Below are 57,671 nucleotides of genomic sequence, written 5' to 3'. Positions count from 1 at the left end.
ATGCCGCAACTGTCCCATGCCACCGCGCCATCGGCGGTCGCATCGTAATAGTCAGAACATTTGTAGATGATCTCGGTGTCGGATGTGCGGGTTGCAAAGCCGTGCAGGAACCCTTCGGGGATCAACAACTGCAATCCGTTGTCAAAGCTGAGCTCATAACCGACCCATTGGCCATAGGTGGGCGATCCGCGTCGGATATCGACGGCCACGTCAAACAGCACGCCACGTCCGCAGCGCACCAGCTTGGCCTGCGCGGAAGGAGGGGCCTGAAAATGCAGGCCGCGCACGGTGCCGACGGCGCCGGACATCGAGTGGTTGTCTTGCACGAATTCCGTGTGAATGCCGTGGGTCGCAAAGGTCTTGCGGTTCCAGCTTTCACTGAAAAACCCACGATCATCGCCAAAACGACGGGGTTCAATCAGCAGGACACCGGGGAGTGCGGTCTCGGTAATCTTCACGTGTGAGGGTCCCTTTGCAATGCTGTGTGGCGCATAGCAAAGGGGTGTTTGGATGTCACGAAAGATGTGGGCTGACCCCCCCAACCCTGTCATGCAGCGGCAGTTTTCTACCGTCTTGTTCTATTTGCGCACGGGTCGCACTGACCTGCCCGCCTTATTTGCCCAGGGTGGACATAGTGAAGGTCCGATCGGACCCAAGGCGGTTTTCGAGGTACATACGCGGAGTGGCTCCGCTGGTGTCGATCGAGATGCTGATGGCGTTGTCAGGTCCCGTTGTGCCATCCAGCGTGCCAGTCAGAAAGTTGAGGCTGCCCGCTACGCTGGTGAACATAGCTGCGAAATTGCTGGCCCCGGCAAGGGCGCCGGTCACGGAAAAAAGATAGAACTCGCCCGCCAGATCCAGCGACAGCCACATCATGATGCGTGCAGGGTCGGAAAACGGGATGTCGAACCCATAAGCGGCATCATCCGCGATAAAGACTTCGTCGAAATAGCATTTGCCCTGCGGGAACTGCACTGCACCATCTGCAGCGTCGGCTACAATGGCGGTGTTGAACAGGGCGCCATCCGCCGAAACCTTGATCGCGAAATCGTCGTTTCCTGCTGTCCCCATCTCGGCACGACCGGAAAAGCCGGTCTGGAACAGCAGGCTTGCGGTGTCGACCTGGGCGTTCTTGTTCAGCTTCAGCTGATGATTGCTGCCCGCGTGGTTGAGCAGGGTCGCATCGGACGTAACGCTGAGACGGTTGGTGTCGTCAGCGGTCGAGTTGATGCCCACATGGGCGACGTTCTGCAACGGTTCGCGTTCCGGCGTGACCCAGCCGCTGCCATCAAAGCGCAGCAATTCGCCGCTGCCCTGCACATCCGCGCGCCAGCCGGTCAGGGGTGTGTGAAACGTCCACGCATTGTCTGCCCAGACAGCAACCGCATTGTCCTGACCGGACCACGCTGCTGTGGCGCTTGCAGCGACAATATAGCGGTCGCCCTCGCCGGGTGTCGGAGGAGGGGATGTCAGGTCAGCCGAAATTACGGCCAGTTGTACGATGGCATCAAGCTGGCGCAGCGCCTCGTTGTGGGTGACATGTTTTTGCGCCTGCGAGGGCTGGATGTAGGGCATGGACAGGATCGGTGAGGTCTCAGACATGCAGGCGGTCCTTTCGGGAAAATCGCTGGTTAATCCGGCGCACGTTCTTCCCTTGACGTTAACTTCCGCAAAAGGCGGCGCACGGTGCAACCCGCACTCCTGCAACGGTTCGCGAGGATCGGGATGGTAAATGCCACCCCACCCGATAGGTTAAAATCCATGCGATAGGTCGCAGAAGCGCCACAAACTCGACCGCGTCATTGCACGTGGCACTGTCAGAACTTGCCCCAAGAAACGCGATACCTTGGGGGTACAAATGCGGATGTCATTTACGGCGCACGGCGCTGTGTCAGTCTCGAATACGGATGCTCTGGTCGGTGTGATGGATCTGGATGTGGTCCAGACCAGCAGCGGCACATATCTGTTTGCTGCCACACGCGGCGATGGCTGGCTGACCGTGTTCGATCTGGGCGCAAATGGTGGTGACACGGCACAAGCGGACAGCTGGGCCATTTCGTCCTCTTATCTGCAACTTGAAAGCACCGACATTGAAATTCGCCAGACCAGCGGGACCGGGTTCGAGCTGTTTCTGGCCGGGCTCAACAGCGACTCGTTGCAAGGCGTGTCCGTCACCGCTGGAAACGGGGCAAACACGTTCGGCAGTGATCTGAGCCGCTCTGCCTCCGGTCTCGATGCGGGCGACATCACCGAAATGGCCCTGTGGGAAGACGGCACAGGCGGCCTTGTCGCGCTGCGCGGTGGTGGTCTGTCTCACGTGACATTCGGCAGCGGCACCCAAATGCATATCCAGGCAGTGTCCCAAGGCAGCGCCATGAACGGGCGTTCGGCCACGGATATCGTCACCGCCACCCATGGCGGACAGACCGTGGCACTTGTCACATACGGCGCGGACAACACCGTGTCTCTGTTTCGGATGGCGGGCAACGGCACAGTCCAGCACATGGCGGACCTTGGGGTCGAAGACGGCATGTGGGCTGAGCGCCCGGGCGCGATGACCACAACCGTGGGTGCCGATGGCGGCCTTTACGTGGTCGTGACCGCCTCTGGCAGTGGGTCCTTGTCTGTCCTGTCCATCGATGCAGATGGCACAGGCATGAGCGTTGTCGATCACGTGCTGGACACGCTCGACACCCGCTTTGACGATGCAAGCTATGTCAGCACGGTCACGATCAATGGTCAGGACTATGTGGTTGCAGCGGGCACGGATTCGGGTCTCAGCCTGTTTGTCGTTCTGAACGGCGGACGCTTGCAGCATATCGAGGCGATCGCAGGCAGCGTTGGCAGCCCGCTCAACAACATTTCCAATATCGAGGCGGCGGAAACCGCGAACGGCGCACGCCTGTTCGTCACGACGCAATCCGCCCCCTACCTCGTCGAATATACCATCACCCATGACGCGCCCGGTGAAACACGTGTGGCCGAACAAGGCGGTGGTACATTGGGCGGCACGGGCGGGGACGATATCCTGAATGGCGGCAATGGTGCGGACTGGCTGCAAGGCGGCGCAGGGGATGACATTCTGATTGACGGCGCTGGCAGCGACACGTTGCAGGGCGGCCAGGGCGCGGACCTGTTTGTCTTGACGCAGGACGAAGCCACGGACGTGATCCTAGATTATCAACCGGGCCAGGATCGCATCGACATCTCGGCACTTGGCGTCGTGGGCGGTGTGGAAAACCTGATCATCTCGTCGCGCAGCTGGGGCGCTGAACTGCGCTATGGCACGTCGGTGATCGAAGTCCGCTCTGCCGATGGGTCATCCTTGTCTGCAGCCGATTTCGCAGGCGACGCGATCATCGTGGGCAACCGCCCACCCACCGATCTTTCGGTTTATGAAGAAGCCGAACCAGAAACCGACCCCGTCCACCCGGCAACCCAGACCGCCGGTCCACAACCGGCAGCGCCAATCTGGATGGCTGAGCCGACCTTTGCGATGCCGGATGTCGCAGGCGCCGCGCAAGGTGGAGCCGGACCCGAGCAGACCAATGGTACGGACGGCCACGACGTGATCTTCGGCAATGCCGGTGACGACACGATTGTCGGCGATTTCGGCAATGACAGCCTCAGCGGCGATGGCGGCGCAGACCTGATCAATGCCGGTGCTGGCGACGATCTGGTCTTTGGCGGCATCGGCTTTGACACCATGGATGGTCGGGTCGGAGAAGACACGCTGATCGGTGGCGAAAACGCTGATTCTATCTATGGCGGTTCGGGCAACGATATCCTGATCGGCGGCGCAGGCTTTGACCAACTGTTCGGCGAAGACGGCAATGACAGCATGTGGTCCGGTGACACCGCCGACCGGCTTTATGGCGGCGCAGGCGATGACTGGATGAGTGCAGGCATCAACTTTGGTCTCACCGTGGACGGTCTGTGGGGTGAAGAAGGCAATGACACGATGTTCGGCAATGCCGGGTTTGATCTGCTGGATGGTGGCGACGGTAACGATCTGATGGATGGTGGTGACCAGGCCGACAACCTTTATGGCCGCACAGGCAACGACACGATCTTTGGCGGGCAGGGGCTTGACCGGCTGTTCGGCGGCGCAGGTGACGACCAACTGGTCGGCGGGTCCGGCAATGACGGGCATTTCGGAGAGCAGGGCAACGACACCGCATGGGGTGGTTCGGGCAATGACCGGTTCTTCGGCGGCGCTGGCAACGACATCCTGATGGGTGAATCGGGTGACGATTCCCTGTTCGGTGGCGCCGGGTTTGACACATTGGTTGGCGGCACGGGCGATGACCTGATGGCCGGTGATTTCAACGCAGACCGCTTTGTCTTCGAAACCGACCATGGCAACGACACGATCCGCGATTTCGACGCCAACAACGCGTTTGAGCTGATGGATTTCTCGAACCTGTCCGCCTTTGACACGGTCAACAGCGTCCTTGCGGTCTCGCAACAGGTGGGGTCGGACGTTCTGATCACGACGGGCTCGAACAGCTCGATCCGGTTGCTGGACGTAAATCTGGCGGATCTGGGTGTAGACGACTTTGTCTTTTGACGGAGTGCCATCGCGCTGGATCGGATTGGATCAACGCAATTCCAACATGGGCGAGGCAGCGGTTGGGAGAAACCCGACCAAGCCGGATCAATATCCCCGGTTTGGATCGACGATGTTGAACAACTCCTTGCCTTCGACCCATCGCGCCAGATTGTTGAGGAACAAGTCGAAGGACGCGGCCTCCCATCCGTCATAGACCGAAGAGCAATGGGGCGAGATCAGTGCGTTTTCCACCGCCCAGAATGGGCTGTCGGCGGGCAACGGTTCGGTCTCAAAAACGTCGAGGGCAGCACCCGCAACATGCCCGTCGCTCAATGCCCCAAGCAATGCGGTCCCATCGATCACTCCCCCTCGGGACACGTCCGTAAAAACCACCCCCGGTTTCATCAAGGCAAACTCATTCACGCTCAGCAGATTACGGGTCGCTGGCGTCAGCGGTGTGCAGACGGCGACAAAATCAGCCCTTGGCAGAACTGCGTGCAGGTGATCTGCGGGGTGAACTTCGTCGACATGCTCCATTGGTTCGGGCCGGGCACGGGTGCCGATCACGATCATGCCGAACGATTGCGCCAGTCGTGCGATGGCGCGCCCAGTCTGTCCCAATCCGACGATGAGCAACGTGGCATCTTTCAGGGGCCGGACCGTCCGAGCAGGCCAGCGCCTCTGGGCCTTGTCCGATTGCAGGCCCGGAACATCGAGAGCGAAATGCAAAAAGCCGCCCATAACATATTCGGCCATCATGTCGGCAGCCACTCCGGCAGCATTGGTCACGGTGACGCGCGTAGTGTCCCAGATGCCGAAATGGTCTGTGCCTGCCCCGCCATTGGCGACCCAGCGCGGCCCGTTTGGCCCGAACAGCGCATCGCGCGGATAGCCGTCGCTGCCTGCGAACCGGACGGTGTAAACGGCGTGCGGGCGCAATGCGTCCAGATGCGCCGAGAGCGCGGCGTAGGATTGGCAGGTCTCGACAATCGCCTTGGGGTGCGCACGGCGCGCCATGGAGGCGATGTCCGACGTTTCAGCATTGTGCAGCAGGATGCGCAGCGGCTCAGTCATAGCGCACGCCAAGCATCGAGGTCTCCAGTTTTCATCTCGTCACCCTCTCCAGCAATTGACCAAACCCACTTATCGGATCGCCGATCCCCAGCGCGCCCAGCGTCTCGAACATCATTGCCTGATTTGAGCTGATCACAGGTTTGCCAAGCGAGTCCTCCAACCTTTGAAGTGTCTCTAAACTGCGCATTTCGGTACAAGACAACACGATGGCCTCGGCCTGCGGATGATCCGCGCGCATTCCCAATTCCATGACCGCGTCCGGGTCCAAAGCCCCCTGTTCGTGATTTCCCAGTGCCGCGCCGACCTCGCCTCGCGCCACGGTGTCAAAGCCGGTATCGGCCAGAAACCGGATCGCCATGTCGTTGATCTCGGCCACGTAAGGCGAGGCAAAACCGATGCGTGTGACCCCCAATGCCTTGAGCGCATGTACCAACGCCCCGGCGGCCGTTACGGTTTTCGCGCCACTGCTCGCCGCGATCCGCCCAGCCAGCGCCCGGTCGAAAGCTGGCCCGTGAGTCAGTGTCGCCGAGGTGCAGCCATAGACCACCACATCAGGCTTGATCCCCGACAACAGGTGCAGCGGGTCGTCCAGATCAGCAGCGCCCAGATCATGCATCTGGTGTTCGTCCGGCACCGCATCTTCGTCATATCCGCCCATGCGCGCGACATGGATCGACACCCCGGCGGGGCGCATCATCGCAAAGTCAGGTTCGAGGTTCGAATTCGTGAAAGGCACCAGCACACCAATGCGTGCCCGCCCGCGTGTGTCCGTCATGTCTGGGCCTCCCGTTTCCAGCGTTCCAGATGATCGATGGCCTTTTGCGTGTCCGGTTCCGGCCCGATTGTCATGCGTAGTGCGTGAGGTAGGCCAGCCCCCTGTTGGCGGCGCAGGAATACTCCCTGTGCGCTCAGGGCTGCATCGGCCTGCGATGCTGTGTCTTCATCTGCAAACAGGATCAGTACAAAATTCGTAACGCTGTCGCGCACCTCAAAGCCTATGCTCCGCAAGGACAGGATGGCCTGTTGGCGTATGCCAGATGTCATCGTACAGGTCTCGCGCATATAGGTCTGGTCCAACACCGCTGCGACGGCCGCAGCTTGCGATGCCGATGTCAGGTTGTTGGGGTTCATCACCTTGCGCACCTGCCCGGCGATTACATCCGGAAACAGGCCCCAACCAACGCGGAACCCAGCCATGCTGTAGGCCTTGGACAAAGTGCGCAGCACGATGCAGTTGGCCTCCACCATGTCCCAGCACGGCGCATCCATATGGTCGGAAAACTCGCCATAGGCCTCGTCGATGACCAGCAGGATGTCGTCGCGCAGGCCCGCCCGCAGCCGTAGCAGTTCCGATTTCGGGATGCGGGTGCCCGTGGGGTTGCCGGGGTTGGCGACAAACACCAGCGCGGTGTCGGCCTGCACGCCCGCCAGCAAGGCGTCAACGTCCACGCAGCAATCCGTTTCAGGCGCAATATCGAGCCGTGCATTGGCCATCTGCGCCGCAGTGCGAAAGAACGGATAGGCATGGGCTGAGGTCAAAACCGTGCGGTCCGGTCCGGCATAGGCGCGGGCGACGCAGGCGATCAAGTCCAGCGATCCACTGCCACACAGGATGCCTTGCGCAGGTATGCCATGAAGGTCGGCCAGTGCATGTCGCAAATCAAACCAGTCCGGCTCGGGATAATTGCCGCCCTTGATCAGACAGGCAGCGGCGGCGGCAACGGCCTTGGGGCTTGGCCCGCGCAGGCTTTCGTTCTGGGACAGGGATACAAGGCGCATCCCTGCCGGTGCGGTCATGTCGGCCAGCGCATAGGGCGACATGTTTTCGACATGCGGCAATGCTTTGGTCATGTTTCCCCTCCGTACCGGGTCGAGGCTGCCTTGGCGCTCACCAGCCCATCCTCGATGTCGCGTTGCAGCGCTTGCGGGTCGCGCGCATCTGGCGGACCGAACCCGCCGCCGCCCGGCGTTTCAAAGATCAAACGCTGGCCTGCGGGTACGCGAAATGCGCCCTTGCCGGGCAAATCGGCACTTTCGTCACCGATGCGAATGCGCCCTTTGGCCCCGTCCAGACCGCCGTGACGGCCCTTTGCGGCATTGTCCACACGCTCCACGGACAGGAACAGCAGGACATCTTCATCTTCGGCTGAGCTGACTTCGATCCGCTGTCCTAGGCCGCCGCGATATTGTCCCGCCCCGCCGGAATCGCGGCGCAGGTCGCGACGATGGATCAGGATGGGGGCTGCCGCCTCGGTCGTTTCGACCTGACTGCCCCAGACGCCACTTGGAAAGGCGGTTGCGGACAATCCGTCCAAGGTCGGGCGTGCGCCTGTCCCGCCGTTGAACACCAGCTCGACGGCAAAGTTTGCGCCGTCCCATTCCGCCATTTCAGGCGTGCTGCGCAGCGGTAGATCGTACATGCAGGACGCACCTTCGGCCGGGACGACGTCCGGCAGAGCCTGCGACAGGCATCCGTAAACAAGGTCGGGCGTCATCTGCCCCAAGGTGTGGCGCATCGCGACGGGTGCAGGGGGCTGCGCGTTGAGGATACAGCCTTTGGGCGCGGTCACGCGGAAGGGTTCGAGGGAGCCTGCGTTGTTGGGCGTTTCCGGCCCGATGATGCAGCGCAGGGCAAAGACGGTATAGGCGGTTGCATAGTTGAGCGGCACGTTGATGCCCTTGCCTGTGCAGGGGTCGGTGCCTGCGAAATCAACGCTCAGGTGGTCGTCCGCGATGGTGAGAGCGGCGCGCAGGGTGATCTCGTGATCATAGCCGTCCACGGTGAGGGTGCTGTGCCATGTTCCATTTGGCAACTCGGCGATGGCTTTGATCGTCGCCGTGCGCGAGGTATCGATGATGTAGGCGGATAGCGCCTCAAGGTCGTCGATCGCGAACTCGCTCATCATGTGACCAAGGCGCGCGGTCCCGGCCTCGCAACAGGCGATGAGGGCATAGATGTCGCCCTCGTTCGCTACAGGCTCGCGGGAGTTTGCCTTGACGATCTCCATCAGCAAGGCGTTGACCTCTCCGGCATTGACCAGCTTGCACGGTGGGATCAGCAACCCCTCATCATAGATGTCGCTGCCCTCTGGGCCCATGCCCAGACCGCCCAGATCGACCAGATGCGAGGTGCACGAGGTAAAGCCGATCACTCGGTCCTTGTGAAAAACAGGCATGAGCAGCAGGAAATCGTTCAGATGGCCGGACGCGATCCACGGATCGTTGGTCATGTAGATGTCGCCGGGGCGCATGTCCTGCACGGCAAAGCGGTCGCGCAGCGTGATCACCGCCTCAGCCATGGTGTTGATGTGCCCCGGCGTGCCGGTCACAGCCTGCGCCAGCATCCGCCCCTCTGCGTCGAAAATCCCGGCAGAAATGTCGCCACATTCGCGCACAATCGGACTGAACGCGGCCCGGATCAGGGCCTGCCCCTGTTCCTCGACGACGGCCAACAGGCGGTTCCACATCACCTGAAGTCGAGTGTTTGAGATGCTCATGTCACCTCCCCCTGCAGTGCGGTTAGCCAGATGTTGTGGCGTGCGTCGATGGTGGCCCGGAAATCGGCACTGACAAAGGTGGTTGTTTGCGGCTCCACGATCAGGGCGGGGCCGTCGAAGGTGTCGCCAGGTTGCAGATGGGCGCGGTCAAACAGGGCCGCGTCGCGCCACTGGTCCGAGATGTTGCACCAGATTTGGCGGGTGGATTGGGCCGTTTTCTGGCGTGTTTGGGTTTGTGCGGGCGCATCGTCCATAGCCGGTGGCGGAGATGACACGGACAGTCCCCAGTTCAGCACTTCGATGACCATCCCGGGCACGGGTCTGCCGAATTGGCGGCGGTATTCATCTTCGAACGCGCCGCGCAAACGACCTATATCGGAGGTCGTGATCAGGTCATTGCCCAGTTCGATTTCGATCTCATGCCCTTGCCCCTTATAGCGCATGTAGGCAACCCGGCGCTGGCGTAGATCGCCGGTTGGGGCGCCGGCCCGCACCACGGATTTGGCCGCCTCGAACATATCCTGCAGCAGGCTGTTCAGACCTCGCGGATCAAGGGTCTCGAGCGTTGCGTAACGGGATCGAATGATCTCGAAAGACACAGGCGCAAAGAGGAACCCGACAGCCGAACCAACCCCCGGATCCTGCGGGATAAGGATGCGAGTGATCCCGGCCCGGCGTGCCAGCCGCGTTGCATGCAGTGGGCCGTTGCCGCCAAAGGCGATCATCAGACGGTCGGCGACCTCCTTGCCCGATTCCACGGCGTGCATGCGGGCTGCACTTGCCATCGCCTCGTCCACGATCTCGGTCACGGCGGTTGCTGCATCGCTTGCGTTTATCCCCAGGTGTGCCCCGATTCCGCGCTCTAACGCGCTTTCGGAAGCCGGGCGGTCGATCTGCAACCGGCCTTCGGCAAAGCGGTGGGGATCGATATAGCCCAGTGCGATATCCGCGTCCGTCACTGTCGCCTGCGTTCCGCCCTTGCCAAAGCCCACAGGCCCGGGTTCGGACCCGGCGCTGTGCGGGCCGACGGCGACGCGGCCCAGCGAATCCACGGATGCGATGGAGCCCCCGCCTGCCCCGATCTCGATCATCTCGATCACAGGGATTCGCACCGGCATGCCGGACCCTTTGATGAACCGCGCCGCCCGCGCAATTTCGAATTTACGCGACATTTGCGGGCGGAAATCGTCGATCAACGACAGCTTGGCCGTGGTGCCTCCCATGTCAAAGGACAGCACTTTGCCTGCCCCGGTTTCTTCGGCGATCCGGGCGGCCAGAATGGCGCCGCCTGCGGGGCCGGATTCGACCAGACGGATGGGCAGACGCGCGGCGGTTTCGATGGTTGTCATGCCGCCGCCTGCGGTCATCATCAGGATCGGACATTGCAAACCTGCCTTGCCAAAGCGGGTCTGAATGTCCGCCAGATAGCGCGACATCAAGGGCTGGATATAGGCGTTGGCGATCGTGGTGCAGAGCCGGTCGAACTCACGCGCTTCGGGGCTGACCTCGTGGCTGAGCGAGACGACGAGGTCCGGCAGGCGCTGGTGCAGAAGATCGCGCAAGGCCGGCTCGTGCGCCGGGTTGGCATAGGAATGCAGGAGGCAGATGGCGACGGCGTCGATCTTTGCCTTTTGCAGTGCCTCTGCCAGCGCCTCGATGGCCGCCACGTCCAGCGGAGCAAGTTCCTGGCCGTGTACGTTCATTCGCCCGCCGATGGTAAAGGCGTGCTTGCGCGGCACGATCAGATCGGGCTTTTCGATGTTGATGGCATATTGGCTGTAGCGCCGCTCGTAGGCGATCTCGAGGATGTCGCGAAATCCCTCGGTCGTTATCGTCGCCACGGAGGCCCCGCGCCGCTCGATCAGCGCATTGGTGGCCAGCGTCGTGCCGTGGATGAAGGTGGTGATCTGCTCCCACTTGATGCCTGCGGAGGCGAGCACGTCGACGGCCCCCTCCATCGCGCCGCGATCCGGTGCGTCGGGGGTTGTTGGGGTCTTGGTCGTGGCGAGAATCTGGTGCGCACCGTCCATGAGGACTGTGTCTGTAAAGGTACCACCGATATCAATCGCCAGCCTGTATCCTGAGGGGGAAGTCATCTGAAAGTGCCATATTCAACGGGATTGGACGTCGTTCATGCAGCGCCCGATGGGCGCGCAGCCAATTACGGGTCAGGTGACGAGGTCACATCCCGTTGCGCGGCGCAGCATTGGATTGAGCAATCCCGGTGTCATGTCACGCCCCTTTGGCACTTAGTGACGTAAGCTACGCACAGTTTGCGCCGTCGTGTCAACGACTCGGGGTGTGCCTGAGATCAGGGATGGTCCGACAAAAGCATCGGGAAATATGGTGCCCAGAAGAGGACTCGAACCTCCACGACCTTGCGGTCACTGGCACCTGAAGCCAGCGCGTCTACCAATTCCGCCATCTGGGCACGGGTTGGTAGACGGGCGTTTAAGCGCAGTGATGCAAGGTGTCAATCCGATTCTGGTGCTGTGTGTGTGGCAGTGTTCGGGAGCCTCCGGCGGGGATTTTTTCGAAACGGAGAAGGACGGACGCAGCGCGCCAATTTGGCGTCTTGTCTGGATAGCTGCGGGTGGGTAGACCGTTGGGTGAACGAAAACGCGAGGAGCGGGTCATGTCCAAGCTGGTCACCATCTATGGCGGGTCGGGGTTTGTCGGACGGTATATCGCGCGCCGGATGGCCAAGGCAGGCTGGCGGGTGCGGGTCGCCGTGCGCCGCCCGAACGAGGCGATCTTTGTCAAACCTTACGGCGTCGTTGGGCAGGTCGAGCCGGTGCTGTGCAACATCCGCGATGACGCGTCGGTGGCGCAGGTCATGCAGGGTGCAGATGCGGTGGTGAACTGCGTTGGTATTCTGGCCAAGGACGGCAAAAACACCTTTGAAACCGTTCAGGCCGAGGGTGCCGTTCGCGTGGCCCGTCTGGCCGCCAAGCAGGGCGTGGCCCGGATGGTGCATATCTCGGCCATTGGGGCGGATGTGGTCAGCGACAGCGACTATGCCCGCACCAAGGGTGAGGGTGAGGCTGGCGTACTTGCCCATATGCCCGATGCGGTGATCCTGCGTCCATCGATTGTGTTCGGGGCCGAAGACGGGTTCTTTAACCGCTTTGCGGGCATGACGCGCATGGGTCCGGTGCTGCCTGTTGTCGGCGCGGACACGCTGTTTCAACCTGTATATGTGGACGATGTGGCCAAGGCGGCCGAGGTGGCGCTGACCCGTGATGTTACACCCGGCGTCTATGAATTGGGCGGGCCTGACGTCAAAACCTTCCGCGAGCTGATGGACATGATGCTGCACGTCATTCGCCGCCGTCGCCCGGTGCTGAACATCCCGTTCTTTGCCGCCAATATCATGGCCTTTGGTCTTGAGGTCGGGCAGGCTCTGTCGCTTGGCCTCGTCCGTGCTCAGATCACCCGCGATCAGGTGCGCAACCTGCGCCGCGACAACGTGGTGAGTGAGGGGGCCAAGGGCTTTGCGGATATGGGGATCGAGCCTGTGGCGATGGAGTCTGTATTGCCCGACTATCTGTGGCGATTCCGCCCCTCGGGTCAGTATGACGCGATCAAGGAAAGCGCCAAGAACCTGCGCGCCTAGGCATAGGCCCAGATCAGCAGGCCAAGGCCGAGGATCACCCGGTAAATCACGTATGGGGTAAAGCTGACGCTGCGCAGCAGGCGCATCATCAGAACCAGTGCGCCAAGGGCCGCGACAAAGGCGAAGGCCGCGGCGATACTGGCGTCCCGTGCCAGGGCCCAGTTGGTTTGTCCAATGACATCAAGGCTTAAGATCGCGCCCGAAGCGAGGATGACCGGGATCGACATCAGCATGGACAGCTTGGCCGCCCCCTCGCGCCCATAGCCCAGTTGTCGTGCGGCGGTGATCGTGATGCCCGAACGGGACGTGCCGGGGATCAGGGCGAGGCATTGGGCCAGACCCATGAGGGCCGCGTGTTTAAGCGTCCAGTCGCCTGCGTTGCGTGTGGTGGCACCGAAGCGGTCAGCCCAGTAGAGGACAAGGCCAAAGACCAGCATTGTCCAGCCGATCAGGGCGACCGAGCGCATGGCTTCGTCCAGCCCTGTGACCCTGATGGCGTGGCCGACAATCAGGGCAGGGATGGTCGCGATGATCAGGCAAAGTGCAAGGAACGCGCCCGGCGTGTCGATGCGCCCCCGCACAAGGCGGGTGAGCCCACCGGCGGCAATCCGCACATCGGAGCGGAAATAGAGAACGACGGCCAAAAGAGTGCCCACATGCACGGCGACATCAATGGCGAGACCCTGATCTGGTGTGCCGGTCAGTGCGGGCAACAAGATGAGGTGCCCTGACGAGGACACGGGCAGGAACTCGGTCACGCCTTGAATAATGGCCACTACCAAAAGTTGAAAAAGAGTCATGGCCTGCGCACCCTTGTGATAGGGTCTGTGTACAAGCCGATGATTCTGAACGCAAATGGCCATAAAGGTCCGTATCGGACCTAAAAAGGCGAGATTTGCGCGCTGGGCGGTGCGTTCCCGCCAAATAATCTCTTATTAGGTCAGCATCGCTGCCTTTTATTCCCTCTTCAGATCATTTATTCCGCGCAAACCAATCCAAGACTGGCGGGAGGGACCCATGGCTGAGCAGCCCATGCTGAAATTTACCAAGATCGAACGCGACATGCCCGAAAAGCGTGACGCAGAGATACGCCGTGCGGATTTCAACGAGATTTATGCGGAGTACGCTGCGGCCAAGGCCGAAGAGCAGGCAAGCCGCTGTTCGCAATGCGGGGTGCCCTATTGTCAGTCCCATTGCCCGCTGCACAACAACATCCCCGACTGGCTGCGCCTGACCGCCGAAGGGCGCCTGCAAGAGGCCTATGAGGTCAGTCAGGCCACCAATACGTTTCCCGAAATCTGTGGCCGCATCTGCCCGCAGGACCGCCTGTGCGAGGGCAATTGCGTCATCGAACAGTCCGGCCACGGCACCGTCACCATCGGGTCGGTCGAGAAATACATCACCGACACAGCATGGGAAAAGGGCTGGGTGCAGCCCATCAAGCCCGCCACCGAGCGCGCTGAATCCGTGGCGATCATCGGCGCGGGCCCCGGTGGTCTGGCCGCCGCAGATGTGCTGCGCCGGGCTGGCGTGCAGGTCACCGTCTATGACCGCTATGACCGCGCGGGCGGGTTGCTGACCTATGGCATCCCCGGCTTCAAGCTGGAAAAGGACGTAGTGATGCGCCGCAATGCACAGCTTGAAGAGGGCGGTGTGAATTTCGTGCTGAACTGCGATGTGGATGCGGACATTTTTGCCTCGATCCGGGCCGAACATGATGCGGTGATCATCGCCACGGGCGTCTACAAATCCCGCGACCTGACGCTGCATGGGTCGCAAGCGCAGGGCATTGAAAAGGCAATTGATTTTCTGACCGCCAGCAACCGCAAAAGCTTTGGCGACGCGGTCGAGGAGTTCGATAGCGGGCGCTACAATGCCGAAGGCAAGCGTGTGGTGGTGATCGGTGGCGGCGATACGGCGATGGACTGCGTGCGCACGTCGATCCGGCAGGGCGCGACCTCGGTCAAATGTCTTTACCGCCGGGACCGCGCCAACATGCCGGGCAGCCAGCGCGAAGTTCAAAATGCTGAAGAAGAAGGCGTGGTGTTCGAGTGGCTGAGCGCGCCCAAGGGCTTTGTCACTGACCTTGCCGTTGCGGATGCGGACAACCCTGCGGACCCTGCGGGCCGGGTCACAGGTGTCACGGTGCAAAAGATGCGCCTTGGCGCGCCGGATGCGACAGGCCGTCAGGCCCCCGAGGTGATCGAGGGCGCGGATTACGTCGAACAGGCGGACCTCGTGATCAAGGCGCTGGGCTTTGAGCCCGAGGCGTTGCCGACCTTGTGGGACCAGCCCGAGTTGGAGGTGACCCGCTGGGGCACGATCAAGGCGGCCTTTACCACTGGGCAGACGCAAATGGACGGTGTTTATGCGGTGGGTGACATCGTGCGCGGCGCGAGCCTGGTTGTCTGGGCCATCCGCGACGGGCGAGACTGTGCCGAGGCGATTTTGCAAGGGTTCAGCGCGGCGGCGATTGCGGCAGAATAGGCTCTGAATCGCGGTACACCGGGCGTGCACCACCTGTGCACACAGTGTGCACCGAAATGTGCATACGCGTTTGGAACCGGGAAAGGACAGGTCAGCGCTGCTGACTGAAAGGGAGAGTTGAAATGGACAAGTCGGGAGGATGCCTGTGCGGAGCCGTGCGCTTTGACGCCGTAAATGTGCCCGGCACTTTTGGCATCTGTCATTGTCCCATGTGCCGCCGCTGGACCGGATCGGCACTGATCGAGGTCAGCATTGCATCCGAGGACATCACCTGGACCGGGGCCGAACATATCGCGACCCGCGCCAACAGCGAGTGGGCCGAGCGTGGTTGGTGTCGCGAATGCGGCACGGGCCTGTTTTTCCGTCAGACCAAACCCGGAAAATGGTTTGGGGCAACCGATCTGCCGCTTGGGATTTTCGATGATCCGAACGGGTTCACCATCAGCCATGAAATCTATGTGGATCAGGTGCCCGATGGTCTGGCCTGCGTCGGCACCGATCACAAGCGCCTGACCCGCGCCGATGTGCTGGCGCTGAACCCCGATCTTGAGGACGACGCATGAGGTTGCTTGTGATCCTGTGCGCCGTTCTGGCGACGCCCGCCGTTGCGCAGGATGGCAGTCGTTTCTATCCGCCCGAAGGCTGCACGCCGGAACTGACCGTGCAGTCGCGCGGCTGTTCGGTGTCCAATATCTATATCTGTTCCGTGGATCAGCCCGGCGAAAACTGGCGCATCGAATTTGATGTGGATGGACCCACGTTCCTGTCCAAGATCGACAGCGAAACGCAGTGGCTGGAAAGCTATGATCTGTTCCCCACCTACCGCGAGGTGCTGGTGCAGCCTGCCACCGACCCGGCCAGCCTGACCGAGTTGCTGGAAACCGGCACCGACAGTTACGATTTCACCCAGCATGGCGATTCCGGCCCCGTGCGTGTTGTCGGCTATGACCGTCTGACCGGCGAAGAGGTGGTGATCGATGGTGAGCCGCTGCTGGTGACCGAGTTCAGCGCCCGTCACGAGACCACCGACGGTGTGGTGCTGGAAATTACCGGCAATGAATATGTGTCGGTCCGCCACCGCCGCTTTATCTCGGGCACCTATTCCGGCACCGGCATCAACGGCACATTCGAAAATGACGGAACACCCGTGGACTTCATCTATCCGGGCGAGCCCGGCTTTTTCACCAAGACCCCGCTTTACGACTGCGAGTCCTCGCTGGCCCGCTTTGTCCCGACTTTGAAAGGATATGACCAATGACCAAATATGATGCCGAATGGGTGGCCCGCGAGGAAGCCAAGCGCGCGTTTATGGCCGAACAGGGTCTGTATTCCGAAAGTGAAGAGCACAGCTCATGCGGGGTTGGCCTTGTGGTCAATGTCGATGGCTCCAAAAGCCGGGCGGTGGTGGAAAACGGGATCAAGGCCCTCAAGGCGATCTGGCACCGTGGAGCCGTGGACGCTGATGGCAAGACCGGCGACGGCGCGGGCATTCACCTGCAGATCCCCGTGTCGTTCTTTTACGACCAGATCCAGCGCACTGGCCACACGCCCAACCGCGACCGGCTGATGGCTGTGGGGCAGGTATTTCTGCCCCGCACGGATTTCGGCGCGCAAGAGACCTGCCGGACCATCGTCGAGACCGAAGTGCTGCGCATGGGTTATTACATCTATGGCTGGCGCCATGTGCCGGTGAACATCGCCTGTCTGGGCGAAAAGGCCAACGCGACCCGCCCCGAGATCGAGCAGATTTTGATCAGCAATTCCAAGGGTGTGGACGAAGAGACCTTTGAGCGCGAGTTGTACGTGATCCGGCGCCGCATCGAAAAGGCGGCGCTGGCGGCACAGGTGCCGTCGCTTTATATTGCGTCGCTGTCCTGCCGGTCGATCATTTACAAAGGCATGATGCTGGCGGAACAGGTGGCCGAGTTCTATCCCGACCTGATGGATGAGCGGTTCGTCAGCGCCTTTGCGATCTATCACCAGCGCTATTCCACCAACACCTTTCCGCAGTGGTGGCTGGCCCAACCCTTCCGCATGCTGGCCCATAATGGCGAGATCAACACGCTCAAGGGCAACCTCAACTGGATGAAGTCCCACGAGATCCGCATGGCGTCCGGCACCTTTGGCGAGATGGCCGAGGATATCAAACCCATTGTCGCCTCCGGCTCGTCCGACAGTGCGGCGCTGGATGCGGTGTTCGAGGTACTGGTGCGTGCCGGTCGCAATGCGCCGATGGCCAAGACGATGCTGGTGCCGGAATCCTGGTCCAAACAGGCGGTCGAGCTGCCCGAGGCGTGGCGCGATATGTATTCCTATTGCAACTCGGTGATGGAGCCCTGGGACGGGCCTGCCGCCTTGGCGATGACCGACGGGCGCTGGGTCTGCGCCGGTCTGGACCGGAACGGGCTGCGCCCGATGCGCTATGTGGTGACGCGTGATGGGATGGTCATTGCGGGGTCGGAAACCGGGATGGTGCCGCAGGACGAGGCCAATGTGATCGAAAAGGGGGCGCTGGGCCCCGGGCAGTTGCTGGCGGTCGATATGGCCGAGGGCAAGATGTATCACGACACCGAAATCAAGAACCGGTTGGCGGCCAGCCAGCCCTTTGGTGACTGGGTCGGCAAGATCAAGGAGCTGGAGCCTGCCATCGCCGGTGCGACGGAAAAACCGCTGTTCACAGGCGAGGAACTGCGTCGTCGTCAGATCGCGGCGGGCTATTCCGTGGAAGAGCTGGAACAGATTCTTGCGCCCATGGCCGAAGATGCCAAGGAGGCGCTGGCGTCGATGGGGGATGACACGCCTAGCGCTGTTCTGTCCAAGAAATACCGGCCCCTGTCGCATTTCTTCCGGCAGAATTTCTCTCAGGTGACGAACCCGCCGATTGATTCCTTGCGTGAATTCCGGGTGATGAGCCTGAAAACGCGGTTCGGCAACCTCAAGAACGTGCTGGACGAAAGCAGTGCCCAGACCGAGATCATCACGCTGGACAGCCCCTTTGTCGGCAACGCGCAATGGGAAGAAATCAGTGAACATTTCAACGCCGAACTGGTCGAGATCGACTGTACATTCGAGCGCGGCGAATTTGCGCTGAACATGGGTCTGGCCCGTATCCGCGACGAGGTTGAGGATGCCGTGCGTTCGGGCGCCGGGCATATCGTGCTGACCGATCAGCATTCGAACACGGACAAGGTCGCGATGCCGATGATCCTGGCCACAAGTGCCGTGCACAGCCATCTGATCCGCAAGGGTCTGCGCACCTTCTGTTCGCTGAACGTGCGCTCAGCTGAGTGTATCGATCCGCATTACTTTGCCGTTCTGATCGGATGCGGGGCGACGGTGGTCAACGCCTACCTCGCCGAGGATTCGCTGGCGGATCGCATTGATCGCGGCCTGCTCGACGGCACCTTGACCGAGGCCGTGGCCCGCTATCGTAATGCGATTGATCAGGGTCTGCTCAAGATCATGGCCAAGATGGGCATTTCGGTTGTGTCCTCGTATCGTGGGGGTCTGAATTTCGAGGCGGTGGGCCTGTCCCGCGCGATGTGCGCCGAGTATTTCCCCGGCATGACCAGCCGCATCAGCGGCATCGGGGTCACGGGTATTCAGTCCAAAGCGGAACAGATCCATGAGCTGGGCTGGAATGGTACCAACGTGCTGCCCATCGGCGGGTTCTACAAGGCGCGCCAGTCGGGCGAGACCCATGCGTGGGAGGCGACCAGCATGCACATGCTGCAAACCGCCTGCAACAATGCGTCCTATGCGATGTGGAAGCAGTATTCGGCCAAGATGCGCTCGGCCCCGCCGATCCATTTGCGTGATTTGTTGGACATCAAGCCGCTGGGTGCGCCCATTCCGCTGGAAGAGGTGGAAAGCATCACCTCGATCCGCAAACGCTTTGTCACGCCCGGCATGTCGCTGGGGGCGCTGAGCCCCGAGGCGCACAAGACGCTGAACGTGGCGATGAACCGGATCGGGGCCAAGTCGGATTCCGGTGAGGGCGGCGAAGACCCGGCCCATTTCCTGCCCGAACCCAATGGTGACAATCCGTCGGCCAAGATCAAGCAGGTGGCCTCCGGTCGTTTTGGTGTGACCGCCGAGTACCTGAATCAGTGTGAAGAGCTGGAGATCAAGGTCGCCCAGGGCGCCAAGCCCGGTGAGGGTGGGCAGTTGCCCGGCATGAAGGTCACCGACCTGATTGCCCGTTTGCGCCATTCGACCAAGGGTGTGACCCTGATCTCGCCCCCGCCGCACCATGACATCTATTCCATCGAGGATCTGGCGCAGCTGATCTATGATCTCAAGCAGATCAATCCGCGCTGCAAGGTGACGGTGAAGCTGGTGGCCTCCAGCGGTGTCGGCACAATTGCCGCCGGTGTGGCCAAGGCCAAGGCTGATGTGATCCTGATTTCGGGCCACAATGGCGGCACCGGGGCCTCGCCCGCGACCTCGATCAAATATGCGGGTCTGCCATGGGAGATGGGCCTGACCGAGGCGCATCAGGTGCTCAGCATGAACAACCTGCGCGAACGCGTGACGCTGCGCACCGATGGTGGTCTGCGCACGGGCCGTGACATCGTCATGGCGGCGATGCTGGGGGCCGAGGAATATGGCATCGGCACCGCTGCGCTGATCGCGATGGGCTGCATCATGGTCCGCCAGTGCCAGTCCAACACCTGCCCTGTGGGCGTGTGTACGCAGGACGAGGCGCTGCGCGACAAGTTCACCGGCAACGCGGACAAGGTGGTGAACCTTATCACCTTCTATGCCAGCGAAGTGCGTGAATTGCTGGCCGAGATCGGGGCGCGCAGCCTTGATGACGTGATCGGCCGCGCGGACCTGTTGGCGCAGGTGTCACGTGGGTCTGCGCATCTGGATGACCTCGACCTCAACCCACTTTTGATCACTGTCGATGGGGCGGCGGACATCGTTTATAACCGCGACAAGGACCGCAATGCGGTGCCCGACACGCTGGATGCACAGATCGTGCGCGATGCGGCGCGGTTCCTTGAGGATGGTGAAAAGATGCAGCTGTCTTATGCGGTGCAGAACACGCACCGGACCGTTGGCACCCGCACCAGCAGCCATATCGTGCGCAAGTTCGGGATGCGCAACACGCTGCAACCCGACCACCTGACGGTCAAGCTGACCGGGTCGGCGGGCCAGTCTCTGGGCGCATTTGCAGCCCCAGGCCTCAAGCTGGAAGTGTCGGGAGATGCCAATGACTATGTGGGCAAGGGCCTGTCGGGTGGCACCATCGTTGTGCGTCCGCCCATGGCCTCGCCCATCGTGGCGGCGGAAAACACGATCATCGGCAACACGGTCCTATATGGGGCGACGGACGGTTTCCTGTTTGCCGCCGGACGCGCGGGCGAGCGTTTCGCCGTGCGCAATTCGGGTGCGAGTGTGGTGATCGAGGGTTGCGGCAGCAACGGGTGTGAGTACATGACCGGCGGTGTGGCCGTCATTCTGGGCGAGATCGGTGCCAATTTCGGGGCCGGCATGACGGGCGGTATGGCCTATCTGTACGATCCTGATGGCGTGGCGATGGACCTGATGAACATGGAAACGCTGGTGGCCTGCCCGGTCACCGTCCTGCACTGGATGAACCAGCTCGAAGAGCTGCTGGAGCGCCATCTGCGCGAAACCGGCAGCGCCAAGGCCGCCGACATTCTGCAGCATTGGGACAGCGAACAGCACCATTTCCTGCAGGTTTGTCCCAAGGAAATGCTGGTGCATCTGCCCGCACCTCTGAGCCTTGAAAAAGGGGCCATTCCGGCGGAATGATCAGCCCTTGTCCGGCGAGGCGATCATTTTGGTCGCCTTGTCGCGGCTGCCCACATGGGTGTTCTCGGCCAGAATGTCGCTGACGCGGCTGGGCATCGTGCTCAGCTTGTTTGCGATCACGTGATCCGCGTCGCCGGACCATTTGAGGACCCAGACCAGGGCCGCGTCTGCTGCGTTCAGGACACGGAACTGCTGCGGCACGCTGCCGGGAATATGTGCTGTGGTAGGTTCAATCATCTCCAATCTCCGAAATGAGGAAAATATCTTCGGGTGGCGTGACGATAACAGAATCACCCACAAGCCGTGAGCGATTAACGCTTTGTAATTGATTAGAATTATTTTGGATTGCGGTGAAGTTTCCGTTTACGGGTGGCAACTGTCCGGGTCCGCCATATCTGTGGGACATGCGTTACCTCGTGATCCTGTTGTGTTTTCTGGCCGCGCCGCTTGGGGCGGAGCCGCTGCGGGTGCTGGCCATCGGGGACAGCATTCTCGCCTGGCACAAGTGGACGGGCCGCGACATCCCGTCGGTTATGGGAAACGTTCTGGGCGCCGAGGTGGAAAACGCCGCCGTCGCCGGGGCCCGGTTTTCCAACGCCTCGGCCTTTGGTCGTGCTGCGGGGTTTGACGTGCGCGCGCAGTTTCGCCGTGGTCCGTGGGATGTGGTGCTGATCAATGGCGGTGCGAATGATCTGCTGGCCGATTGCGGCTGCGGGGCCTGTGACACCGTGCTGGACGGGTTGCTGGCCCCTGATCTGACGGGCGAGGTGCCCGCCCTGCTGGCCGAAATCCTGAGCAGCGGTGCCAAGGTCGTCTGGATGGGATATTACGCCAGCCCCCGGTCGGGACCGTTTACCGGCTGCCGTCCCTATCTGGTGGAATATGACGCCCGCCTTGCGCGGCTGGCCAAGCAGACGCCGGGCCTGACCTTTATCGACAGTGAGGATGTGATCGATCCGGGCAATCGCCGCCAATTCGCCTTTGACGGCATCCATCCGTCACCCACTGGCGCGCGGCGGATCGGGACTTATCTGGCGCGGTCACTGAGCCACTAGCGCGCAATACCCTGTGGTTGAAATCGGAAAACACCGCGGCTACGCTCGGGTGGTATTCTGAGGTATTTTTTTGAACGCGCGGGGGGTCTGCCATGGCAGAGGATCCGGATGCCACGGCATCACAGCTTTCACCGGCCCAAACCCAATTCCTGAAGGATTTTCTGGGCTATGGCGGTGCTGCGTCCGGCGCGGATGGCTATGCCGCACCTTCTGCTGCGCTGATGCCGGTCTGGCGCGATGCGCGCGACAGTGTGGGCGAGCAGATCAATGCCCTTGAAAACGTACTGCGCGGCAGTGCGCTGCCCCTGTTTGAGGGGATCGCGGAAAAGGGTCTGAACGGCGTCACTTCGGGACAATTGACGGCGATGCAGGTCGCCTTGATCGAGTTGGACAAGGCCACGGGGCCTGCCCGCGCCGCAGCCATCAAGAAAACCGGGCAGGCTGTGTCAGAGATGCGCGGATTTCTGTCCAGCAACGATGTTCTGCCGCTGCTGGATGAAAACCCGATGGGCGTGTCGGTGAGCATCCGCAGCACGCTGGCCAGCGCGCTCGACAAGATCGAAAGCGGGCTTGTCACGGTGCGGGAGGTCTAGGCCATGTCAGGCAAACGCAAGGGCAAGGGCAACCGCTCCAATTGGACAAAGTTGCAGATCGAATGGGGGCAGGATGTTGCCCGCAAGGTCGGGTCCGACCCGTCGGTCGATCCCGGCATCGGAGATGACGATGCAGGCGAGGATTATCTGCGCGATGAACTGTTCAAAGATGTCCTGGGCCCGCATGCGACGGCCAACGACTTTTCCGGTATCGCCCCCCCGCCACATCCCGACGATCTGCACGAATTGGGCAATCAGCTGGACAAAATGCGCGGGATCATCATGAACATGTCCTTTCGCGAGCTTCAGGAGGCGGTCGTCTATGGCCGCTATCCGGGCGAATTGCTTTACGACTGGAAGGTGGATCAGGAAGAGATCACGCGAACTGTCGAAGAACGCCATGACGCCGCCGATACACTGCGCCTGCAACTTGAGGCGCTGGCCCTGCCCGACTTGGCGGCGGAGCATGAACTGGACGGGCTGGAGGTCTATGCCAAAGATCTCGACGATGCAGAAACCGCATTGGAAGACCTCCCCCTGCATGCTGATTCCGTAAAATTGGCCTCGCAGGCTGTCAGTCGGCTGACCCCCCTGCATGGCGAGATGGAAAAAGAAATCCTTCGCCTCGATGGAGCCTTCGACCGTATCATTCAGGAGGCGAAGGAGATCACGGAAGAAGGGGTTTTGAAGGATCAGAAGGCCCGCCTTGAAACGGCGCGCAGCGCGTTTGAAGACGCGACAGAGGGTGTCGCCACTCAAGAGAAGATCACCGAGGCCGAAAGGCTGCTGAAAGAGTTGGAAGATGTCGCGCTGGAGGTGACAACCGAGATCACCGAATACGGTGGTGCAGACGCGTTGAACGGGCTGTTGTCGAACCTGAAAATGGACATCGACACCTTTGAATCCTTTGAAGCCACGTTGGGGGGACGCGCGGCGTTTCAGAAGATCTCCAAGGCGTTCAAACCCGAGGACATCCTGACGCTGGCCGCCGGGATCGGGGCCGACAAGCTTGGCGATTTCCTGAACGGTTTTGGTGGTCCGGCGGAGGCGGTCAAAGCCATCACGGCGCTTGGCAGTCTTGAGAAATTCATCGCGCTGAGTAACCCCGGCGGTCTGACGGGGACCGAGGCGCTTGCGCTGGTCGACACGCTTGGCGGTGGATTTGTCGCCGAGTTGATGGGCGGGGCCAATGATCCGACCCAGGCCATCGCCGTCCAGACTGCGGTTGGCGGTGATGCCGAGGGGTTCAAGACGCTGGCGGCTGAAAGCGGGCTGGGTGCAAACCCCAAGGCCTTTGCCGCCCTTGTCACAACCGGTTGCGGCAACGACGCGACCGCGTTCGCAACCTTTTGCGCGGGATTCCAGGGTGAAGCGAATGACGAGGCCCGCGCCGACCTTAAGGGGTTGGTGGAGGATGGCGGGCTGGGCGCGGCACCCGAGGCGTTTGGCCATCTGGTGGCCGAGGTGGGCGTGGCGGACCCGGCATCGATGAAGGCTGTGGGTGTGGCCATGCGCGCGGATGCTGCCCGCGAGGGGCTGGAGGCGATGCTGACCAATGGCGGTCTGGCAGGCAGTGCCGAGGTCGATCCCAAATGTTTGGCGGCATTGTTCAAGAATGGGGCAGGCGGCAAACCTGCGTTGTCGCCGGATGATGATGCCACGTTCCAGGCCAAGGGGTTGGCCGATCTGTGTTCGAACCTTAAAAGTGCCGATTGCGACGAGTTGAACAAGATGATGACCGATGGTGGTTTGGGTCAGGCGCCGGATGCCCTTGGCCATCTGATCGGGGTTGGATGTGGCGGCAAGGGCGCGGATGCGAAAAAGCTGATCGCCTCCTTTGACAGTGATGACAAGCGCGAGGGCCTAGAGCGCATGTTGACCACCGGTGGCCTGGCCGGGGGCGTAGGCGTGAACCCGCGCTGTCTGGGCGAAATCCTCAAGAACGGTGCGGGGCCGGTGCCCCATCCCCCTGCGGCGGACGAGACGGTCCGGCGCACAAATGTACTGGCCGACCTGTGCGCGGGAATGGATGCAACCGCATGTGGCAATTTGAATGCGACCCTGACAACTGGCGGGCTGGGGGCCGAGCCCGAGGTGCTGAGCCATGTGCTGGGTCTGGGCTGTGATGGCGGAAAGCCGGTCAAACTCGCCGCCCTGACCGCCAAGCTGGGTGAGGGTGGCGGGGCCAACAATGACAAGCTGAAAAAGATGTTGGCCAATGGTGGGTTTGGCACGGTGGATGCGGGCGGCTTGGCCACGAACACGGACACCAAGTGCCTTGGCACCTTGCTGGGCACCGGCTGTGAAGGGTCCGTCGACGAGGCGGCCAATCTGCTGACCAACATGGGGGATGCGGATTTCACCCGGATGAAGGCGCTGATGACCACGGGCGATCTGGGACAGCATCCCGTGGTTCTGGGGCTGATGTACAAGGAAGGGTGTTGTGACGACCCTGACGATCCGGGCAATCACGCCAAGAACCCCGATGTCCTCAAGGGTATGATGGCCCAGTTTGCCGCACCTCACGGGACGGCTGCCGAGTTTCAGGACCTGCTGACCAATGGCGGCTTTACCGCTGGTGGTCATGAGGGGCGGTTGGGCAGCGTGATGCGCCATGCGGTCAAGAACGCGGCACCGCCCGCAGGCGATGGCAAACAGAACCCGGAGGCGCTCAAGCAGTTCCACACGGCCTTTAACGGCAACATGGCACAGCTGCCGGTGTTCATGAACGCGCTGGAAACCGCACCGGCCTGGGTGCTGGACCCGGCGGCGGGCAACCAGCCGGGCAAGGGTTTTGGCAATATCACCAAATCGCCCAAGCACCGGGGCGATGCCAGCGACCTCTTTCACGGGTGTATGGAGGATCTGCTGACGCGCGCCGGACAGGGCCAGCACGTCGCAGCGGGGCGGCCTGATCTTTCGCGTGATGAGCTGCTGCAAACGGTCGCCTCGTTCGAACATCAGCCGGTGACGCCGCCGCCCTATCAGGTTGTCGGCGCCCCGCCGCACAACAAGGACTTCAAGATCGATCACGTCGCCGAACGCCACAGTCGCAGTCACAGCAAGCAGGAGCTGGCGGATGGTGGTGCGAATTACGGCTTTACGACCTTTTATCCGCGGGGGACGGACGAGAACGTGATCAAGGCCAAAGCAGGTGAAGTCATTGGCAATATTCCGACCGCGAATGCACACAACTTCCGCCCCTTTGCGCAGCGCCCCCCGAACAACAAACGCAACCCACCGCAGGACAGGTATGACCTGCAGCATCAGGGTGTCGCGCTCTGGGGAGGGCAAGATTACAACAACCACTACGGTGGTGGCGGAGGGCTGGCGGACGCGTCGGGCATGGACCACTTTATCCGCTATCGGGCGGGTGGTGGCGGCGGCAATGTGCGGATCCCGCAGTTCTATCCCAAGGGTCCCCACGCCGAATTGTTGGAAGTGAACAATCAGGATATGCAGGCGTTGCAGGACGCGCTGCAATAAGCGAGGGAAAACATGATGTCCGAACCAGAGTTGAGCCTGTCGTTTTTCCTGCCGCCGAAAACCCATGTGCCTTTGGCCGACGTTGCTGCGGCCTTCAAGGCGACACCCGAAGCGTTTAAGGACGCCGAGGATCAAACCGGCGCGTTGGGCTTCAGATATGGTGACTTTGAAACGGACACGGGCGACATCCTGATCTATGGCGTTCCAGCCATTTGCCACGGGGCGCTGATCGACATGGCCGCCGGGGGCAAGTTCGAGACCTTTTCCAATGTGGGCGAGGGCAGCGTCACGATGGAGCGGATCGGGGACGAGATCGAGTTGGGCGGGGTGCATCGCACGCCCTCGCGCTTTCCTGCTGGTCCATTGGCGCGCGGGCTGTTTGCGCTGGGCGCCGAGTTTCGGCAGGTCGCGATGCAGATATGGCGAGAGGAAGGCGAGGTTCTGACCCGCCTCGAAGCGGTTGAAGAAACAGCGCGCGGCGTGGTCGACACGTTCTAGTTTTCAGTCGTTCTCTGCCGGATTAGAGCCAAAAAAAACATTGCATTTTCAGCCTTCGGGGAACGTTCTGCCCGGTGCCGCGTTGTATCGCGTCAACCACCCAAAGGCAGATACAGATGAACAAGATCACCGAAGAAGCCGCCCTACAGGAAGCCGAAGGATTGCCCCCAAAGCTCATTTTCGAGGTCATCCGCCGGGATGGTCAGGAAGAGCTGGAACGGCCCAACCGCTCCCTGATGTGGTCCGGGGTTGCGGCGGGCATCATGATCTCGCTCTCTGTGTTGGGCGAGGCCGTGTTCCGCACCTATCTGCCTGATGCCGCGTGGGCCTATCTGGTGGAAAACCTGGGTTACAGCCTTGGGTTTCTGGTCGTGATCCTTGGGCGGATGCAGCTGTTTACCGAAAACACGATCACCACGGTTCTGCCGGTGATGCAAGACCCGTCGGCGGCAATGTTCCAGCGCGCCGCCACCTTGTGGATTATCGTTTTGGCGGCCAATGTGGTTGGTGCTTTCATCGCCGCGGGCACCTTTGCCTATACCTCTGCCATTCCGGCCGACCTGCTGCCGGCCATCACCGAACTGTCCAAACATGCGACCGGTTTTGCCCCGCTTGAAGCCTTTCAGCGCGCGATCCCGGCGGGCATTCTGGTGGCCGCCATTGTCTGGATGCTGCCCCAGTCGGACGGGTTCGAGTTTTTCCTGATCCTGACCTTTACCTGGCTGATTGCCGCAGGTGATTTCACCCATATCGTGGCCGGATCGGTCGAAATGGCGTTCCTGCTGATCCAGGGGATGCTGTCGCCGTTTGATGCGCTGTTTCGCTTTTTCCTGCCAGTGTTTGTGGGCAACGTTCTGGGCGGCACGCTGATCTTTGCACTGTTGGCCTTTGGGCAGGTTCGGACGGAATTGCCCGACCCGTAACGACGTTCTGGGGAACCATTTGGCTGCTGGCGGGTTGGTTCGGCAAGACAACGAAATTATCAAAGGAAGTCTGACATGGAATATGCAGGTATCGGCGGTTTTATCCTTTTGGCCCTCAACGTGTGGGCCATCGTCTCGATCATCGGGTCCGGTGCGACAACCGGGTCCAAGGTCATCTGGACCCTTCTCGTGCTGGTGTTGCCGTTGGTTGGTTTCATCATCTGGCTGATCACGGGACCACGGGCCAACAAGCGTTTGGCCTAAAGATTTAGACAGTTTGGCAAGGGCGCGCGGGCACATGTCCGGGCGCCCTTGCACATAGAAGGGGCGGGCCAACATGGGACAGATGGATCAGGATATTTCAGTTGAGACGGCGCAGAACCGTTCTGTGTTCGGCGCGGAGCGCGGATCGGCGGACTGGATACGTGTCGGGACGGCCTGCATTGCGGCGCTGGCGATCATCGGCGTGTTCGCGGTGCTCAAGCAATCCAAGGACATTTTCGCCCCGGTGATCTCGGCCTTGATGATGGGCATCGTGCTGACGCCACTGTCGGATGTCATGGACCGCTGGCGCGTGCCGCCTGCCGTTTCGGCCCTGTTGTCCGTGCTGCTGGCCCTGTCTGCGATCCTGTTCCTGTTGTTGCTGATCGAACCTTACGTCACCCAGGCCATCAACCGCGCGCCGATCATCTGGTACGAGTTGCGCGGCACTATCGACCAGCTGAAAGGCATGTTGCGCGGCCTTGAACAGATGTCTGCGGATGTGGCTGACGCCATTGAGCCAAGCGCGAGCGGTGAGGAAAAAGAAAAGGTGTCGCTGCCATCCGTCACGGACGCGCTGTTTCTTGCCCCGCAATTTGCCGCGCAATTCATGATCTTTACCGGTACGCTTTATTTTTTCCTGTTGACGCGGGACGGGATCTATCGCTGGTTTGACGCCCGTTTCGACTGTTTCGGAGAGGTGCAGTTGCGCCACGCCGGAGAGCAGGTTGCCCGCTATGTTCTGACCATCACCGGCATCAATTTTGGTCTGGGCTGTCTGGTGGCGATTGCGATGTATCTGCTGGGAATGCCGACGCCGGTGTTCTGGGGCGTGCTGGCCTTTGTACTGAACTATGTGGTGTATCTTGGCCCCATCGCGCTGATCGCCACCCTCTTGGTGACTGGGATCGTGGTGTTTGATGGTCCGGCGAGCTTTATGCCCGCGCTTGTTTATTTCATGATGAACGCGACCGAAGCGCAGTTCGTCACCCCCGCGTTGGTCGGGCGGACCTTGTCGGTGAATCCGCTGCTTGTGTTCCTGTCGCTGGTGTTCTGGCTGTGGCTGTGGGGGCCGATCGGTGGGATCATCGCGTTGCCCTTGCTGATCTGGGGTCTGGCGGTGTTCGCAGCCGCGCAGGCTCAGGCCATTTCGTCGGGCACGCCAGGCAGGTTGTAACCCATATTGCGCGCGGGGCTGGTCAGGTAGGGCAGCAGGAATCCTGTGCGCTGTTCGGGCGGCAGGCTGGCGTTCTGGCGCGCCCGGTTGGACCATGCGGCACAGGCGGTGTCAGCTTCAAAAAACTCCGGCCTCGCATCCGTGCCCAGCCAGTGGGTGAAACAGCGGGTTTTCAGGTGGTCCACCTCGGCTTGAGTATCCGTCTGGACTCCGACTTCGGTGTCCCATGACAGACTGCGCCCGTTCAGGTTTGCCGAAGAGACGATGGCTGATCGGTCATCGAAGATCGACACTTTGGCATGCAGATACACGATGGGGGCGTCGAAATGCGTGGCCCGGCCATCGGGTTCTGCCGCGCGGGGCTGGGCGGGGGCGCCGATGAACAGGCGCGGGCCAAATGCCTTTTGGATAATCTCGATGGACGCGACCTGCAGGTGTTCGCCAAAGGCCGCATCGGGGCCGGGGGATTGGTCGAACGCGATCTCTTCGGGTGCTGCGGGCAGAATGAGGATCAGGGTCAGGTCGGGGTTTTCACGCGCGCGTCTGGCCAGTTGGCGTGCCAAGGTCTTGTCCCGGAAGAACTGGCTCTCCAGATAGATCAGCCGCTCGGACTGGGCGATTTGTACGGCGTGTTCTGTCGCCAGTTCGTTGACCGACGCCTTGGGCGACAGGGGCAGCCACGGCAGCTTGCGCCGGGCCGAGATCGTTCTGAGCAGGTGGCGCATGGGTTGCGGGCGCGTGCCATATGTGACCGCTTCGAAACTGCGCAGATGTGTGGCCGCCTCGCGGGCGATCGGGCCATCCACGAGCACTTGCGTGTCGTGCCACGTGTCCTTGGCCGCCCGGTTGTGATCGGGCGTATCATATCGGCGGTCATTCAGATCGAGCCCGCCTGCATAGAGCGTTTCGCCATCAAAGACCGCCAGTTTCTGGTGGTGCGTCACCGGTATAAGCGCGGGCGGTCGCAGGCGGGGGATCAGGTCCTGGCCGCGCCATTTCACCATGGGTTTCAGACCGGGCGCGCGGTCGAGGTAGTCCTGTTTGTCCAAAGGCGAGAGCTGGTTCACCGCGATCAGGTTGTTCCGGATTTCCCTGGTCGAGCGCGCCCAAAGGGCGAGGCGGGGCAGGATGCCGACACGTGCGGGATGCATCGAGGTGCGCACGCGCAACCGCTCGGGGTGGTTCGAGGCCTCGCCTGCGGCGATGAGGCCGCGCAGACATTCCCACGCGTAGGTATGCATCGAGGGGCGCACCACGGGGTCGAAATCGCTCAGGATCATTTCGATCTGCACACCGCGATTGAGGGTTGCGATGATCAGGTCAAACCATGTCTCGCCGATCTGGCGGGCCTGATCCGAGCGCAGGGTGGTCCATGGGTCAAAAACGCGGAACCCGGCAATGATGTCATGTTTGGCGGACATGAACTCGCCCTCAAGGGCCGGATAGGCCTCCTTCGCGGTCAACAGAACGTCAAAGCGACGCGCGGCCCCCATTGTCATCAATAATCCCGGGCGTCTTGTACAAAGTCCGCAATGGTGAACCGGATGGTCGTTGTGTAGCGGTCAGGCAGGACCTCGTTTTCCATTTGTCCGCCCAGCTGGATGGCAAAGGCGTTCATCAATTGCGCACCAAGGCCCGTGCTTTCCACCGTTTCGGATGCGCCCAAGGTGTTGGAGATCGTGAGTGTGCAGGCGGCGCCGTCCTGTTTCAGCGAGACATTGACGGCTGGTCGCTGTCCCTTCTTGTTGCCCACATATTTCATCACGTTGGTGACCGCCTCTGCGGTCAGCAGCGAAAGTGGTACAGCCTGATCGGGGAACAGAAGAACCGGGTCAATGTCGGTTTCCATGTCAATGGCACGGTAGGATGATATGGCCACCTCAAGCGAGTTTTCGACGATTTCGGACACCAGATTGCCGACATTCACCATTCCGCCCTGATCGGATTGGTAAAGGTCGCGGTGGATCGTGGCGAGGCTGAGCACGCGGTCCTGCAGGCGGGACAGAACGGACCGGGTCTCTTCGTGTTTGGCGGTGCGGATCTGCATGTTCATGATCGAAGAGATCAGTTGCAGGTTGTTCTTGACCCGGTGATGGACCTCTTTGATCAGCACATTCTTTTCGCGCAGGTTGTCCTCAAGCGCGGCCTCTTCGCGCAGAACGGTGTCTGTCATGCGCTCAAAATGGCCATAGAGATCGCTGATCTCGTTCGGGACGGGGCCCAGATCTTCGCTGACCTTGATGGTGCGGTCGCTGGCAAAGGCGTTCATGCGCATCCGCAGCTTGGTCAGGTGCCGCAGCACCAGCATGTAGATCGACAGCATCGCAACGCCCATGCTGGCAAACCACATCAGCACCGGGAACAGCCACGGGCGCACGGTTCCCACGACTTCACGCGCAAGCCCTGCATCGGTGCGCCAGACACCAAGGACCAGCGCCGGGCTGCCCTGGATCGGCACAACGGTATAGCGGCGCGGCGCGCCCGCCTGATTGACGCTTTGAAATGCCGTGTTGCTGGCGGTCAGAACCCGTTTGAGATCCGCCTCGGTTGGCAATTCCAGCACGGCCGCGTCCAATGCCGATCTGGCGGTCAGGACCTCGCCGTCGCGGTTGAGCGTGATCAGTTCCTCAAGGCCCAGTGCGGTAAAGCTGTCCGGCGTGTCTGGCAGCCGGGTGTGTGGGATCGAGATCGAGACAAAGCCCGCAAATTCGCCGCCGACCTCATAGGGTTCGGACACAATAAAGACTGACGTTGCGCTAAGCGGGGCACTGGTGTTGACCTCGATCGACGGGGACTGGTCCTGCACCCGTTCGGCAAAACCAGGAAAGGCGGAAAAGTCGTAATCCACCCCGCTGGAGGAGCAGGTCATCTGGCCCGAAATCGGGAGCACGCCGATAAAGCTGTAGCGCGGGTCGTTTTCCACGAAGCGCCCGAAATCCTCGGTGCACGAAGGAGGGTCGGCGATGTATTCCTCGGCCACGGTGGCAAAGACGCGGGCGGCGCCAAAGGCGCGTTCGATCAGCAACTCTTCGGCTTTGGCGGCGTCCGCGGTGATGGAGAGCAGGGCCAGTTCTGCGTTTCGCTCGGCCTTTCTGGCGACCTGATCGGTCTGGTAGACCGCCACCGCCCCAAGCGGAAACAAGGCAAGGGTCAGCAGGGTGACAATCAGCACCCGCAGACTGTTGTACCAGTATTCCTGACTCACGCAGGCAGTCCGGGGTTGCCGACCACGGCAATGGTCGCGGTGTCCGTCAATTCCAGCGCCTCGTCTTCATCAAGGTGCAGCAATTCGGTCAGTTTGGCGCGGGCGCGGTTCACGCGGCTCTTGATGGTTCCGGTGGCAACCCCACACATTTCGGCGGCCTCTTCGTAAGCAAAGCCCGAGGCCCCCACGAGGATCAGCGCCTCGCGCTGTTCGTCGGGCAACTGGCTGAGCGCTTGTTTGAAATCGGCCATCTGCAACCGGCCATCATGGTCCGGCTTGACCGACAGCGTGTCGGAAAAGACGTTTTCGACATCGGCGACTTCGCGGTTCAGCTTGCGGCGCGAAGAATAGAAATTGTTGCGCAGGATGGTGAACAGCCATGCGCGCATGTTGGTGCCGGCCTCGAACTTGTCCATGTTTGACCACGCCTTGAGCACGGTATCCTGCATCATGTCATCGGCGGTCGCACGGTTGCGCGTCAAACTGAGCGCAAAGGCGCGCAGAGCTGGCAAATGGGTCACCAACTCGTCCCTTGGATCAAGTTCGCTCATTTCTTTGCCTTCAACTCTTCGTCCTGCGCGCGCAGGACAGTCAGCAGATCCATGATCTGATCTGGCATCTCATCGGTTTCCAGTTCGGAAAAAACCTTTTTGAGGTTCTGGTCGATATACGCGTCTCTTCGCGCCTTCTGGGGGTCTTCCTTGCTTGCCATCTCGCACCCGCGCCTCAAGTTAAAAAATTGCACACTGAACGGGAACCAACCGTCATCCACCGCGTTTGGTTCCAAGAATAATGCAAAAAAGGTCAAAAAAAATGAGTGACACAACTGCTCAGGCTGGATTTTCCGAACTTGTGGCTGGCGAACTGCCGTATCTGCGCCGCTATGCGCGGGCTTTGACAGGGTCTCAGGCGCGAGGTGATCAATATACCGTCGCCACGCTTGAGGCCATTTTGAAGGACAGATCGCCGTTCGAGAATGGCGATCCGGTCAAGGTGAACCTGTTCAAGTGTTTCCATTCGATTTGGGTGTCGTCGGGCCAGACCCTGACCGATCCCGAGGACGCTGTGCGCAGTCGCGCCCATGGGTTGCTGGCCAAGCTGACGGCCAATTCCCGCGAGGCGTTGTTGCTGCGCACGATCGAGGAGTTCAGCCCGACCAACGTCGCCAAGATCATGCAGACCGATGTCGAAGAGGTGCGCCAGCTGATCGCCACGGCGAACAAGGAACTGGCCAGCAGCGTGTCGGGTCGTGTGATGATCATCGAGGATGAACCGATCATTGCCGCCGACATTCAGGCCATTGTCACAAGCCTTGGCCATGAGGTGATCGGGGTTGCTCGCACCCATACCGAAGCCCTCGCCCTTGGCAAAGAGCACAACCCCGACCTGATCCTTGCCGACATCCAACTGGCCGACAATTCGTCCGGCATTGATGCGGTCAATGACCTGCTGGAGCTGATGGACGTGCCGGTGATCTTCATCACGGCCTTCCCCGAACGTCTGTTGACCGGCGACCGGCCGGAACCCGCGTTCCTGATTTCGAAACCTTTCCAGGAGGCGCAGGTGCTGTCCGCTGTCAGTCAGGCGATGTTCTTTGCATCAACCGCGACCCTGAAATGAAAAAACGCCCGGCGCGGTGATCCTGCGCCGGGCGTTTTCCTTGCCCACCTCATGTGCGATCAGATCAACTGCGCAACACGCGCAGGATCAGGGTGCCGACAAACAGCACCAGAAAGACGACAAACAGGATCTGCGCGATCCCTGCCGATGCAGAGGCGATGCCGCCAAAACCGAACAGTGCCGCGATCAGTGCGACAACCAGAAATACGAGTGCGTAATGCAACATTGTGTTTCTCCTACTGAGTACATTGTGCGACCGGGATGCCGCTCCATTCTGGGGAACCAACGGCAGAGCGGCGTGGAGGTTCCAATTATTTTCCAGAGAAATTTTGGAACCCTGCCGACATCCGCGTGTTGTGTGGGCAGACGCAATTCAAGGAGATCGACAATGACAAGCTCACTGCAAAAGCTGAAACCCCAACCCAATGCTGCCGATCTTTCCGAGCAGGTCGAAACCCTGCGCAACGATCTGGCAACCCTCACCCAGACCATTGCCGAAATGGGCAAGGCCAAGGGTGACGAGACCGTTCATAAGGCCAAATCCAAAGTGTCGGATGTCCGCGACCATGCTGCCGATGTGGCCGAGACCGCGCGTCTGCAGGCCATGGAACTGCAGGACAAGGCGGATTCTTTCATCAAGAACCAACCAGCCACAGCCATGGGTATCGCTGCGGGCGTCGGTTTTCTGGTCGGCTTTCTCGGGTCGCGGAAATAACTGATGTTCGGCATTGAAAAGAAAGTGGCGCAGACCGCCAAGCGCGCAGGCCTCCTATCAGGGGGCCTGCTGCTGTGCAGTGTCGGCGTCGGATTTTTGACCGTTGCGGGCTGGTTTGCGCTGGTGCCTTTGCTGGGCACTCAGAACACCGCCCTGATCTTGGCCGGGGTCTATGTGGGCATCGGGCTGATCATGATCGGTGTGGGATCGCACCGCTCTGCGCGCAGGTCTGACGCATCAATGGCGCGGACGCAGGCGCAAGCAGCCACCGCGCCGCCCATTGTCGAGGCATTCATGTATGGCCTGCAGGCCGGGGCACGGGCAGATCAGGCGCGGCATTCGCCAGCGCATCAAGGATCGTCGTCATTGTAAACGGCACCTCAAGCAGCGTTGAAGGCACCGCATCAGTTGCGGGCTTTCCGACACTCACGATCCGTCCGCCCGCCGCTAAAATTGCGCGCGTCACCTCGGGTGCGAGGTCGGGCAAGAGCGCCCCGTTCACAAAGAATGATGCAGAGGCGGCCAGCGTTTCGAACAGCTGAGTGATCTCTGCAGTGGACGCGCAGGCGGTGACAGACCCTGCCGGGAAACTGTGTTCAAGCGTGCCGACCAGATCCATCCGAACAACGGGATCGGGTTCGACAATAACAAAGCTCAAGTTCACGCAGGGCCCTCCAGACCAACAAAACCTGATATTAGTAGGCGTCCGGCATCTGCGCATTAATCTATGACATAGCTGGGAGAAATAAAGTGGCGACGAAATGTGAGAATTGCCCCCTCAGGCAACATGATGTGTTCGAGGACATGTCCCCCGAAGACGTCCGGTTCATGCAGCGTTTCAAGGTGGGGGAAATGGCCGTCGATCCCGGCACGCCGATCCTGATGGAAGGGTCAAACAGCCCGCAACTCTACACTGTGCTGAATGGCATGGGCCTGCGCTACAAGATGCTGGCGAATGGGCGCCGTCAGGTGGTCAGCCTGATCTTTCCGGGTGACTTTGTCGGTCTGCAGGCCGGGATCATGGGCGAGATGGGGCATTCGGTCGAGGCGACAACCAAGATGACGCTGTGCGTCTTTGACCGCTCTGAAATCTGGAAATTCTTCAAAGAACGCCCCGAACGCGCGTTTTCCCTGACGTGGCTTGCGGCGGTCGAAGAGCACTTTCTGGGTGAAACCCTGTCGACACTGGGTCAACGCACGGCCATCCAGTCGCTGGCCTGGGCCTTGGTGCGGGTGTTCGTGCGGGGGCGTAGCCTTGGGCTGGTGCACAATGGCGCCATGAGCTTTCCGTTCAAACAGCAGGACATTGCCGATGCACTCGGCCTGTCCCTTGTGCACACCAACAAGACGCTGGCCGCCCTCAAGAAAAAGCAATTGGCGCATTGGTCGGAGGGATCGTTACGGGTCAGTGACCTGCAGGGGTTGGCTGACATCGCGATGATCGACGATTTGTCCCCGGCACGGCGGCCCATCCTGTGACGTGGGCAGTGCCAACCTTGTGATGTCGAAAACGGTCTGAAATCCCCGTTCTCGCAGGCCTTTCCCGTCTCTGTTCTTGCAATCATGGAAAAGATACGGGAGAATTTTTCGCGCGCGTCAAAAAATGCCACCCGAATCCGGATATGGTGGCGCTTGCGGAACAGTAAAGGGGTTGTCCTGTGCAGGACCACAAGAAACGTATCGACACGATGGAAGAGCTGGCCGTGGCCATCGGCGTATCCCGACCAACGCTGTCGCGGTATTTTCAGGACCCCGAGCGTGTCAGCCGGACGTCCCGTGACCGGATTGCGCAGGGCCTTGAACGTGTCGAATACGTTCCGAACTTTTTCGCCACGCGGCTGAACCGGAAGTCTACGGGCATGATCGGGGTGATCATTCCCTACCTGAACGATCTGTTTTTCACCAAGCTGCTCGAGGCGATCGAACGTGCCGCGATGGAGGCCGGATTTACTGTCATCACGCAATGCTCACATTCCGATCCGTTGATCGAGGCGCGTGCGGCGGAGACCTTTATGTCGATGAGTGTCGATGGCGCGCTTGTTTCGCCGCTTGGCAACCACAGTGACCTCAAGGCCTATGATCGCCTGCGGTCCCGCCTGCCCACTATGCTGTTCGATTCCCGGCCCAAGAACATGCCAGATGTCGATTTTGTCGGCACCAACCATGTGCAAAGCACGGGCCTTGCCACCGAATACCTCAGCCGTGTGGGCGCGCCGCCGGTGTTTCTGGCCATGCCCCGCGTGAACTTTAACGCGATGGAGCGCGAGCACGCCTACATCGCCAAAATGGAAGAGCTGGGTCACGAGCCAAAGATCATCGGCACGGAGATGATTCAGGACAATGGGTTGTTTGAGGCCCACGGTCAGGCGGTGTTGGATCGCGAATTCGCCGCCGGGCGCTTGCTGGAGTCCTCGATCCTGTGTGTGAACGACCGTGTGGCCATTGGCGCTCTGCGCGCCGCCGCCTCGCATGGGCTGGAGCCGGGTAGCAAACGTGTGGGCGGCTTGCGGATCATGGGGCATGACGACTATCCGCTGTGTCCCTACACCGTGCCCAGCCTGACGACAGTGGCGCAAAACGTGGACGAGATCGGGCGCACTGCCGTGTCACGTCTGGTCGGCGCGATCCAGGCCAAGAAAAGCCCCGACGAGCAATTCGTCCGGTTGCTGGATGGAGAGATCAAGGTGCGTGAATCCGCGTGATGGAGTATGCTGGCAACAGGGGCTGAGCGCGCGTCAATTTGACGATGCCCGGCGCCCTATTCCGCCATCTGCCGGTCGACCTGCTGTTCCTCGTTGATCATGGCCTGCAACTGGCGGCGAAACCGCAATTGCCCCCCATCAATGGGCAAGTCGATATGGGGCGAGGTCTTGTTGGCCATGCCCTTTTGCACTTCGTTCAGCACGGCGCGGTCCTCTTCAAAGGCATGCTGGACGTCCTCGGACATCATCTGTGACAGGGCGGCGTCATTGGGGCGGATGTTGCGCAGCTGGAACCAGTAATAGCGCGTCTGGGAGTCGGTCACCGGCGTCATGAAGTTGTAGCTGTCCATGATGAATGTCTGGTCATGCAGCGGCCCGTCCGACCCGCCGGTGCCTGCAGGCGTGAACACCGCCTTGATCAGCGCATGGCTGGGATAGCGCACCTCGTAGTGCTGCAGGCGGTCGCAGTTGCCCGCGAATTCCACCACCTTTTTGTAGAACGGGGCCGGTTCGTGATCCATCATCCAGCGGTGCACGATCACGCCGTTCTCGGTCTTGGTCACGCGCAGGGGCGTGTCCTTGGTGGCGTCCGTGGCAAAGCTGCTTTGGTGGACCCAGGCCACGTGGGTGGGATCCAGCAGGTTGTCGCACATGAGCAGGTAGTTGCACTCCAGCTCCATCGCGGCACCGCGATTGATGCCCCATGCGGGGTTGTCGTAGTTTTCGATCTCGCAGATGTCGTGGGGATCGGCCAGTGCGGGGTTGCCCATCCAGATCCAGACCAGTCCGTATTTCTCGTGCAGCGGATAGGCATGCACGCGCGCCTCGGACGGGATGCGCCCGGTGCCCGGTGCCCAGACGCATTGGCCCGCGCAATCAAAGGTCAGCCCGTGATAGCCGCATTCGACCGTGTCCCCCTTGATCCGCCCTTTGGACAGCGGCAGCTTGCGGTGTGGGCAGGCGTCCTCGAGCCCGACCAACTCGCCGCTTTCGATACGAAAGATGCAGATCTTTTCGCCCAGTACAGTGATCTGTTGCAGATCGCGCGTGATCTCGTGATCCCATGCGGCGACGTACCAGGCGTTTTTCAGAAACATGATTTACCTCGACAGAATGCCGGGCAGGTTTAACCCCTGTTCGCGTGCACAATCCAGAGCCGTGTCATATCCTGCATCTGCGTGGCGCATCACACCTGTGGCAGGATCGTTCCAAAGCACGTTGGCGATGCGCCGATCTGCGTCCTCTGTGCCGTCACAGCAGATCACCATGCCGGAGTGCTGGGAAAAGCCCATGCCGACCCCGCCGCCGTGATGCAGCGACACCCATGTGGCCCCCGAGGCGACGTTCAGCATCGCGTTGAGCAGCGGCCAGTCTGAGACCGCGTCCGAGCCGTCCTTCATCGCCTCGGTCTCGCGGTTGGGCGAGGCGACGGAGCCGGAATCCAGGTGGTCGCGTCCGATCACGACCGGAGCGGAAAGTTCTCCGGTTCGCACCATTTCGTTAAGGGCGAGGCCCAGCTTGTGCCGCACGCCCAGCCCGACCCAGCAGATGCGTGCGGGCAAGCCCTGAAACGCGATCCGTTCGCGCGCCATGTCCAGCCAGTTGTGCAGGTGCGGGTCGTCTACCAGTTCCTTGACCTTGGCATCGGTCTTGTAGATGTCCTCGGGATCGCCGGACAGGGCGCACCACCGGAACGGCCCGATGCCACGGCAAAACAGCGGGCGGATATAGGCGGGCACAAAACCGGGGAAGGCAAAGGCGTTTTCTAGCCCTTCTTCTTGTGCGACCTGCCGGATGTTGTTGCCGTAATCGAGCGTGGGCACGCCCGCGTTCCAGAAATCGACCATCGCGGCGACCTGCACTTTCATCGACGCCCTTGCCGCTTTTTCAACAGCCTTGGGATCGCTTTCCTGCCTGACGCGCCATTCGGCGACGCTCCACCCCTGCGGTAGGTAGCCGTGGATCGGATCGTGGGCCGAGGTCTGGTCGGTCACGATATCCGGTCTGATCCCGCGTTTGACCAGCTCGGGAAAGACATCCGCCGCATTGCCGATCAGCGCGACGGATTTGGCCTCACCCGCCTTGGTCCACGCGTCAATCATCGACAGGGCGGTGTCCAGATCATGCGTCTTTTCGTCCACATAGCGGGTGCGCAGTCGGAAATCGGCACGGGTCTCGTCACATTCCACCGTCAAACAGCAGGCCCTGGCCATCACTGCCGCCAGCGGCTGAGCACCGCCCATGCCACCTAGTCCCCCGGTCAGGATCCAGCGCCCCGTCAGGTTGCCATCATAGTGCTGGCGGCCCGCCTCCATGAACGTCTCGTAGGTGCCCTGCACGATTCCCTGGGTGCCAATATAGATCCACGACCCGGCGGTCATCTGGCCGTACATCGCCAGCCCGCGCTTATCGAGTTCGTTGAAGTGATCCCACGTCGCCCAATGTGGCACGAGGTTGGAATTGGCGATCAGCACGCGCGGCGCGTCCTTGTGGGTGTTGAACACGCCGACGGGCTTGCCCGATTGCACCAGCAGGGTTTGCGTGTCCTCCAGCGTCTTGAGGGTGGCCACGATGGCATCGAAATCCTCCCACGTCCGCGCCGCACGCCCGATCCCGCCATAGACCACCAACTCGTGCGGGTTCTCGGCCACGTCCGGATGCAGGTTGTTCATGAGCATCCGCATGGGCGCTTCGGTCAGCCAGCTTTTGGCGGTGATTTCGGGGCCGGTCGGGGGAAACACGTCGCGGATATTGTGGCGCGGGTTGGTCATTGGGGCGCTCCTGCGATTGGGACGAGGGTGGCGAGTGTCGACAGAATGTGGGCGAGATGCGGGCGCAGCCGCGCGGCCTTGGTTTCGTCATAGGCCCATGGGGCGGATTGCGTGGCGAGGTAGGTGGACTGTGCGAGTTCCAGCTGGATTGCATGGACGTTTTGGTTCGGTCGGCCATAGTGGCGCGTCGTCCAGCCGCCCTTGAACCGGCCGTTCAGGACGGTGCTGAAGCCTTGGGCGTTCCGGCAGATTTCATGTACGGCCCGTTCGATCCGGGGCGCGCAGGTTTTGCCCTGATCCGTGCCGATGTTGAAATCAGGCAGGGTACCGTCAAACAGGTACGAAATACGAGAGCGTATGGAGTGGCAATCAAACAGGATTGCGTGACCATGCAGATCGCGCACCCGCGTGATTTCTGCGCGGATGGCTGCGTGATAGGGCGCGTGAAAGGCCGTGCGCCGCCCGGCGATATCCGCGTCGGTTGGAGGCGTATTCCAGATGTCCTGCCCGCCGAAGTTGGTCAGTGGTACCAGGGCTGTCGTGTTCTGCCCGGGATAGAGGCTTGCACCGTCAGGGTCGCGATTTGCGTCGATCACGTAACGATGAAACTTCGCCCGCACAGTCGTGGCATCGGGCAGCAGGTCCGCATAGAGGCGGTCGATATGCCAGTCCGTATCCGCGAGCGCCGTTCCGTTTGCGTTGAGGTTGGCGCCGATGTCAGGCGGAACATACGTGCCCGCATGTGGCAGGCCGAGAATGATCGGACTATTGCCCCGGGATACTGTCACAGGGGTCATGCGGCCTCCCCTTTGATAAATCCCGGCAAGTCCACCGCACCGCATAGCGCGCCTGTGCGCACCATCTGTGCGGCAGCTTCGATACTGGGGGCCAAATAGCGATCCTCGGTGATCTGGGGCACCTCTCGGCGCAGCACGGCGATGACGGACTGCAGGGGTGCGCTGGTCTGCAAAGGCGCGCGAAAGGCGATGCCCTGGGCGGCGCAAATTGCCTCGACCCCGAGGATCACGTTGAGATTCGCGTTCATTCGCACCAACCGTCGCGCGGCGTGGGCCGCCATGCTCACGTGGTCCTCTTGATTGGCAGAGGTGGGCGTGCTGTCAGTGGTGCACGGGTTGGCCAGATGCTTGTTCTCGCTCATCAGCGCGGCGGTGGTGACTTCGGCGATCATCAGGCCGGAGTTGAGGCCGGGATTGGGCGTCAGAAACGGGGGCAGGTCGAAGGACAGGGTCGGGTCGACCATGAGCGCCACACGGCGCTGGGCGATGGCCCCGATCTCGGACATCGCGATGGCGATCTGGTCGGCGGCAAAGCCGACGGGTTCGGCATGAAAATTACCGCCCGAGACGATCAGGTCGTCATCCACCAGCACCAGAGGGTTGTCCGTGACGGCGTTGGCCTCGATCTCAAGCGTTCGCGCTGCAAAGTGGAGCAGGTCCATCGTCGCGCCGGTGACTTGCGGCTGACAGCGGATGCAATAGGGGTCCTGCACGCGCGTGTCGCCGTCGCGGTGACTGTCGCGGATGTCCGAGCCTTGCATGAGGGCGCGTTGCGCGCGGGCGACCTCGATCTGCCCGGCATGGCCGCGGAGGGTGTGAATGGCGTCCTGCAGCGGAGCGGTCGAGCCCATGATCGCGTCTGTGGACATCGCGCCCGTCACCACGGCTGTCGCTGCGTTTGTCCAGGCGCCCCACAGCCCGACCAGCGCACAGGCGGTCGAAAACTGGGTGCCATTGATCAGGGCAAGGCCCTCTTTTGGGCCGAGCACTATCGGTGTCAGACCCGCCTTTGCCAGTGCATCGCTTGCAGGTTGCCGGACCCCGTCATAGACCGCTTCGCCCTCGCCCATCATCGCTGCAGCCATATGCGCCAGCGGGGCAAGGTCACCCGATGCGCCAACAGACCCTTGCGACGGGATGACAGGCATGACGCGTTTGGCGAGCATCGCCTCAAGCAGTTGAACGGTGCCCATGGCGACGCCAGAGGCGCCACGCCCCAGAGACAGCAGCTTGAGCGACATCATCAGCCGTGTGGTGGCCGGATCGAGCGGTTCGCCCACGCCGCAGCAATGGGACAGGATGAGGTTGCGCTGCAATTGTGCAACGTCATCTGGCGCGATCTTGACGCTGGCAAGTTTGCCGAAGCCCGTGTTGATGCCATAAACTGCCTGATCTCCGGCGGCCGCGCGCGCCACTGCGGCGGCTGCGGCATGAATGCCCGGATGGGCAGAGGTGTCGAGAGTCACAGGCCCGTGCCCCGACCAGATCTCGCGCAATTGCGCGAGCGTGGCGGACCCAGGCATGAGGATCATAACACACCCCCATACACACGCGCATGGAGCGGGTTGAAGCCGATCCGATAGCAAAGCTCGGCAGGTTCAGAGACGTTCCAGATGCATAGATCAGCGCGTGATCCGGGTGTAATCCGCCCGCGATCCGCCATTCCCAGCGCCTTGGCCGCGTTGGCTGTGGTGCCCAGCAGTGCCTCAAGCGGGGTCATGCGAAACAGCGTGCAGCCCATGTTCATCGCCAACAGCAGCGAGGTCAACGGCGATGAGCCAGGGTTGCAATCTGTCGCCAGCGCCATCGGCACGCCATGGTTGCGGAATGCGGCAACTGGCGGGGTCTGGGTTTCGCGCAAGGTGTAGAATGCGCCCGGCAGCAGCACGGCAACGGTGCCGGAGGCGGCCAACGCACGCGCGTCGTCTTCATTCGCGTATTCGACGTGATCCGCGCTGAGGGCGCCATAGCGGGCGGCCAGCTGGGTCCCGCCGATATTGGAGAGTTGTTCGGCATGCAGCTTGACCGGTAGGCCCAACCCGGACGCCGCATCGAACACCCGCGCGATTTGCGCCGTGTCAAAGGCGATGCCTTCGCAGAACCCATCGACGGCATCCACGAGTCCTTCCGCATGGGCGGCGCGCAGGGTGGGGATACAGACGGAGTCGATGTAAGCATCTGCGTTGCCTGAGAATTCTGGCGGCACCGCATGTGCGCCCAAAAAGCTGGTGCGCACGGCGATGGGACGCGCTTCTGCAATGCGGCGGGCCACGCGCAGCATTTTGAGTTCTGTGTCGAGGTCGAGGCCATAGCCTGATTTGACCTCGATCAGCGTGACACCTTCGGCGATCAATGCGTCCACGCGGGTCAGCGCATCGGCCAAAAGGGCATCAGCCGAGGCGGTTCGGGTCGCGCGCACGGTGGAAACGATGCCGCCGCCCGCCTTTGCGACGTCGGCGTACGTCGCGCCATTGAGCCGCTGTTCGAACTCGGCCGCGCGGTTGCCGCCAAACACGACATGGGTGTGGCAGTCGATCAGCGCGGGCGTCAGGAGTCGCCCGCCTAGGTCATGGACCATGCGATTGGTGTAGTCCTCTGGCACGTCCGCCATGGGCCCGACCCACGCAATGGTATCAGCCTCGACCACCACCGCGCCCGCGTCGATCACCCCAAAGGCGTCATTTGTGCGCAGCGTTGCGACTCTGGCATTGGTCAAAAGCACGGGCACGACTCACTTGCGATAAATCCACGTTAATGTTTTTATGTGCGTACATAATAATCTGTCAAGCGAGGCGGTGATGCAAAGCATATGGGCCAAAACGGCGCTGCTGCCGGAAGGCTGGGCCAAAGAGGTGCGCGTGGACGTGGCCGACAATGGGCGCATCATCTTGGTGGAAACAGGCGCGGCACGGCAAGGGACAACGGTGCCGTGCCTCTTGCCCGCCCCGGTTAATGTGCACAGCCACGCCTTTCAACGCGCCATGGCGGGGCGGACCGAACGGCGTGGGCCGAAACCGACCGACAGTTTCTGGACTTGGCGGCAGTTGATGTTCAGATTTCTCGACCGCCTGACTCCGGATCATATCGAGGCGATCACAGCGCTGGTACAGATGGAGATGCTGGAGGCGGGCTACGCCACCAATGCCGAGTTCCATTATTTGCATCACGCGACCGGGGGTATGCCTTACGACGATATTGCCGAGACCTCTGCCCGTATCTGCGCCGCCGCGGCACAGACCGGCATCGGGCTATGCCTGTTGCCCGTGCACTACGAGTTTGGCGGATGTGACAGGCGCGGCTTGGGTGCGGGGCAAATCCGGTTTGGCAATGATCTGGAGCGGTTTCAGCGGCTGCATGAAGGGGCGGCACGCTGTATTGCGCGACTGCCGGATGATGCCGGGATCGGGGTCGCGCCGCATTCTTTGCGTGCGGTTGGTGCGTCGGATTTGGCAGCTTATGCAGAGCTGTTTCCGTCCGGCCCCATCCACATGCATCTGGGTGAACAGCGCGCCGAGGTTCAGGAGGTGCAACAGCATTGGAACGCGCGGCCTGTCACATGGGCGCTCGACAATATGGACCTGTCAGACCGCTGGTGTCTGATCCATTGCACGCAGATGACGCCTGACGAAACCGTTCGACTGGCCCGAACCGGCGCGGTGGCGGGCCTGTGTCCGATTACTGAAAGCAGTCTGGGGGATGGCATCTTTGATGCGGTGCGTTGGTGTGATGCGGGTGGTGCCTTTGCCATCGGGTCTGACAGCAACATCCGCATCTCTCTGAGTGAAGAGCTGCGCACGCTCGACTATTCCCAACGTCTGCGTGACGGCACCCGCGCGGCCCTTGCAACGACAAATAAATCTACCGGGCGACGGTTGTTTGACGGGATGGTGCAAGGCGGGGCGCAGGCGACGGGTCGGTTGACAGGACGGATCGAGACCGGGCATTGGGCGGACATGATGACGCTTGATACCGACTCTGAGCACCTGTGGGGGCGCACGCAGGATGCGCTGCTGGATTCCTGGATTTTTGCCGGCGATGATCGCCTTGTCCGGGATGTGTGGGCTGCGGGGCGGCATGTGGTGCAGGACGGCGCGCATCACAGGCGCGCCGAGATCGTCGCGACTTACAAGCGCACGATCGATATGTTGAAGGATGCGCTGTGAATTCGCCCGTGTTCCGGAATTGGCAATCTGTGCAGGACGAAGTGTTGCGTCGCATACGGACGCGTGTGTGGAAGCCGGGCGATCTGATCCCGAACGAGGCGGATCTGGCCGAGGAATTCGGCTGTGCCCGCTCGACCGTGAACCGAGCATTGCGCGCGGTGGCCGAGGCAGGGTTGCTGGATCGCAAGCGCAAGGCGGGCACCCGGGTGGCGGCCCAGCCTGTTGCCAAGGCCACGCTGAGCATTGCGGTCATTCGCCGCGAGGTCGAGGAGCGGTGCCGCAAGTACAGCTATCAGCGCATCACCCGCGCTGAATGTGTACCGCCGCTGGATGTGAGTGCGGCCATGCGGACGCCTGCTGCGACAACATTGCTGTATGTCCGCGCGTTGCATCTTGCCGATGACACGCCCTATGCGCTGGAAAGCCGCTGGATCAACACGGACGTTGTTCCGGGTGCATTGCAAGAGCCGTTTCAGGACATCAGTGCCAATGAATGGCTGCTACAGCATGCGCCCTACACGGACGGCGAGATTTCGTTTTCCGCTGTTGCGGCGAGTACGGGAGACGCGCAGGCGCTCGGATGTGCAGAAGGCAGTGCGCTGTTTGCGATTGATCGGCTGACCTGGGATGCGGATCGGTCGGTCACCAAAGTGCGCTTGCTGTTTGCGCCAGGCCACCAGATGCGGACGGTGCTTTAGGTTTGATCCGTCAGCTTTCCGGCGCGCAACCCCCGGCCTCGGTACGGGTTGCGATGTAGCGGTCCAGCGCGTCAAGCCGGTCGTCGCGCTCAACGGGCGGGACAAAGTCGCGCAGGATACCTTGCCAGATGCCGGTTGCACGGGTGGTGGCGTCAATGCTGCCGCGTTCCTCCCACGTGCCGATATTGGCGAAATCTGCGACGAGCGGTTCGTAGAATTCGGTCTGGTAGCGCTCCATCGTGTGTGCGGCACCAAAGAAGTGTCCGCCGGGCTGCACTTCTTCGAGTGCCTCCAGTGCGATTTCGGCCTCGTCTGCCGGAGTGGACAGGCACAACTCGGCCATCATCTGCAGCACTTCGACATCGGTGATCAGCTTTTCATAGGACACCGTCAGCCCGCCTTCGAGCCAACCGGCGGCGTGTAACGTCACCGTGGCCCCGGCCAACAGGCAGCCCCATGTGCCGAACTGCGTTTCGTTGGCGGCCTGCACATCGCCGAGGTTTGCCGCCGAGCCAGAGGCGCAGCGCCAAGGCAGGCCAATATGGCGCGCGAGTTGGCCGGCAGCCAGCGAGGCCTTGAAATGCTCGGGCGTGCCAAAGATCGGCGCGCCGGATTTCATGTCCACATTCGAGGTGAAGGTGCCATAGCAGACCGGCGCGCCGGGTTTGATCAACTGGCCCAGAGTGATGGCGGCCAGCGCCTCGGCATGGGACAGGGTCATGGCCCCGGCCACGGTGATCGGGGCCATCGCGCCCATCAGGGTGAAGGGTGTAATTATCGCCATCTGCCCGGCGCGCGCGAAATCCATCACCCCCTGGGCCATCGGTATGTCCAACTGGCGCGGAGAGTTGGTGTTGATGATCGTGTAGCAATGGGATTGCGCGGCGAAATCCGCATCCGAAATCCCACGCGCGATCTGCAGCATCTCGAAGGATTCACGTACCTGTCCGGCGCCACGTGCGTAGATGAAGGGGACCTTGTCCGTCAGTTCCATCTGCCCTTTCGTCATTGCGTAGTGGCGCAGGTGCATGGGCACATCCTGCGGTTCGACCAGCGGCGGGATCATGTGCAGCACATCGAAATGCTGGGTCAGGGTGATCAGTTCGCGAAAGTCCTGTTCGGTGCCGGGTCGCCGCCCGCGCGTCAGGTCGGTGGCATGCGGACAGCCAGCACCCGGCTGAAATATCATGGAGCCGAGTTCCATGGTCAGGTTCCGCCCCGGGTCCCCTGCGATGAGCGGGAAGGATTTGGGAGCGGCCGCTAGGGCGGCCTCAACCATCTCGCGTTCGATATGGACCATCTGGGTGGCCTCATCGACCCGCGCGCCACCTGCCGTGAAGGCTCTGCGTGCCTCGGCGTGCAGCACCTTGATGCCCAACCGTTCCAGCACATCCAGGCTGGCGTCGTGGATGGCAGCGACCCGGTCGTCCGAAAAGACACCCATCGGCGGGAACGGATTGCGCAAAGAGCGATAGTCGGTCGTGCGGACCTTGCTGGGCGGCGCACCGCGTCCACGTCGTTTGGGGCGCGTGCTCATCCCCGCATGGCTTTGCCGGTTGGATCGTAGGGGGAGGCGGCGATGACCTTGACGCTGCGTTCGGCGCCGACGATGTGCACGGTCAGGTCTGTGTCTTCGCCGCTGTATTCAGCTTTTACCAGCGCCATGGCCAACGATTTGCCGACCGTGTGTCCGTAGCCACCCGAGGTGACAAAGCCGACCTTTTCGCCGTCTTTCCAGATCGGTTCGTAACCGGATGCATCAGCGCCATTGGCGTCGACTTGGAGCGTGACCTGCCGTTGGGCAGGGCCGTTGCCATCACGTTCGGCGAGGGCCGCAGCCTTGCCGACGAAAGCCTTGTCCCAATCAACCCAGCGGTCCATGCCTGTCATGCCGGGGGTGTAGCCTTGGGTGAATTCCGCTGACCAGATGCCAAAGGATTTTTCGAGGCGTAGGGACAGAAGGGCGTTGAACCCGTATTCAACCATTCCCTCGTCCGCGCCTGCAGCCAGCAGGGTGTTGCGCAGGGCAATGTGATCGCCCATACGGCAATGTATCTCGTAGCCTAACTCGCCTGCGACGGAAAGACGCCCGACACGGCAGCGCAGCATGCCGATGTCGAATTCGCCGCAGCCCATGAAGGGCAGATCGCTCACCGGTCCGTCCGTCAGTTTGTCGATCACGGCGCGGGATTTGGGGCCCGCCAGGGAAAAGCCTGCCATTTCCTCACCCAGATCGCGCAGATTGACCCCGCCCATCATGTGATCGGCGAACCAGCGCAAATGCCAGGAACGCAGGTAATAGCTGCCCATGATCCACCATATGCCGTCGCCCCAATTGAAGACGGTAAGGTCCCCCTTGAGCCGCCCGTCCTCGCCCAGCATCGGGGCAAGGCGCGCGCGGCCCGGTTTGGGCAGGCGCGAGGCCATGATGTGATCGAGCCAGACTTCGGCATTCTCACCCGTCACTTCGAAGCGGGAAAAGCCGGTGATGTCGAGCAGACCGACCTTGTTACGCACCGCCGCGCATTCGGCGGCCACGATGTCAAAGGCGTTCGAACGTTTGAGCGAGGGCGTTTCCTTAAACCCCTCGGGCGCGAAATATAGTGGCACCTCCAGATCCCAGCTTTGCCCCCAGTGGCAGCCTGCAGCCGTCATGTCGGAATGGGCGGGCGCGGTTTTCAGCGGGCGGCCTGCGGGCAATTGCTCGTTTGGATAGGTCATCACGAAACGGCGGGAATAGAACTGGCCGGTGGTTTCCTTGATGTATTGCTTGTTCTCGGCCCAGATGCCGTAGCGGGCGACATCCATGCCGTAGACATCGGCCTCCGGCTCGCCGTGGATCATCCATTCGGCAAGCGACTTGCCAACGCCACCACCCTGCAGAAACCCGGCCATGACCGCGCAGGCTGACCAGTATCCGTGCTTTCCCGGCACCGGGCCGACCAGCGGATTCCCGTCGGGCGAAAAGGTGAAAGCGCCGTTCACCCAAGTCTTGATGCCCACGTTTTCCAGCGCGGGATAGCGGCTGTAACCCATCATCAACTCGTGCTCGATCCGGTCGGTCTGTTCCTGAAACAGCTCCATCCCGTAATCCCAGGGCGCGCCATCCATGGCCCAGTGTTCAGTGTTCTGCTCGTAGATGCCGACCAGCAGGCCGTTCTGGTCCTGTCGGGTATAGGTGAACCCTTCGAGGTCCACGGTCATTGGGACTTCGAAATCCAGCTCGGCGAGTTCCGGGACTGTATCAGTAATAAAGTAGTGGTGTTTGAGTGGGGAGACCGGCAGTTCGATACCTGCCATACGGCCCACCTGTTTTGCCCAAAGACCAGCGGCGTTGACCACGTGTTCGCAACTGATCGTCCCTTTTTCTGTGACGACCTGCCAGCCTTGAAGGGTCTGATTCAGCTCCAGCACGCGGTTGTGTTCGATGACCGTGGCGCCGTGTTTTTTGGCTGCCCCAGCATAGGCATGCACCGTGCCGGTAGTGTCGATATACCCTTCGCGATCCGCCCACATGCCGCCCAGCAACCCGTCGCCCGACATGATGGGATTGAGTTCCACTGCCTCTTCGACGGTGACCAGACGGCAATCTTCGATCCCGATGGACTGGAACGTGCGATAGGCCGATTGCAGCCATTCCCACCGGTCGGATGTGCCGGCCATTGTCAGCCCGCCGGTCATGTGCAGGCCAATGTTCTGGCCGGATTCCTTTTCGATCTCGGACAGAAGGTCGATCGTGTACGCCTGCAATTGCGCGATGTTGGGGTCCGCGTTCAGCGCGTGAATACCACCCGCCGCGTGCCAGCTTGAGCCCGCCGTCAGGACCGAGCGTTCGATCAGGCACACATCGCTCCACCCCATCTTGGCCAGATGGTAGAGCACTGACGTACCCACCACGCCGCCCCCGATCACAACAACCCGGTACTGTGTTTTCATGACCGTCCTCACTCGCAGCATTTGTGGAAGGCTCTTGCATGTGTGCGGCCCTGTCCATTGGTTTCACGACACGGGGATGACAGCTTGCGACCCCCGCCTTGCTGGCGGCGGATCGGTTTTGGAACAAATTGCTTTGTAGATCACTGAACTATCGCCATGGTCGCAAGATCACGTTTCAAACAAGAGGGCGCGTCCCATGGCCAAGTCGAAAACCATCATCACCTGCGCGGTCACCGGATCGATCCACACGCCCACCATGTCCGACCACCTGCCGCTTTCGCAGAATGACATCGCCGAGCAGGCCATCGCAGCAGCAGAAGCGGGCGCATCGATCCTGCATCTGCACACCCGCGACCCGGAGGATTTTCGCCCCTCGGTTGATCCGGATCACTACGCGCCCATTCTGTCGCGGGTGAAACAATCAACCAATGCCGTGCTGAACATCACTACGGGCGGCGCTCCGACCATGCGGATATCCGAACGGATCGAGGCGGCCACGCGGTTCAGTCCTGAGATGTGCAGCCTCAACATGGGGTCGATGAACTTTGCCTTTCACGGGTTGGCGGATCGGTACGACACGTGGAAATACGACTGGGAAAAGGACTATATTCAGGGGTCAGAGGCGAACATCTTTCGCAACACCTTTGCCGATATCCGGCAGGCCGCCGAAACGCTGGGGCCCCATGACATCAAGTTCGAGCACGAGTGTTATGATGTCGGCCACCTCTACAATCTGAAACACTGCATGAAGATTGGCCTCTTCAAAGCGCCCGTGTTCATCCAGTTCATTTTCGGCATTCTTGGCGGGATTGGGCCAGAGGTGGACAACCTGATCTTTATGAAGCGCACGGCGGACCGTCTGTTTGGCGATGATTATCGTTGGTCGGTACTTGGGGCGGGCGGTGCGCAAATGCCCCTCGCCACGACTGCCAGCCAGATGGGTGGAAATGTGCGTGTGGGGCTTGAGGACAGCCTGTTCATCAATCGACGGGAGTTGGCCACCTCCAACGCGCAGCAGGTCGCCAAGATCCGACGTATCGTCGAGGATCTGGGCAATGAGGTCGCCACCCCCGACGAGGCCCGCGAGATATTGGCGTTGAAGGGCGGGGACCGGGTGGCGTTCTAGACCTGCCCGTCGAACTGCGGGGCGCAGGCAGCGTCGTGCAGCATTTGGATGAGGTGATAGATGCCAAAGACCGGTAACCCGGTCTGCGCCTGAACGGCGTGGGCATAGGGCTGAAGGTTGGTGCATTCAAAGACCAGCGCGGCGAGGTCGGGCACGTCCCGTTGCAGCGCCATACAGAGGTCAACCAACCCCCGTGATACGGCATCTGCATCCAGCGTGTTCGCTCCTCCGAGGATCGGGGCGTAAAAGGCGTCAACGCCTTCCATGCCGCGCAGATGGACCTCCCAATCCGGCGCAATGCCACTCGCGGCGAAATGGCGTTCCGACAGGTGCCCGGCGTGCGCGGTGATCACGCCCACGGGCCGCCCCCCAACCATCTGGCGCACGAGTGGCACCAGCGACAGGCTGGAGGCGACAAAGGGTACGGACAGCGCAGCAGCCATCTCGTCCTGTACCACGCTTAGAAAACCGCAAGAGGTTGTGATCGCGCGCACGCCCGAGGCCTCAAGCCTGCGCGCGCCATCGAGAAAGGCAGGTAGAATGGTACGCGCCCGGTCGCCTTTCGCCACCACCTCATCCGTGCTTGCTCCCTTCACCACATCAAAGCGGACCGGGAACGGGTAGGTCCGCGGATTGCCGACATCGCCGTGAATACGCTCAAACGCGGTGTCGAGCATCAGGATGCCGATGGCGGGCGGCTCCACCGCTATTTGCTCAGCACTTCGGGCAGCCACAGGGCGAGGCCCGGGAAGATCACCAGCACCACGATAAAGATGCACATGACGATGAACATCGGGAATGACGCCTTGGCGATGAAGCCCATGTCCTTGCCCGTCATGCCCTGCAGCACGAACAGGTTGAACCCGATAGGCGGCGTGATCTGCGCCATCTCGACGACGATCATGAGGTAGACGCCAAACCACAGCATGTCGAAGCCGGCGGCCCGCACCATCGGTTCGATCACCGCCATGGTCAGCACGATTGAGCTGAGCCCATCAAGGAAACAGCCGAGGATGATGTAGAATACCGTGAGGATCAGGATCAGCATGACGGGCGACGGGTCCCAGGCGGATATGCCGGTTGCCAGCGCCTTGGGGATGCCGGTGAAGCCCATTGCCAGCGACAGGAAGCCCGCGCCCATGAGGATCAGCATGATCATGGCCGTGGTGCGCACCGAGCCCATGATGCTTTCCTGCACGTTGGACCAGGTGAGGCCGCCCTGAAAGGCTGAAAGGATGAAGGCCCCGAGCACTCCGAGCGCTGCCGCTTCGGTGGCCGTGGCGACGCCCGAATAGATCGACCCGATCACCGCCCCGATCAGGCACAGCACCGGCAAAAGGTCGGCAAGGCGACGCCAGAGTTTTGAGGCTTCGATGGTGAGGTCGGGCCTGAACGTCGCGCGGTTCACAATGGACCAGCCTGCGACGTAGACCATGAAGAACAGGGCAAGGCAAAGTCCCGGGATCATCGCGGCCATGAACAGCTTGGTGATGCTTTCGTTGACCGTCACTCCGTAGATGATCATCGAAATCGACGGCGGGATCAGCAGACCCAGCGTGCCTGCGCCGGACAAGGTGCCGATGATCATGCTTTCGGGATATTTGCGTGCGCGCAGTTCCGGGATCGACATCTTGCCGACCGTCGCCACTGTCGCCGCAGAAGACCCAGAGATCGCGGCAAAGACCGCAGAGGCCCCGATGTTGACGTGCAACAACCCCCCCGGCAGCCCCCTGAGAAACGGGGCAAGGCCGCGAAACAGGGTCTCGGATAATCGGGTTCGGAACAGGATTTCGCCCATCCAGATGAACAGCGGCAGCGCCGTCAGGGTCCACGAGGATTGCTCGCCCCAGATCGTGACGGCCATGGAATCGCCGATGGGCGCGTTGGTGAAGAGGGCCATGCCCAGAATGGCCGTGGCCAGCAGAGCGGCCCCGACCCAGACGCCGAGGCCCAAAAGGATGAAAAGCGTCGACAGAAAAACGATAATGGACAACGTTTCAGTCATACTTCACCCGGCCCAGTCGCGTGCTCGGGATTGACCGCGTCATAATCAAAGATCGCCTGTATCAGCGTGTGGACCACGGCGACGGCCAGCAACCATGCGCCAACGGCCACCGGGGCCTGCGGGATCCACATCAGGATTGCATCTGCCCCCTGACTGCGTTCGCCAAAGTCGTAGCTGTCATAGGCCAGGCGGGTCATGTACCACGCGATGAAGTTGGCGATGGCGGACATGAAGGCGAGGCTGAAAATCTCGACCCGCCGCCTTGCCGGCCCGGTAAACCGCTGCACCAGCAACTGCACCCGGATGTGCCCGTTCGAGCGGAATGTATAGGCCAGCGCCATGAAGGTGCTGGTGGCCATCACATAGCCCGCCACATCCGCCGCACCCCCGGCATAGAGGCTGAGAAGGCGGGCGAGGATGCTGTAAAGGATGAGGCAGCAGAGCAGGATCAGCAGCAACCCCGCCAGAAACCCGGCGATGCGATAGACCGCGTCCAACGCGTTTGAAAGTGCCCGCATGATCGTGCTCTCCACCGATGAAAGACGCGCGGCAAACCCCGCAGGGGTGCCGCGCGCTGTTCTTACTTCGCGGCCTCAAAGGCTGCGAGGGCGGCTGCACCCTTTTCCCCGGCCCGTTCAAGCCATGCGGCGCGCAGATCGTTGCCGACCTTTTCGAACTCGGCCTGCATTTCAGGGTTCAACGTGCCGACAGTCATGCCGTTGGCAGTGAATTGCTCGATATACCAGCTGTCCAGTTCCTCGGCTTTGGCCCAGCAGGTTGCCTCGGCCGTGGCTGCGGCGGTTTCGATCACACCTTTGGTCGCGTCATCCAGACCGGCCCAGGTCGAGGCGTTCACGATCACCATGTTGCGGGGCAACCAAGCCTTGACGTCGTAGTAGAAGGTGACGTGCTCCCACAGCTTGCGATCATAGCCGGTGGACCCGGACGAGATCATCGACTGCGCCACACCGGTGGCAAAGGCCTGCGCCAGCTCGGCGGCCTCGATGGTGGTGGGGACCATGCCCAGACCGTCGGCGAACTTGGATGTGGTTGCGTTATACGCGCGGAATTTCATGCCCGCGATGTCGGCCAGCGCATTGGCTTCGGAAACCGAGTAAAAGCCCTGCGGCGGCCATGGGCAGGAATAGAGCAGGTGCACGCGCGATTCTTCGAGCGTTTCCATCAGCGTGGGTTTGGTCGCCTCGTAAAGCGTCTTGGCGTCGGCAAAGCTGGTGGCAAGAAACGGCACCGAATCCAGTTCGTAGATCGCGTCGTCATTGCCCAGTGCCGAGATCAGGCGCTCTCCGATTGGCGTCAGGCCCCGGCGCACAGCGTTAAAGATCTCGCCACCTGCGAAAAGCGAACCCGAAGGGTGCGTGACGATTTCGATGTCGGAATTGGCTGTGACTTCGGCCGCGAAGGCGGCGGCGATTTCCGAATGGTAGTTGGTCGCGGAATAGGCCAGCGCCATATCCCATTTTTCTGCATGCGCAGCCCCTGCCATCAGCAGTGCGGCGGCCCCAGTCAGGACAAGTTTCTTGATGTTCATGTGAGTCTCCCGGTTGGTTTTTTAATTGTTGGTGGTGGTGTCAGCGAATAAAGCGCGCCGGCGAAAACGGTTCTGCCGGTATGTCCGGCGTTGTGCCCTCCATGATGTCGGCCAGAACGCGGGCCGTTCCTGGCCCTGTGTTGAACCCGACATGTTGATGCCCGAAGGCAAGATACAGTCCCGCGCGCCCGGGCGCCTGACCAATGACCGGACGGCTGTCCGCAAAGGTCGGGCGGCGCCCCAGCCATGGGGTTGGGTCCCGCCGCTCGCCCAGATCAATCGCCTGACGCGCGGATGCTTCCACGAGGTTAAGTTGTGCGTGATTTGGCAGCGCATCGCAATCCGTGAGTTCAACACCCGTGGTCATGCGCAACCCGTTCTCCATCGGGGACAGCACATAACCGCCTGCCAGATCATAGATCGGGCGGGTCAGGGACAGGTTTCCACCCGCATTCGGGCCCCCGTAATGCATGTGATAGCCACGCTCGTAAGCCATTGGCACACGCATGCCCGCCCGTTCCAGAAAGGTCCGCGACCACGGGCCGAGGGCCACGACGACGCGGTCCCCCTGAAACGGTCCTTTTTCAGTGTTCACAAGCCAGTGCCCGTCAAGCGACGTCAGCGACGCAATCGACGCCCGCACGATTCGCCCGCCGCGATCCGTGAACAGCCGGGCATAGGCCTCGACCACGCGGCCCGGCGCGTTGACCGACATCGCGTCCTTGATCCAGAGCGCCCGTTCAAAGATCGGGTTCAGCCCCGGTTCAAGGTCGCGCAGGCCGGTCTGATCCAGCACCTCGGTGGCCACATTGAACTGATCGAGCATATCTCGCCCGAATGCACCGCCCTCGAACGCGGCGCTGGTCCGATAGAGGTACATCCAACCCGTCTCGCGCAGCCGGTCGAGCGCACCAGCCTCGGCCAGCAGTTGTTTGTGGATCGGGTAGGACAGGTTGATCAGCCCGTCCATCGCGCGCGCCGTATCCAGAAACGGGGCCATCCGGGCGTGGCCAAGGAACCCGGCCGCCCAGCCCATATTGCGCAGCAGAAAGGGCAAGGAATAGCGCAACCCGGCAGAGCGATTGCGCAACAGCTTGGGCAACGAAGCCCACAGACCGGGATTGTTCAGCGGCATCAGGGACGAGCGCGCGATGACGCCCGCATTGCCGAAAGAGGTTTCCTGCCCCGGTGCACGCCGGTCGATCAGGGTGACCTGCGCACCCCGCGATTGCAGTTCCAAAGCCGCACAGACACCAACCATGCCCGCGCCCAGCACGGTGACCGAAATGTCTGTCAGTGCAGTCTGCATGGTTGCACGATAGGCGGACATCTGCGGGCCGACCAGCGTTGGTCAGTTGCGCGGATGGACGGGGATGCGATCCACACCGATCTGAGCCATGGCGATGCTCATCTCGTCGCTCAACACCTCCCAGAGGCGGGTCAGGCCGGGTTCGCCAGCTGCGGCGATGGCAAATTGCAGGATGCGCCCAAAGAACACGAAATCGGCCCCGGCAATGATGGCCTTGAGCGCATCCTCGCCCGAGCGCAGGCCGCTGTCGTAAAACAGCGGGTAATTGTCCCCGACGGCAGCCCGGATCAGGGGTAGCATCTCGATCGGGGCTGGCGCGCTTTCCAACTGGCGCGCGCCATGGCTCGACACCTGGATCGCGTCCACACCGGCATCGCGCAGAGCAACGGCGTCCTCGGCATCAAGCACACCCTTGACGACCAGATTGCCGGGCCACGCTTCGCGCAGGCGGGCCAGGGTGTCCCAATCCGCCTTGGCGCGGCTTTCGGTGCGGTCAAATTCGTAACCCGGCATCTCAAAATTCGCCATCTGCGGTTTGCCCGCGGCCAGAGAGGTCAGCGACCAGCGTGGGTGCAGGGCAAAGTCGATGAACTGGCGTGGGCCGATCCTGAAGGGCATTTTGAAGCCATGTCGCAGCTCTCGCGGTCGACGACCCACTTCGGGCACATCCACGGTCAGCACGAGGGTTTTGTATCCCGCCGCCTTGGCCCGTTCGACCAGCTTGAAAGTACCCGTTCCGTCTCCGCTGAAATAGAGCTGAAACCACGCATGGCCCTCGGCCACTTCGATGATCTTTTCCATCGGGGTTGAGGCGACGGTGGACACGCCGTGGGGTATCTTGTGGCGCGCAGCGAGTCGGGCCAGCATCAAATCCGCGCCGGGGCCGGACAGGTTGCACATGCCCATCGGGGCAATGCCAAAGGGGCGCCGCGTTTCGTCACCAAACAGGCGGGTGCCAAGCGAACGATTGCTCACATCACGCAAAATGCGCGGGCGCAGGGTCAGCGCGTCCATCGCGGCGCGATTGCGATCCGCACCGGTTTCCGACCCTGCTGACCCGTCAATATAGTCAAAGATCATCCACGGCAGACGGCGGCGGGCCAGCCGCCGCGCGTCTTCAGCCGAATTGATGTGGGATGCGCCCATCCCTTAGCTGGCCACCGCCTGCATAAAGCGATGCTTGATCACAACCGGGTCCATGGTGATGACCGGCAGCTTGATGTTGCCGCTGTCACATTTGGACACGATCACGGTCATCTTCTTGCTGTCGATGGCCGCCTGCAACGCCTTGCCGGTGTCCACGTCCTGACAGGTGACGACGTTTTCACAGCCACAGGCCGCTGCCACCGCTTCGAGCTTGGTCTTCTTGCCCGCATAGGTCGGTTGGTCGCCGGTCGAGCCGTAAGATCCGTTGTCGATGATCAGCAGGATGAAGTTGTCGGCCACGTTGTTGGCAATGGTCGGCAACGTGCCGAGGTTGGTCAGGACCGACCCGTCCCCATCGATGGAGATGACAGTCTTGTCCTGCGCCAGGGCAAGGCCCAGACCGATGGATGAGGACAGACCCATGGTGCCAAGCATGTAAAAGTTGCGTTCGTTGTCGTCGATCATGTGCAGCTCTTGGCTGGGCAGACCGATGTTGCAGACGACAAGGTGCGGGTTCAGGATGGGCGCGATCTCGCGCAGGATTTCAGAACGGATCATTGGTCGCCATAGCCTCCCCAAAAGTTGGCGTCGGTGAGGATCGCCACGGGTTTGTTGCACATGAAGGTGTATTTCAGGATGTTGTCGAATTCCTCGACATCCTTTTGCCAGTGGAAGTGGTAGGTGGGGATGTTCATCTGTGCGAGCAGCGCCTTGGTGTGCACGGCCATCTCAACCTGACAGGCGACAGGTTCGCGCAATTCTCCGCGATAGGAGATCAGCATGGGCAGTGGCATGCGGTAATATTGCGTCAGCGTGGCCAGCGTGTTGATGGTGACGCCGATGGCGGTATTCTGCATGATGATCATCGGGCGTTTGCCGCCCATATGTGCACCTGCGCACAGGCCCATGCCTTCGTCTTCCTTGTT

The 57,671-nt window shown here is 61.4% G+C and carries 51 protein-coding genes and 1 tRNA gene (2 of these 52 cut by a window edge); 21 read left to right on the top strand and 31 right to left on the bottom strand.

Translation table 11 applies throughout. The annotated features are described in order from the left end of the window. Positions 1–458 carry the 5' portion of a dTDP-4-dehydrorhamnose 3,5-epimerase gene (gene rfbC / locus Q1A89_RS12085; protein WP_299728120.1) on the bottom strand. Its footprint begins 103 nt before the window's first position, so 458 of the gene's 561 nt are visible here — the first part of the coding sequence; its start codon is at positions 456–458; its stop codon lies beyond the left edge, outside the window. A gap of 154 nt (positions 459–612) precedes the next feature. Then, a complete protein-coding gene (locus Q1A89_RS12080) occupies positions 613–1,602 on the bottom strand; it encodes a DUF2793 domain-containing protein (RefSeq protein ID WP_299728117.1) in 990 nt (329 codons plus the stop codon). Between the two features lie 262 nt (positions 1,603–1,864). Between Q1A89_RS12080 and Q1A89_RS12075 the strand changes: the two genes are divergently transcribed. Then, a complete protein-coding gene (locus Q1A89_RS12075; protein ID WP_299728115.1) occupies positions 1,865–4,570 on the top strand; it encodes a calcium-binding protein in 2,706 nt (901 codons plus the stop codon). A gap of 87 nt (positions 4,571–4,657) precedes the next feature. Here the strand turns inward: Q1A89_RS12075 and Q1A89_RS12070 are convergent, their stop codons facing one another. The 6 genes from Q1A89_RS12070 to Q1A89_RS12045 form a co-directional block, all read right to left on the bottom strand. Then, positions 4,658–5,626, bottom strand: a complete 969-nt coding sequence (locus tag Q1A89_RS12070; RefSeq protein WP_299728112.1) for a D-2-hydroxyacid dehydrogenase — start codon at positions 5,624–5,626, stop codon at positions 4,658–4,660. A 31-nt stretch (positions 5,627–5,657) separates the two neighbouring features. After that, the gene (locus tag Q1A89_RS12065) at positions 5,658–6,401 is read right to left on the bottom strand and encodes an Asp/Glu racemase (protein ID WP_299728109.1); all 744 of its coding nucleotides are present in this window, start codon (positions 6,399–6,401) and stop codon (positions 5,658–5,660) included. Beyond that, positions 6,398–7,477 (bottom strand): histidinol-phosphate transaminase, encoded by a 1,080-nt coding sequence (locus Q1A89_RS12060; protein WP_299728106.1) that lies wholly within the window; start codon positions 7,475–7,477, stop codon positions 6,398–6,400. Before Q1A89_RS12060 ends, Q1A89_RS12065 begins: the two co-directional genes overlap by 4 nt. Next, positions 7,474–9,123: a hydantoinase B/oxoprolinase family protein gene (locus Q1A89_RS12055; protein ID WP_299728103.1), complete on the bottom strand. Its 1,650-nt coding sequence runs from the start codon at positions 9,121–9,123 to the stop codon at positions 7,474–7,476. The genes Q1A89_RS12060 and Q1A89_RS12055 overlap by 4 nt, the downstream gene beginning before the upstream one ends. Next, positions 9,120–11,219, bottom strand: a complete 2,100-nt coding sequence (locus Q1A89_RS12050; RefSeq protein ID WP_299728100.1) for a hydantoinase/oxoprolinase family protein — start codon at positions 11,217–11,219, stop codon at positions 9,120–9,122. Before Q1A89_RS12050 ends, Q1A89_RS12055 begins: the two co-directional genes overlap by 4 nt. 248 nt (positions 11,220–11,467) lie before the next feature. Next, a tRNA-Leu gene (locus Q1A89_RS12045) sits at positions 11,468–11,554 on the bottom strand. 204 nt (positions 11,555–11,758) lie between these two features. Between Q1A89_RS12045 and Q1A89_RS12040 the strand changes: the two genes are divergently transcribed. Next, complete coding sequence (locus Q1A89_RS12040; RefSeq protein WP_299728098.1) at positions 11,759–12,739, top strand: complex I NDUFA9 subunit family protein; 981 nt, start codon at positions 11,759–11,761, stop codon at positions 12,737–12,739. On the opposite strand, the gene Q1A89_RS12035 is transcribed toward Q1A89_RS12040, so the two are convergent. Continuing rightward, complete coding sequence (locus Q1A89_RS12035) at positions 12,736–13,539, bottom strand: undecaprenyl-diphosphate phosphatase (RefSeq protein WP_299728096.1); 804 nt, start codon at positions 13,537–13,539, stop codon at positions 12,736–12,738. The two genes, Q1A89_RS12040 and Q1A89_RS12035, sit on opposite strands and share 4 nt — an antisense overlap. Before the next feature lie 217 nt (positions 13,540–13,756). Here Q1A89_RS12035 and Q1A89_RS12030 point away from each other — a divergent pair, with 217 nt between their 5' ends. The 4 genes from Q1A89_RS12030 (at position 13,757) to gltB (ending at position 21,010) form a co-directional block, all read left to right on the top strand. Continuing rightward, complete coding sequence (locus tag Q1A89_RS12030) at positions 13,757–15,226, top strand: NAD(P)-dependent oxidoreductase (RefSeq protein ID WP_299728094.1); 1,470 nt, start codon at positions 13,757–13,759, stop codon at positions 15,224–15,226. A 122-nt stretch (positions 15,227–15,348) separates the two neighbouring features. Continuing rightward, positions 15,349–15,789 (top strand): GFA family protein, encoded by a 441-nt coding sequence (locus tag Q1A89_RS12025; RefSeq protein WP_299728091.1) that lies wholly within the window; start codon positions 15,349–15,351, stop codon positions 15,787–15,789. Then, entirely contained in the window at positions 15,786–16,484 is a 699-nt protein-coding gene (locus Q1A89_RS12020) for a hypothetical protein (RefSeq protein ID WP_299728088.1), read from the top strand. The genes Q1A89_RS12025 and Q1A89_RS12020 overlap by 4 nt, the downstream gene beginning before the upstream one ends. Beyond that, complete coding sequence (gene gltB, locus Q1A89_RS12015; RefSeq protein WP_299728085.1) at positions 16,481–21,010, top strand: glutamate synthase large subunit; 4,530 nt, start codon at positions 16,481–16,483, stop codon at positions 21,008–21,010. Before Q1A89_RS12020 ends, gltB begins: the two co-directional genes overlap by 4 nt. Here the strand turns inward: gltB and Q1A89_RS12010 are convergent, their stop codons facing one another. Then, positions 21,011–21,247 (bottom strand): hypothetical protein, encoded by a 237-nt coding sequence (locus Q1A89_RS12010; RefSeq protein WP_299728082.1) that lies wholly within the window; start codon positions 21,245–21,247, stop codon positions 21,011–21,013. A gap of 167 nt (positions 21,248–21,414) precedes the next feature. On the opposite strand from Q1A89_RS12010, the gene Q1A89_RS12005 reads away from it, so the two are divergent. From Q1A89_RS12005 to Q1A89_RS11975, 7 genes are all read left to right on the top strand, one after another. Then, positions 21,415–22,065, top strand: coding sequence for an SGNH/GDSL hydrolase family protein (locus Q1A89_RS12005; protein ID WP_299728079.1), 651 nt, complete (start codon positions 21,415–21,417; stop codon positions 22,063–22,065). Positions 22,066–22,157: 92 nt separating this feature from the next. Then, positions 22,158–22,658, top strand: a complete 501-nt coding sequence (locus tag Q1A89_RS12000; RefSeq protein WP_299728076.1) for a hypothetical protein — start codon at positions 22,158–22,160, stop codon at positions 22,656–22,658. A 3-nt stretch (positions 22,659–22,661) separates the two neighbouring features. Next, on the top strand, positions 22,662–26,144 hold the full coding sequence (locus Q1A89_RS11995; protein ID WP_299728073.1) for a hypothetical protein: 3,483 nt from the start codon (positions 22,662–22,664) through the stop codon (positions 26,142–26,144). Positions 26,145–26,156: 12 nt separating this feature from the next. After that, the gene (locus tag Q1A89_RS11990; RefSeq protein ID WP_299728070.1) at positions 26,157–26,642 is read left to right on the top strand and encodes a hypothetical protein; all 486 of its coding nucleotides are present in this window, start codon (positions 26,157–26,159) and stop codon (positions 26,640–26,642) included. A gap of 116 nt (positions 26,643–26,758) precedes the next feature. After that, a complete protein-coding gene (locus tag Q1A89_RS11985) occupies positions 26,759–27,565 on the top strand; it encodes a formate/nitrite transporter family protein (RefSeq protein WP_299728067.1) in 807 nt (268 codons plus the stop codon). A 75-nt stretch (positions 27,566–27,640) separates the two neighbouring features. After that, positions 27,641–27,829 carry a PLDc N-terminal domain-containing protein gene (locus Q1A89_RS11980; RefSeq protein WP_299728064.1) on the top strand — a complete coding sequence of 63 codons (189 nt, stop codon included), beginning with the start codon at positions 27,641–27,643 and terminating at the stop codon, positions 27,827–27,829. A gap of 73 nt (positions 27,830–27,902) precedes the next feature. Then, positions 27,903–29,003 (top strand): AI-2E family transporter, encoded by a 1,101-nt coding sequence (locus tag Q1A89_RS11975; RefSeq protein ID WP_299728061.1) that lies wholly within the window; start codon positions 27,903–27,905, stop codon positions 29,001–29,003. On the opposite strand, the gene Q1A89_RS11970 is transcribed toward Q1A89_RS11975, so the two are convergent. Genes Q1A89_RS11970 through Q1A89_RS11955 form a run of 4 tightly spaced genes read right to left on the bottom strand, consistent with a single transcriptional unit; the run spans position 28,967 to position 32,980 of the window. Next, a complete protein-coding gene (locus Q1A89_RS11970; protein ID WP_299728058.1) occupies positions 28,967–30,502 on the bottom strand; it encodes a phospholipase D-like domain-containing protein in 1,536 nt (511 codons plus the stop codon). The genes Q1A89_RS11975 and Q1A89_RS11970 overlap by 37 nt on opposite strands. After that, positions 30,502–32,208, bottom strand: a complete 1,707-nt coding sequence (locus tag Q1A89_RS11965; RefSeq protein WP_299728055.1) for a sensor histidine kinase — start codon at positions 32,206–32,208, stop codon at positions 30,502–30,504. The genes Q1A89_RS11970 and Q1A89_RS11965 overlap by 1 nt, the downstream gene beginning before the upstream one ends. After that, the gene (locus Q1A89_RS11960) at positions 32,205–32,759 is read right to left on the bottom strand and encodes an RNA polymerase sigma factor (protein ID WP_299728052.1); all 555 of its coding nucleotides are present in this window, start codon (positions 32,757–32,759) and stop codon (positions 32,205–32,207) included. Before Q1A89_RS11960 ends, Q1A89_RS11965 begins: the two co-directional genes overlap by 4 nt. Continuing rightward, the gene (locus Q1A89_RS11955; protein ID WP_299728050.1) at positions 32,756–32,980 is read right to left on the bottom strand and encodes a NepR family anti-sigma factor; all 225 of its coding nucleotides are present in this window, start codon (positions 32,978–32,980) and stop codon (positions 32,756–32,758) included. Before Q1A89_RS11955 ends, Q1A89_RS11960 begins: the two co-directional genes overlap by 4 nt. 41 nt (positions 32,981–33,021) lie before the next feature. Between Q1A89_RS11955 and Q1A89_RS11950 the strand changes: the two genes are divergently transcribed. Beyond that, the gene (locus Q1A89_RS11950) at positions 33,022–33,828 is read left to right on the top strand and encodes a response regulator (RefSeq protein WP_299728048.1); all 807 of its coding nucleotides are present in this window, start codon (positions 33,022–33,024) and stop codon (positions 33,826–33,828) included. Between the two features lie 64 nt (positions 33,829–33,892). Here the strand turns inward: Q1A89_RS11950 and Q1A89_RS11945 are convergent, their stop codons facing one another. Then, the gene (locus Q1A89_RS11945) at positions 33,893–34,054 is read right to left on the bottom strand and encodes a DUF1328 domain-containing protein (RefSeq protein ID WP_299728045.1); all 162 of its coding nucleotides are present in this window, start codon (positions 34,052–34,054) and stop codon (positions 33,893–33,895) included. A gap of 162 nt (positions 34,055–34,216) precedes the next feature. On the opposite strand from Q1A89_RS11945, the gene Q1A89_RS11940 reads away from it, so the two are divergent. Both Q1A89_RS11940 and Q1A89_RS11935 read left to right on the top strand, forming a co-directional pair. Then, positions 34,217–34,543 carry a DUF883 domain-containing protein gene (locus Q1A89_RS11940; protein WP_299728043.1) on the top strand — a complete coding sequence of 109 codons (327 nt, stop codon included), beginning with the start codon at positions 34,217–34,219 and terminating at the stop codon, positions 34,541–34,543. Positions 34,544–34,546: 3 nt separating this feature from the next. Next, a complete protein-coding gene (locus Q1A89_RS11935; RefSeq protein WP_299728040.1) occupies positions 34,547–34,915 on the top strand; it encodes a phage holin family protein in 369 nt (122 codons plus the stop codon). Here Q1A89_RS11935 and Q1A89_RS11930 read toward each other — a convergent pair. After that, positions 34,836–35,207 carry a hypothetical protein gene (locus Q1A89_RS11930; RefSeq protein WP_299728037.1) on the bottom strand — a complete coding sequence of 124 codons (372 nt, stop codon included), beginning with the start codon at positions 35,205–35,207 and terminating at the stop codon, positions 34,836–34,838. The two genes, Q1A89_RS11935 and Q1A89_RS11930, sit on opposite strands and share 80 nt — an antisense overlap. A 140-nt stretch (positions 35,208–35,347) precedes the next feature. On the opposite strand from Q1A89_RS11930, the gene Q1A89_RS11925 reads away from it, so the two are divergent. Together Q1A89_RS11925 and Q1A89_RS11920 are read left to right on the top strand one after the other, a co-directional pair. Next, positions 35,348–36,022 (top strand): Crp/Fnr family transcriptional regulator, encoded by a 675-nt coding sequence (locus Q1A89_RS11925; RefSeq protein ID WP_299728034.1) that lies wholly within the window; start codon positions 35,348–35,350, stop codon positions 36,020–36,022. Positions 36,023–36,201: 179 nt separating this feature from the next. Beyond that, positions 36,202–37,245: a LacI family DNA-binding transcriptional regulator gene (locus Q1A89_RS11920; RefSeq protein WP_299728031.1), complete on the top strand. Its 1,044-nt coding sequence runs from the start codon at positions 36,202–36,204 to the stop codon at positions 37,243–37,245. 56 nt (positions 37,246–37,301) lie between these two features. Here the strand turns inward: Q1A89_RS11920 and Q1A89_RS11915 are convergent, their stop codons facing one another. Genes Q1A89_RS11915 through hutI form a run of 5 tightly spaced genes read right to left on the bottom strand, consistent with a single transcriptional unit; the run spans position 37,302 to position 43,535 of the window. Beyond that, positions 37,302–38,342, bottom strand: a complete 1,041-nt coding sequence (locus tag Q1A89_RS11915; RefSeq protein ID WP_299728028.1) for an aromatic ring-hydroxylating dioxygenase subunit alpha — start codon at positions 38,340–38,342, stop codon at positions 37,302–37,304. A gap of 3 nt (positions 38,343–38,345) precedes the next feature. Continuing rightward, on the bottom strand, positions 38,346–40,016 hold the full coding sequence (hutU, locus tag Q1A89_RS11910) for a urocanate hydratase (RefSeq protein ID WP_299728025.1): 1,671 nt from the start codon (positions 40,014–40,016) through the stop codon (positions 38,346–38,348). Beyond that, positions 40,013–40,813: an N-formylglutamate deformylase gene (hutG, locus tag Q1A89_RS11905; protein WP_299728022.1), complete on the bottom strand. Its 801-nt coding sequence runs from the start codon at positions 40,811–40,813 to the stop codon at positions 40,013–40,015. The genes hutU and hutG overlap by 4 nt, the downstream gene beginning before the upstream one ends. After that, positions 40,810–42,345, bottom strand: coding sequence for a histidine ammonia-lyase (hutH, locus tag Q1A89_RS11900; RefSeq protein ID WP_299728019.1), 1,536 nt, complete (start codon positions 42,343–42,345; stop codon positions 40,810–40,812). The genes hutG and hutH overlap by 4 nt, the downstream gene beginning before the upstream one ends. After that, positions 42,342–43,535, bottom strand: coding sequence for an imidazolonepropionase (hutI, locus tag Q1A89_RS11895; protein WP_299728016.1), 1,194 nt, complete (start codon positions 43,533–43,535; stop codon positions 42,342–42,344). The genes hutH and hutI overlap by 4 nt, the downstream gene beginning before the upstream one ends. Positions 43,536–43,611: 76 nt before the next feature. On the opposite strand from hutI, the gene Q1A89_RS11890 reads away from it, so the two are divergent. Further along, positions 43,612–44,976 carry a formimidoylglutamate deiminase gene (locus Q1A89_RS11890; protein WP_299728013.1) on the top strand — a complete coding sequence of 455 codons (1,365 nt, stop codon included), beginning with the start codon at positions 43,612–43,614 and terminating at the stop codon, positions 44,974–44,976. An 8-nt stretch (positions 44,977–44,984) separates the two neighbouring features. Continuing rightward, positions 44,985–45,674, top strand: a complete 690-nt coding sequence (locus Q1A89_RS11885; protein WP_299728010.1) for a GntR family transcriptional regulator — start codon at positions 44,985–44,987, stop codon at positions 45,672–45,674. Between the two features lie 10 nt (positions 45,675–45,684). Here Q1A89_RS11885 and Q1A89_RS11880 read toward each other — a convergent pair whose 3' ends face one another. Both Q1A89_RS11880 and Q1A89_RS11875 read right to left on the bottom strand, forming a co-directional pair. Next, a complete protein-coding gene (locus Q1A89_RS11880; protein WP_299728007.1) occupies positions 45,685–47,211 on the bottom strand; it encodes a trimethylamine methyltransferase family protein in 1,527 nt (508 codons plus the stop codon). Then, complete coding sequence (locus Q1A89_RS11875; protein WP_299728004.1) at positions 47,208–49,610, bottom strand: FAD-dependent oxidoreductase; 2,403 nt, start codon at positions 49,608–49,610, stop codon at positions 47,208–47,210. Before Q1A89_RS11875 ends, Q1A89_RS11880 begins: the two co-directional genes overlap by 4 nt. 196 nt (positions 49,611–49,806) lie before the next feature. On the opposite strand from Q1A89_RS11875, the gene Q1A89_RS11870 reads away from it, so the two are divergent. Continuing rightward, positions 49,807–50,736, top strand: a complete 930-nt coding sequence (locus Q1A89_RS11870; protein WP_299728001.1) for a 3-keto-5-aminohexanoate cleavage protein — start codon at positions 49,807–49,809, stop codon at positions 50,734–50,736. On the opposite strand, the gene Q1A89_RS11865 is transcribed toward Q1A89_RS11870, so the two are convergent. The 8 genes from Q1A89_RS11865 to comD all read right to left on the bottom strand — a co-directional run. After that, complete coding sequence (locus Q1A89_RS11865; protein WP_299727998.1) at positions 50,733–51,440, bottom strand: aspartate/glutamate racemase family protein; 708 nt, start codon at positions 51,438–51,440, stop codon at positions 50,733–50,735. The two genes, Q1A89_RS11870 and Q1A89_RS11865, sit on opposite strands and share 4 nt — an antisense overlap. Before the next feature lie 2 nt (positions 51,441–51,442). Further along, positions 51,443–52,741 (bottom strand): TRAP transporter large permease subunit, encoded by a 1,299-nt coding sequence (locus Q1A89_RS11860; RefSeq protein WP_299727995.1) that lies wholly within the window; start codon positions 52,739–52,741, stop codon positions 51,443–51,445. Continuing rightward, a complete protein-coding gene (locus Q1A89_RS11855; RefSeq protein WP_299727992.1) occupies positions 52,738–53,259 on the bottom strand; it encodes a TRAP transporter small permease in 522 nt (173 codons plus the stop codon). Before Q1A89_RS11855 ends, Q1A89_RS11860 begins: the two co-directional genes overlap by 4 nt. Positions 53,260–53,321: 62 nt before the next feature. Next, positions 53,322–54,290 carry a TRAP transporter substrate-binding protein gene (locus tag Q1A89_RS11850; RefSeq protein ID WP_299727989.1) on the bottom strand — a complete coding sequence of 323 codons (969 nt, stop codon included), beginning with the start codon at positions 54,288–54,290 and terminating at the stop codon, positions 53,322–53,324. A 40-nt stretch (positions 54,291–54,330) separates the two neighbouring features. Continuing rightward, positions 54,331–55,599 (bottom strand): FAD-dependent oxidoreductase, encoded by a 1,269-nt coding sequence (locus tag Q1A89_RS11845; RefSeq protein WP_299727987.1) that lies wholly within the window; start codon positions 55,597–55,599, stop codon positions 54,331–54,333. A gap of 42 nt (positions 55,600–55,641) precedes the next feature. Next, entirely contained in the window at positions 55,642–56,745 is a 1,104-nt protein-coding gene (locus tag Q1A89_RS11840) for an alpha-hydroxy acid oxidase (RefSeq protein ID WP_299727984.1), read from the bottom strand. A gap of 3 nt (positions 56,746–56,748) precedes the next feature. Beyond that, the gene (gene comE, locus Q1A89_RS11835) at positions 56,749–57,303 is read right to left on the bottom strand and encodes a sulfopyruvate decarboxylase subunit beta (RefSeq protein ID WP_299727981.1); all 555 of its coding nucleotides are present in this window, start codon (positions 57,301–57,303) and stop codon (positions 56,749–56,751) included. Continuing rightward, positions 57,300–57,671 carry the 3' portion of a sulfopyruvate decarboxylase subunit alpha gene (comD, locus tag Q1A89_RS11830; RefSeq protein WP_299727978.1) on the bottom strand. It continues 135 nt past the right edge of the window, so the window shows 372 of its 507 coding nt (coding positions 136–507); its start codon lies off the right edge, out of view — the gene reads right to left on this strand; it ends in the stop codon at positions 57,300–57,302. Before comD ends, comE begins: the two co-directional genes overlap by 4 nt.

It is taken from the genome of uncultured Tateyamaria sp. (assembly GCF_947503045.1).
Taxonomy (GTDB): domain Bacteria; phylum Pseudomonadota; class Alphaproteobacteria; order Rhodobacterales; family Rhodobacteraceae; genus Tateyamaria.
This window is presented reverse-complemented; position numbering and strand designations above follow the sequence as displayed.

Coding starts and splice junctions, on each gene's coding strand:
- Q1A89_RS11980 (WP_299728064.1), top strand. CDS start 27,641: ATGGAATATGCAGGTATCGGCGGTTTTATCCTTTTGGCCCTCAACGTG.
- Q1A89_RS11985 (WP_299728067.1), top strand. CDS start 26,759: ATGAACAAGATCACCGAAGAAGCCGCCCTACAGGAAGCCGAAGGATTG.
- Q1A89_RS11940 (WP_299728043.1), top strand. CDS start 34,217: ATGACAAGCTCACTGCAAAAGCTGAAACCCCAACCCAATGCTGCCGAT.
- Q1A89_RS11960 (WP_299728052.1), bottom strand. CDS start 32,759: ATGAGCGAACTTGATCCAAGGGACGAGTTGGTGACCCATTTGCCAGCT.
- Q1A89_RS12000 (WP_299728076.1), top strand. CDS start 22,158: ATGGCAGAGGATCCGGATGCCACGGCATCACAGCTTTCACCGGCCCAA.
- Q1A89_RS11935 (WP_299728040.1), top strand. CDS start 34,547: ATGTTCGGCATTGAAAAGAAAGTGGCGCAGACCGCCAAGCGCGCAGGC.
- hutU (WP_299728025.1), bottom strand. CDS start 40,016: ATGACCAACCCGCGCCACAATATCCGCGACGTGTTTCCCCCGACCGGC.
- Q1A89_RS12035 (WP_299728096.1), bottom strand. CDS start 13,539: ATGACTCTTTTTCAACTTTTGGTAGTGGCCATTATTCAAGGCGTGACC.
- Q1A89_RS11845 (WP_299727987.1), bottom strand. CDS start 55,599: ATGCAGACTGCACTGACAGACATTTCGGTCACCGTGCTGGGCGCGGGC.
- Q1A89_RS11875 (WP_299728004.1), bottom strand. CDS start 49,610: ATGAAAACACAGTACCGGGTTGTTGTGATCGGGGGCGGCGTGGTGGGT.
- Q1A89_RS11990 (WP_299728070.1), top strand. CDS start 26,157: ATGATGTCCGAACCAGAGTTGAGCCTGTCGTTTTTCCTGCCGCCGAAA.
- Q1A89_RS11970 (WP_299728058.1), bottom strand. CDS start 30,502: ATGACAATGGGGGCCGCGCGTCGCTTTGACGTTCTGTTGACCGCGAAG.
- Q1A89_RS11925 (WP_299728034.1), top strand. CDS start 35,348: ATGTCCCCCGAAGACGTCCGGTTCATGCAGCGTTTCAAGGTGGGGGAA.
- Q1A89_RS11995 (WP_299728073.1), top strand. CDS start 22,662: ATGTCAGGCAAACGCAAGGGCAAGGGCAACCGCTCCAATTGGACAAAG.
- Q1A89_RS12065 (WP_299728109.1), bottom strand. CDS start 6,401: ATGACGGACACACGCGGGCGGGCACGCATTGGTGTGCTGGTGCCTTTC.
- Q1A89_RS11860 (WP_299727995.1), bottom strand. CDS start 52,741: ATGACTGAAACGTTGTCCATTATCGTTTTTCTGTCGACGCTTTTCATC.
- Q1A89_RS12025 (WP_299728091.1), top strand. CDS start 15,349: ATGGACAAGTCGGGAGGATGCCTGTGCGGAGCCGTGCGCTTTGACGCC.
- Q1A89_RS12070 (WP_299728112.1), bottom strand. CDS start 5,626: ATGACTGAGCCGCTGCGCATCCTGCTGCACAATGCTGAAACGTCGGAC.
- Q1A89_RS11915 (WP_299728028.1), bottom strand. CDS start 38,342: ATGTTTCTGAAAAACGCCTGGTACGTCGCCGCATGGGATCACGAGATC.
- Q1A89_RS12030 (WP_299728094.1), top strand. CDS start 13,757: ATGGCTGAGCAGCCCATGCTGAAATTTACCAAGATCGAACGCGACATG.
- Q1A89_RS12010 (WP_299728082.1), bottom strand. CDS start 21,247: ATGATTGAACCTACCACAGCACATATTCCCGGCAGCGTGCCGCAGCAG.
- Q1A89_RS12075 (WP_299728115.1), top strand. CDS start 1,865: ATGTCATTTACGGCGCACGGCGCTGTGTCAGTCTCGAATACGGATGCT.
- Q1A89_RS11945 (WP_299728045.1), bottom strand. CDS start 34,054: ATGTTGCATTACGCACTCGTATTTCTGGTTGTCGCACTGATCGCGGCA.
- Q1A89_RS11880 (WP_299728007.1), bottom strand. CDS start 47,211: ATGAGCACGCGCCCCAAACGACGTGGACGCGGTGCGCCGCCCAGCAAG.
- hutG (WP_299728022.1), bottom strand. CDS start 40,813: ATGACCCCTGTGACAGTATCCCGGGGCAATAGTCCGATCATTCTCGGC.
- gltB (WP_299728085.1), top strand. CDS start 16,481: ATGACCAAATATGATGCCGAATGGGTGGCCCGCGAGGAAGCCAAGCGC.
- Q1A89_RS11890 (WP_299728013.1), top strand. CDS start 43,612: ATGCAAAGCATATGGGCCAAAACGGCGCTGCTGCCGGAAGGCTGGGCC.
- Q1A89_RS12005 (WP_299728079.1), top strand. CDS start 21,415: ATGCGTTACCTCGTGATCCTGTTGTGTTTTCTGGCCGCGCCGCTTGGG.
- Q1A89_RS11850 (WP_299727989.1), bottom strand. CDS start 54,290: ATGAACATCAAGAAACTTGTCCTGACTGGGGCCGCCGCACTGCTGATG.
- Q1A89_RS12080 (WP_299728117.1), bottom strand. CDS start 1,602: ATGTCTGAGACCTCACCGATCCTGTCCATGCCCTACATCCAGCCCTCG.
- Q1A89_RS12060 (WP_299728106.1), bottom strand. CDS start 7,477: ATGACCAAAGCATTGCCGCATGTCGAAAACATGTCGCCCTATGCGCTG.
- comE (WP_299727981.1), bottom strand. CDS start 57,303: ATGATCCGTTCTGAAATCCTGCGCGAGATCGCGCCCATCCTGAACCCG.
- Q1A89_RS11975 (WP_299728061.1), top strand. CDS start 27,903: ATGGGACAGATGGATCAGGATATTTCAGTTGAGACGGCGCAGAACCGT.
- Q1A89_RS12055 (WP_299728103.1), bottom strand. CDS start 9,123: ATGAGCATCTCAAACACTCGACTTCAGGTGATGTGGAACCGCCTGTTG.
- Q1A89_RS11840 (WP_299727984.1), bottom strand. CDS start 56,745: ATGGGCGCATCCCACATCAATTCGGCTGAAGACGCGCGGCGGCTGGCC.
- Q1A89_RS11950 (WP_299728048.1), top strand. CDS start 33,022: ATGAGTGACACAACTGCTCAGGCTGGATTTTCCGAACTTGTGGCTGGC.
- hutH (WP_299728019.1), bottom strand. CDS start 42,345: ATGATCCTCATGCCTGGGTCCGCCACGCTCGCGCAATTGCGCGAGATC.
- Q1A89_RS12050 (WP_299728100.1), bottom strand. CDS start 11,219: ATGACTTCCCCCTCAGGATACAGGCTGGCGATTGATATCGGTGGTACC.
- Q1A89_RS11855 (WP_299727992.1), bottom strand. CDS start 53,259: ATGCGGGCACTTTCAAACGCGTTGGACGCGGTCTATCGCATCGCCGGG.
- Q1A89_RS11870 (WP_299728001.1), top strand. CDS start 49,807: ATGGCCAAGTCGAAAACCATCATCACCTGCGCGGTCACCGGATCGATC.
- Q1A89_RS12040 (WP_299728098.1), top strand. CDS start 11,759: ATGTCCAAGCTGGTCACCATCTATGGCGGGTCGGGGTTTGTCGGACGG.
- Q1A89_RS12020 (WP_299728088.1), top strand. CDS start 15,786: ATGAGGTTGCTTGTGATCCTGTGCGCCGTTCTGGCGACGCCCGCCGTT.